This is a genomic window from Streptomyces sp. NPDC048111, from assembly GCF_043202815.1.
In the GTDB taxonomy this organism is placed as follows: Bacteria; Actinomycetota; Actinomycetes; order Streptomycetales; family Streptomycetaceae; genus Streptomyces.
In genome coordinates this window covers 112046-169716 of record NZ_JBIDBD010000009.1, presented here as the reverse complement: position 1 = coordinate 169716, position 57671 = coordinate 112046, and the positions used below count along the sequence as shown (strand labels likewise).

Genomic DNA, 57671 nt, shown 5'->3' with positions numbered 1-57671 from the left:
CGCCGCGCCGCTCCAGGGTCAGGGTGCGGCCGGCCGTCACGGGGGCGGTGTCGTAGCCCTGGATCCGGTAGCGCAGGTCGACCGCGGCGGTGGCCGTCGCGCCGTGCCGTTCCACGCCGTTGACCCGGTAGGCCCAGAACGTCAGGGGCACCTGGGCCAGGTTGGCGAACTCGGCGCCCTGGGCGGCCCGCAGCCCGGTCGCGGCCGGGTCGACGGCGGCCAGATAGCCGTCCGCGTCGTGCTTCAGGACCGCGGCCGCGCGCCCGTCCAGCACCCGCTGCACCTCGCCCGCGGTGGCGTCGGGGGCACGGCCCGGCGCGGAGCAGGCCGCGCCGAGCAGCAGCACGGCGAGGACGCATCCCGCCGCCCGCCCGCGCCGCGCCGTCCGTCCGCGCCCATGACCTGCCACGTCGCCGATCGTACGGTCACACGCGCGTCACCGAGGAGATGGGCATCATCCCGACGGGGTCGTAGCGCACCGGCGCGCCGGGGTAGGGGGCGTGCACGACCTGGCCGTTGCCCACGTACATCGCGATGTGGCTGGCGTCGTGCCGGTAGGCGACGAGGTCGCCGGGTCTGGCCTCGGACAGCGGCACCTGGTGGCCCGCGTAGCGCTGGGCCTGCGAGGTGCGCGGCAGCCCGACCCCGGCGCGGGCGTACGACCACTGCATCAGGCCCGAACAGTCGAACCCGGAGGGCCCGTTGGCGCCCCAGATGTACGGTTTGCCGATCGCGGAGCGGGCCGCCTGCACGGCCGCCGCGGCCCGCGAGGAGGCGGGGGCGGAGCCGGAGAGCGGGGGCAGTTCGGGGCGCGAGGAGCGCGAGGCGCGGTCGAAGGCGGCCCGGTCGGCGGTGGGCAGCGCGTTCAGCGTGCGGCGCGCCTCGGCCAGCTTCGACTCCACCGTCCGCTTGTGCCGCGCCACTTCGGCCCGGCTGCGCTCCAGTTCGGTGAGCTTGCCGGTGGCCTCGGCGCGCTGCTGGGCGAGGTGGCGCTGCTCGTGCTGGAGGTCGTGCAGCGCGCCGGCCTGGCGCTCGCTCAGCCGGTCGAGGGCGGCGGCCTGGTCCAGATAGCTGTCCGGGTCCGAGGACAGGAGCAGGGCGAGCGCGGGGTCGATGCCGCCCGAGCGGTACTGCGCCCCCGCGATGGCGCCGAGCGCGCCGCGCATCCGGTTGATCCGGTCCTGGCCGCGGGCGATGGCGTCCTGGGCCTGCCGGACCTCACGGCGCAGCTGTTCGGCGTGCTCGTCGGCCTTGTCGTACTGCTCGGTGGCCTTCTCGGCCTCCTCGAAGAGCCGGTCGACCTTGGCCCGCCCCGAGGGGGCCGGTTCGTACGGGGCGGCGCTCGCCGCGGGCGCCGCGAGGGCCGCCGCGGCCGTTGCCGCCGCGGCCGAAAGGACGGTGACGCGGGCGCTCTGGGTCAGGCCCGACTGCGAAGGCCGGCGATGGGACGCCACGGATGCCGTACTCCCTTGCACTGCGTGCGGCCCCTGCCGCCCGGGCGGGCGGCGAGTCACCGGGGGAACCGCACGCCGGACAGTAACCGGGCGGATACCCGTGGGCCAACGACCGCGCCGCCTACGCAAAGTGACGCCCCACCGGAGAACACAGGTCACCGGCGGGGCGTCGGGTCAGTATGGGGTGCCGCAATTCGCCCGATTGGGCGGTGTCGGCGACTGACGGGGGGTGCGGCGGGTCAGCCGATGCGCACACCGAACTGGAAGGGCATGTTGTTGATCGACTCGTAGCGGACGACCGCGCCGGTGTGCGGGGCGTGCAGCACCATGTTGTTGCCGGCGTACAGGCCGATGTGGTGCAGGTCCCCGAAGAACAGCACCAGGTCGCCGGGCTTGAGTTCGCTGCGGCCGATGCGGGTGCCGCGGGTGGCCTGCTCCTGCGAGGTGCGCGGCAGGTGGACGCCCGCCTGGCCATAGGCGTAACCGGTCAGGCCCGAGCAGTCGAAGCTCGCCATGCCGGTCTTGCCGAAGCTGTAGGGCTTGCCGAGCTGCGTCTGGGCCGCGGCGAGCGCGGCCGCGCCGACGCCCGAGGCCGGCACGTCCTTGCCGAGGTCGGGGCGCTCGTTGGAGCGGTTGGCGCGGTCGGTCTCGGCGGTGAGGGCCGCCTTCTCCTGCGCGGTCAGGGAGTTGAGCAGCTTCTGCGCGTCGGCGAGCTTGCCCTGGACTTCCTTCTTCTTGCTGTCGAGCACCTGGCGGGTGTCGGCGAGGTCCTTGAGCTTGTCCTGGGCCTCCTTGCGCTCCTGGGCCAGGGTGCGCTGCTTGCCCTGGATCTTCTGGAGCGCCTCGGTCTGCGTGCTGCTCAACTGGTCGAGCGCGGAGGCCTTGTCGAGGAAGTCGTCGGGGTCCGAGGAGAGGAAGAGCGCGAGCGAGGGGTCGATGCCGCCGGAGCGGTACTGCGCGGAGGCCATCGAGCCGAGGCCGCTGCGCAGGGTGTTGAGCTCCTGCTGGCCGCGGGCCACCTTGTCCTGGATCTCGCCGATCTGCTTCTCGAGCTGACCCTGCTTCTCCTTGGCGCCGTTGGCCGCCTCGGTCGCCTGCTCGGCCTCGTCGTAGAGCTTGTCGACCTTGCTCTTGACCTCGTCCTTGGTGGGCTTCGGGTCGGCCTGGGCGGCCTGCGAGGTGAGGGCGACGACCGCGGCGGCGGTGGCGCTGAGCACGGTCACACGAGTGCGGCTCGCGGGCTTGGGACGACGGTGGGACCCCACGAAGGCGAGCTCCTTCTTCCTCAGCCGCCGAACACTGCACATCCGACGGGACCCTCACGGACACCCCGAACGAGTGATCAACCACATGAAGGTACGAGGCCCGACCCTAGTGACCTTCCTGTGATCAGTTCAAATCCTGATAGGAAAAAAGACGGTCACCGCGAGGATTCTTTACTGTCATCCCACGCGCAGTAGTGGGCACTTGACGGAGCGCTCGCCGACGAGCAGTCGAATTCGGGCATTGAACACAGGAGTTGCAGAACGCCCGCAAAGCCTCAGACCCGTGAAAGCCGCTTCAGAAGGAGCAGCGAGGCGACCGGCCGGGCGCCCGCCTTGGCGACGCCGTCCGCGACCTCCTTGTCCGTCGAGACGACCACCACGGGCCGCCCCGACGGCTCGGCCCGCACCAGCTGACGGATCAGCTCGTCGGCGGTCACCCCGGGCTTGGAGAACAGCACCCGTACGCCACGGGGCGGCGCGAGCAGCACCGGCGCCGCGAGCTCCGCGCCGTCGAAGACACAGGTGACCTCGGCGCCGGTCTGCGCGGCGAGCACGGACAGGCCGCCGAGCAGCCGCAGCCGCTGCTTCTCCAGCGGCATCGTGGGATAGCCGGTCTTGGTGACGTTGTAGCCGTCCACCAGCAGATGCACCTGGGGCAGCGCGAGCAGCTGGTCGAGCAGTGCCGGATCGGTCTCCGACAGGGCGCGGGCCGCGATGTCCTTGGGCGTCATGGTGCCCGGCTCGACCGCGTCCACGGTGTCGGCGGGCCGCACCGACGCGGGCGGCAGGGCCAGTTCGCGGCGCAGGCCCTGGGCACCCTCCAGGACGGTGTCGAGCAGCAGCCGCAGCCGCATGTCCTCCACCGAACGCCCCTCGCGCACCGCGCGCCGGCTCGCCTCAAGACCGGCCTCCGCCTCGCCGAGCCGGGTCTTGAGCCGTCGGGTCTCGCTCTCGGCGGCGGCCACCTGGGCGGCGGCCTCGGACCGGATGCCGTCGATCTCGGCGGTGGTCCTGCGCAGGGCGGCCTCGCCGCGCTTCACATCGCTCTGGGCGCTGCGCAGCTTGCGCTGGAGCGCCTCGGCCTCCTTGCGGGCGGCCAGCAGTTCGGCGCGCAGGGCCTCGTTCTCGGACTTGACCAGGGCGCGGGCCTCGGCGAGTTCCTCGCGCAGCCGCTCCAGTTCGCGCCGGCCCTCCTCGTCGGCCCGCTCGGCGAAGGCGCGCTGGGCCTCCTCGCCGGCCGCGGCCACCAGCTTCACCCAGCCGGCGGGCCGCAGCACATAGGCGGCCGCCGCCACGTCGACGGGATCGGCCGCGGCCGGCGGCGAGCCCGCCTCGACGGCGCCGGCCAGCTCCGGCTGCGACTCCTTGAGCCGCTCGCCGATGCGCTGGCGGAAGACCGGGTCGCTCTCCAGCGCCGCGGCCATCGCGTTGCCGGCGAACTTGGCGCGCCGGGTCGGGGTGAAGCGGGCGTACTGCCGCAGCTGCCCGGGCAGTTCGGCGACGGTCAGGCCGCCGAACGCCTCCGACACGAAGGCGACGACCCGGCGCCGCACCCCTTCGGGCAGCGGGCGGTCGAGCACCTCGGCGGGGCCGTCACCGGCCGCAGCGGCCGCTTCCGCACCGCTTGCATGCTCCACAATCCGTCACCCCAACTGTCATCCGTACCGCGCGGGCACCGCCCTCAGGAGGCGGGCGCGGAGTCGGTACCCGGCCGGTCCACCAGCTCGATCTGGTCCACCGCGTTGCACCAGCGGCAGCGGACCGACTCGATGGTCTCACTGACCACCTCGCGTTCCTCCACCTTGGGCTCGCCCGCGAGGTCCAGATGGACGTACTCGATCACTTTCGACGAACGGGTGACATCGAAACGGGTGAGGTTTCCGCAGAGCGTGCAGCGCCACCGGGAATCGGCGGTCATCTGGGGAACGGTGGTCATGTGGTGCCGCCCTCTTTTCCACTTCCATGGTCCAGGATCTCGCGGTGCGCCGTCGAACTGCGGGAGTACTACCTGCCCGCAACCCTACGGCCTACCCGTGCGCCCCTGGCACGGCGAGGCGGTCTGTACCGAAAGCTCCCTTTGCGCCATTCTCTCCCCATGATCAAGTGGCGGGGAGCGGCGATCCTCAAGGGCGCGGTGCACGGTCCGACCGTGACGTACGGACTGATCGCGGCGTGCTGTCTGCTCTTCCTCGTCAGCCCGGTGTCCGGATTCAACCCGGCGTACGGCACGGGCGACGCGATCCTGAGCGCCCAGAGCGACTACTTCACACGCTGGGGCGTCGTACCGGACGAACTGATGGCGGGGCGCCCGCACGCCCTGCTCACGCCGCTCACCGCGCTCTTCGTCCACGGCAGCTGGCTGCACCTGCTGGGCAACATGCTGTTCCTGTACGTCTTCGGCGCGATGACCGAGGAGCGGCTCGGGTGGGCCGAGTTCGCGCTGTTCTACCTGGTGGCGGGCTACGTGGCCCTGTTCGCGTACGCGGCGGCGCACGCGGGCTCCGACCAGACGCTGGTGGGGGCGTCCGGGGCGATCTCCGCGGTCCTCGGCGCGTTTCTGCGCCTTTTCCCGCGGACGCGGGTGACCAGCGTCTTCCCCTTCCTCCTCTTTCTGCCGCTGCGCTTTCCGGCGTGGATCGTGCTGGTCTTCTGGTTCGCCCTGCAGTGGCTGGCGATCCGCGGCGCGTCGTCCGGGCCCGGGGTGGCCTACCTCGCGCACCTGGTCGGCTTCGGTACGGGGTTCCTCTACGCGTGGGCCCGTTTCCGCGGGCCGGATAGAGTGAAACGCCGAGAGCCCGTGAAGCCCGCGGGTCCGGCCGCCACCGAGGGAGAAAGCCAGCCGTGATCACCGCGATCGTGCTCATCAAGACCAGCGTGGACCGGATCCCCGAGATCGCGGAGTCCATCGCGGCGCTGGACAGCGTCAGCGAGGTGTACTCGGTGACGGGTACGTACGATCTGATCGCGCTGGTCAGGGTGGCCCGCCACGACGACCTGGCGGACATCATCCCGGGGAGCATCTCGAAGATCCCCGGGGTTGAGGGGACGGATACGCACGTGGCGTTCCGCACGTACTCCCAGCACGACCTGGAAGCCGCCTTCGCCATCGGCCTGGACGCCTAACCCGGCCCGCCCGGCCCCGGGTCCGCGCAGTTCCCCGCGCCCCTCGGCGGCACGGTGCTGCCCGGGGTTCGCGCAGTTCCCCGCGCCCCTAACCCCGGTCGTGCGCGGACCGTGGTCGCTTCTCGCGCAGTTCCCCGCGCCCCTTGGCAGGACCGGTGCTGGGCAGCACCTGCGGCCCAGCTTGCCTCGCGCAGTTCCCCGCGCCCCTGGCAGGACCGGTGCCGGGCAGCACGTGCGGCCCAGCTTGCCTCGCGCAGTTCCCCGCGCCCCCAAAACCTCCGGTCATGTGCGGACCGTGCTCGCTTCTCGCGCAGTTCCCCGCGCCCCTAACAAAACCGGTGCTGGGCAGCACCGGGCCACCTCAGCCCGTCCGGCGATTGAGGACGAGCGCCCTTAAGGCGCGAAAGCGGGGGTGCAGGGGGCGGAGCCCCCGCCGGGGTCCGAGGGGCGGAGCCCCTCAGCGGGTCTGGGGCGCAGCCCCAGGGCCAGGCACCCTCCAACCCCCCGCACGGGCGGGCGGGTGGGCAAACCCCTCGGGGTCTGGGGCGGAGCCCCAGGGGCTCAGCCGGTACAACCCGCTGCACGGGCGGGCGGGTGGGCAAGCACCCTCGGGGCCCGGGGCGGAGCCCCAGGGGGTCAGGGGGCGGGGACGCAGCGGCCGTTCACGGTGCGGTACTCCCACTTCGCCCCCTCCCGAACCAACCCCCGAACCGCCCCCACAAACCGCTCCACATGCTCATCCGGCGTCCCCGCCCCAAAGCTCACCCGGATCGCGTTCAGCGACCGCTCCCCCGGCTCCGCGCCGGGCGCACCGCACTCGCCCGGGTCCTGCGGGTCGCTGCCGAGCAGGGTGCGTACCAGCGGGTGCGCGCAGAAGAGGCCGTCGCGCACCCCGATCCCGTGCTCCGCGGACAGCGCCGCCGCGAAGTGCGAGCTGTTCCAGCCGTCCACGACGAAGGAGAGGACGCCCACCCGGGGCGCGTCGTCCCCGAAGAGCGAGAGGATCCGCACCTCGGGCACCTCCGCGAGCCCCTCGCGGACCTTCGTGATCAGGTGCTGCTCCCGCTCGACGAGCGCGTCGAAGCCCGCCTCGGTGAGCGCCTTGCACGCCGAGGCGATGGAGTACACGCCGATGACGTTGGGCGACCCGGCCTCGTGGCGCGCGGCCGTGGTGTGCCACTCGACGTCCACCCCGCCGTCCGGGCGCCGCGCGACCGTCTTGGAGGCACCGCCGCCCGCGAGGTACGGCTCGGCCTCCTGGAGCCAGTCCGCGCACCCGGCCAGCACGCCCGAGCCGAACGGCGCGTACAGCTTGTGCCCGGAGAAGGCGACCCAGTCCACGTCCAACTCCCTTACGGAGACGGGGTGGTGGGGCGCGAGCTGGGCCGCGTCCAGGACGATGCGGGCGCCGTGCGCGTGCGCCGCGGCGGCGAGTTCGCGCACCGGCCACAGCTCACCGGTGACATTGGACGCGCCGGTGACGCAGACGAGCGCCGGCCCGTAGGGGTCGCGGTCGGCCAGCGCGCGCTCCAGCGTCTCGACGGCCTGGTGCGGGGTGCGCGGGGCGTCCAGGTAGGTCACGCGTGCGTCGCGCCATGGCAGCAGCGAGGCGTGGTGCTCGGTCTCGAAGACGAAGACCTCGCAGCCGGCCGGGAGCGCCTGGGCGAGCAGGTTGAGCGAGTCCGTGGTGGAGCGGGTGAAGACGACCTGGTCGCCGGGGCGGCAGTCGAGGAACTCGGCCACCGTGACCCGGCTGTTCTCGAACAGGTCGGTGGAGAGCTGCGAGAGGTACCCGGCCCCGCGGTGCACGCTGCCGTAGTACGGGGCGTACGCGGCGACGTCGTCCCAGACCCGCTGCAGCGCGGGCGCGCTCGCGGCGTAGTCGAGCGCGGCGTACGTCACCTCGTCCCCGGTGACCAGCGGCACGGTGACGTCACGGCCGAGCACCGGCAGCGGCGCGGCGCAGCAGGGGGCGCCCGCCTCGGCCGTGGCGGGGGCGGAGGCCGTGGCGGGGGCGGAGACAGCGGTGGAGGCGGGAACAGTGGCGGCGGGGCGTGCGGACATGGCGGTATCTCCCGGCAGGTCAGGGCGAGTTGACTTCGGACCCCCGGGTACGGCGGAGCGGAGCCACATCGGTGTGCGGGCTCGACTGCCGTGCCGTGTACGGGGGTTGACCTCGAACACGCAGCCCGGAGATGGGTGCGCGGAGGGGGTGAAGAAGGGGCGGTTCGCCCTATCGCATTCGCTTGCTCACGAGACTGCTCCCTTGAGGACCAGGACCCCAGGGCTGTGACATCACGCGATGTCCAGGGGTCCGCGCTTGCCGAGGGCCTTGCTGCCCACGACCTGGTCTTCACCCGGGGCACCCCGCCACGGACGGAGGGTTGCCGGACAGCGAGCCGGGGCCTAAATCGCTGTCACTCATGACCTTGAAGAGCATCCTGCCACAGGTCCGCGCGTGCGCAAGGCGCAGTCCGCGATCCGGACTGCGCCCTGCGTCACATCACACGCGGCCGCAGCGGCTCAGGCGTTGCTCGCCGCGACCCACCGGTCCAGCGCGCCCCGGGCCGCCCCGGAGTCGACGGCCTCGGCCGCCCGGGCCATCGCGTCGCCGATCTGCCCGGCCAACGGGCCGCTCCCCGGATCGAGGGCGACCAGCGCGGCGGCCGAGTTGAGCAGGACCGCGTCGCGCACCGGGCCGTGCTCGCCGGCCAGCAGGCGGCGGGCGACGTCGGCGTTGTACGAGGGGTCCCCACCGCGCAGGGCCTCGATGGGCACGGTCTCGACGCCGACGTCGCGCGGGTCGAAGGCCTCCTCGCGCACCTGCCCGTCGCGCACGACCCACACCCGGGACGTGCCGGTGGTGGTGAGTTCGTCCAGCCCGTCGTCACCGCGGAAGACCAGGGCGGAGGAGCCCCGCTCCGCGAACACACCCGCGACGATCGGAGCCATCCTGGGGTCGGCCACTCCGGCCGCCGTGGCCCGCACCCTGGCCGGGTTGGTCAGCGGACCCAGCACGTTGAAGGTGGTGCGGATGCCGAGTTCACGCCGGGCGGCGGCCACGTAACGCAGCGCCGGATGGAACTTCACGGCGAAGCAGAAGGTGATGCCCGCCTGCTCGACCACCTCCACCACCCGCCGCGGGGTGAGCTCCAGGTTGACGCCGAGCTTCTCCAGGACGTCCGACGAACCGCTCGCCGACGAGGCGGCCCGGTTGCCGTGCTTGACGACCTTGGCGCCGGTCCCGGCGACCACGATGGCGGCCATGGTGGAGATGTTGACGGTCTTGGCGCCGTCCCCGCCGGTGCCGACGATGTCGACGCTCCGCCCGGGCACCTCGATGAGGTTGGCGTGCTCGTACATGGCACGCACCAGACCGGTGATCTCCTGGACGGTCTCGCCCTTGGCGCGCAGGGCCACCATGAAGGCGGCGATCTGGGCGTCGGTGGCCTCGCCGCGCATGATGCGGTCCATCGCCCAGGCGGTCACGTCCGCGCTCTGGTCGGCGCCGCTGAGCAGTGCGTCCAGGACGCTCGGCCAGGAGTGGGCCGCCACGGTGTCGCCTCCGGTGGGGGTAACAGCGCTCATGCTCGCTCCTGGTGGTCAAAGGTCTGGATACCGTCCGCAAGCCTATCGACAGGGGCGGGCCGCTCAGCGCCCCTGCCCGCAGTACGGACGCGGGCGCCCGCCCGGCAGCCGAAAAGGCTCCGGCCCGGCCCCGTTGCGGGGGCCGGGCCGGAGCCTCGGTTGTGGCGACCGACAGGTCGGGCGGGGATCAGTGGTGGCCGTGGCCGCTCGTGATCTCCTCGTACTCCTCGGCCGTCGGCTTGGGAATCTGGTTCCCCTCGCCGTAGTAGCCCTTGCTGAGCTTGGCGCGCACCTTCTGGACCCGCGAGATCTTGCGGGCCACACCGTTCTCGTCGGTCTCGGGACCGAGTTCGACCGGCTTGTACTGCTCGTGCGCGGTGAGCTTGTAGCGCGCACCGGCGTCCAGCGGCTCGTGCACCTCGATGAACTCGCCGTGCGGCAGCCGCTTGATGATGCCGGACTCACGTCCGTGCAGCACCTTCTCGGCGTCGCGCCGCTGCAGACCCAGGCAGATCCGCTTGGTGGCGATGAACGCGAGGACCGGGCCGACGAAGAACGCGATCCGCACGAACCAGGTGATGACGTTGATCGAGAGGTGGAAGTGCGTCGCCCAGAGGTCGTTTCCACCACCCACGAGCAGCACCAGGTACCAGGTGATCCACGCGACACCGAACGCGGTGCGGGTCGGCGCGTTGCGCGGCCGGTCCGCGATGTGGTGCTCGCGCTTGTCCCCGGTGATCCAGGACTCGATGAACGGGTACACCGCGATGGTCGCGAGGACCAGCGGGAAGATCACCAGCGGGATGAACACACCCAGGACGAGCGTGTGGCCCCACAGGTTGATCTCCCAGCCCGGCATCACTCGGATGAGGCCTTCGGAGAAGCCCATGTACCAGTCGGGCTGGGCGCCGGTGGACACCTGGTCCGGCCGGTAGGGGCCGATCGCCCAGATCGGGTTGATCGAGGCGATCGCCGCGACGACCGCGATGACGCCGAAGACCAGGAAGAAGAAGCCGCCCGCCTTCGCCATGTACACCGGGAGCAGCGGCATGCCGACGACGTTCTTGTTCGTCCGGCCGGGGCCCGCGAACTGGGTGTGCTTGTGGTAGAAGACCAGGATCAGGTGGGCCACCATCAGGCCGAGCATGATGCCGGGCAGCAGCAGGATGTGGACCGAGTAGAACCGGGCCACGAAGTCGCCGCCGGGGAACTCTCCGCCGAACAGGAAGAACGAGAGGTACGTGCCGACGATCGGCACGGACAGGATCGCGCCCTCCATGAAGCGGACACCGGTGCCCGAGAGCAGGTCGTCCGGCAGCGAGTAACCGGTGAAGCCGGTGAACATGCCGAGGACGAACAGCAGGAAGCCGAACAGCCAGTTGACCTCGCGCGGCTTGCGGAAGGCGCCCGTGAAGAACACGCGCATCATGTGCACGAACATGCCGGCGAGGAAGATCAGCGCCGCCCAGTGGTGGATCTGCCGGATCAGCAGACCACCGCGCACGTCGAAGCTGATGTGCATGGTCGAGTTGAACGCCTCGGACATGTGCATGCCCTGCAGCGGCACGTACGAGCCGTCGTAGACGACCTCGTTCATGCTCGGGTGGAAGAACAGCGTCAGATACACACCCGTGAGGATGATGATGATGAAGCTGTACATGCAGATCTCGCCGAGCATGAAGGACCAGTGGTCCGGAAAGATCTTGCGCATGTTGGCCTTGGCCAGGGAGTAGATCCCGAGCCGGCCGTCCGCCCAGTCCGCGATCCGCTCACCGGCGGGCGCTTCGCGCCGTGCGTCTGTCGTGGTGCTCATCCGCGCTCCCAGAAGGCAGGACCGACGGGCTCTTCGAAGTCGCCGAGCGCTTCGAGGTAACCCTCGTCATTCACGCCGATCCGCAGCTGCGGAAGGGCGTGACCGGCCGGGCCGAAGATGACGCGGGCGCCGTCGGAGAGGTCGAAGGTGGACTGGTGGCACGGGCAGAGCACGTGGTGCGTCTGCTGCTCGTACAGGGAGATCGGGCAGCCGACGTGGGTGCAGATCTTCGAGTAGGCGACGATGCCCTGGTGCGACCATTCGAGCTCGCGCTTGTCCTTGATGTCCTCCGGCTTGATCCGGACGAGCATCAGGGCGGCCTTGGCGATCTGCGTCTGGAAGTCCTCCGCGTCCTCCTCCAGGCCCTCGGGCTTGGCGAAGGTGAGGGAACCGACCAGCAGGTCCTCGGGGCGCAGCGGCTCGTTGGTGTTCATGTTGATCAGGGCCTTGCCCTTGGACCACATGGTGTGCCGCAGCTTGTCCTCGGGCAGCGTGCCCAGGTCGCGCAGCAGCATCACACCGGAGAGCGGCACCATGGCCAGCGCGCCGAACATGGTGTTGCGGATCAGCTTGCGGCGTCCGAAGCCGGACTCGGCCGCGCCCTGCTTGAAGTCGGCCAGGACCTGCGCCTTGACCTCCGGCGGGGCCGCGATCTCGTGTCGCTCGGCCGGCATCTCGACGTCCGACATCAGGGTGCGGGCCCAGTGGACCGCGCCCGCGCCGATGCAGAACAGCGCCACGCCCAGGGTCAGACCCAGGGCGAAGTTGAGGACGCTGACGTGCCCGAACGGGAAGATGAAGACGATCTTGTCGACCGGGAAGATCACGTACGAGGCGATGAAGCCGACCGTCGCGACCATGGACAGGAAGAACAGGAACGCGACCGCACGCTCGGAACGCTTGGCGGCCCGCTCGTCGATGTCCTGGACGCGCGGCTTGTGGGCCGGCAGTCCCGGGTCGGCGAACGGGTCGCCCGCGGTCTCTACCGCGCCGTGCGCGGTGGCCTGCGCTTCAGGCAGGCTCTCGGAATTCTCTTGGCTACTCATGACTTCTTGGCCTTAGCGGTGTGGGCCGCGACCCAGATGGCTACTGCGATGAGGGCACCCAGACCGAAGATCCAGCCGAACAGACCCTCGCTGACCGGGCCGAGCCCGCCGAGCTTGAGGCCACCGGGGCTCGCGGACTTGTCGCTGTTCACGGCGTGCAGGTACGCGATGATGTCCTGCTTCTGCTTCTGCGGCATCGTCGTGTCCGGGAAGGACGGCATGTTCTGCGGGCCGGTCTGCATGGCCTCGTAGATGTGCTTGGGATCCACGTCCTCCAGGCTGGGGGCGAACTTGCCGTTGGTCAGCGCACCGCCCTCACCCGTGAAGTTGTGGCACTGGGCGCAGTTGGTGCGGAACAGTTCGCCGCCCTTGGCGACGTCGGCACCGCTCGGGTTGTACTGCGAGTCGGTCGGCACGCTCGGACCGGCGCCCAGCGAGGCCACGTACGCGGCGAGCTGGTCGATCTCGGACTGCGAGTAGATGACCTTCTTCTTCGGCACCTGGGCGCCGGGCTGCTGCGCCGGCATACGGCCGGTGCCGACCTGGAAGTCCACCGCTGCGGCGCCGACGCCGACCAAGGAGGGGCCGTCAGAGGTGCCCTGACCGCCGGTTCCGTGGCAGCTGGCGCAGCCGACGGAGTAGAGCTTCTTGCCCTCGTCGATGGCGAGGGACTGGGCGGTTTCGTCAGCCTGTGCCTTGCCCGCGGGCGCGAACGCGGCGTACAGCCCCCCGGTGGCCGCCAGCGCGAGGAGTAGGACGACGACCGCCGCCAGCGGATGGCGTCGTCGTGCGGAGAGCTTTTTCACGGATTACCCCGGTGTCAGGATCTTCTGCGTCGATGCTGGATGTGGTGCGGACCTACGGGCCCGGTTACTGGATCAGGTAGATCGTGGCGAAGAGGCCGATCCACACGACATCGACGAAGTGCCAGTAATAGGACACGACGATGGCCGCGGTCGCCTGCTCGTGGGTGAACCTCTTGGCCGCGTACGTCCTGCCCAGAACCAGCAGGAAGGCGATCAGGCCGCCCGTCACATGCAGTCCGTGGAAGCCCGTGGTCAGGTAGAACACCGAGCCGTACGGGTCGGAGGACAGCGAGAGGCCGTCCTTCTTCACCAGCTCGGTGTACTCGAAGACCTGGCCGCCGATGAAGATCGCACCCATCACGAACGTGATGATGAACCAGGTGCGGAGCTTCTTCACATCGCCCCGCTCCGCGGCGAAGACGCCGAGCTGGCAGGTGAGGGAAGAGAGCACCAGGATCGTGGTGTTGGTCGCCGAGAACGGAAGGTTCAGGGACGACGCCATTTCGGACCAGTGCGCGGCACCCGTTACCGATCGCAGAGTGAAGTACATCGCGAAGAGGGCCGCGAAGAACATCAGCTCGGAACTCAACCAGATGATGGTTCCGACGCTGGTGAGGTTCGGCCGATTGACCGACGGGTGCGCGTGCCCGGTTTCTACTGTCGTTGCTGTCGCCACGACCGACATTATGTCGGTCGCTTATCCCGCCCTCACTCCGGGGGGTGCCGTTCGGTGTGTCAGCGGCGTATGCAGGGCCCGAACGGCCCATCGAAGGGCTGTCCGAACCGGTGTTGACGGGCAGTCGGACGGAGTAGCATCCGCGCATCGGTTCATGACCCAACGTCGGCGAAAGCGCCGGACCTTCGGAGGATCCATGCAGTCGAGCGCCACCGTTCTGGTCTACAGCGACGACGCGAACACCCGCGCCCAGGTGCGGCTCGCGGCCGGGCGCAGGCCCGCGGCGGACGTGCCGCCCGTGGAGTTCCTGGAGTGCGCGACGCTGCCGGCGGTGCTCAAGGAGCTGGAGCGCGGCGGCATCGACGTCTGTGTGCTGGACGGGGAGGCCGTGCCGGCGGGCGGCATGGGGGTCTGCCGGCAGATCAAGGACGAGGTCTTCCAGTGCCCGCCGGTGCTGCTCCTCATCGGCCGCCCGCAGGACGCCTGGCTGGCCACCTGGAGCCGCGCGGACGCCGCGGTGACCCTGCCGGTCGAGCCGGTCGAGTTCGCGGACGCCTTGGCCTCCCTGGTGCGCAAGCGGCTTGCCGTGGGTGCCTGACCTCACACTCCCGGCCGCAGCCGGGCGGAGTCGACCCTGCTCTGCCCGGCCTTGACGTCCGCCGCGATGACACTGCCGGCCCGCCACTTGTCCCAGGCCACGTTCCAGTCGCCGAAGCCGTTGTCGAACGGCGTCATGTCATCGCCGATGCTGTTGACGACGGTGACGATGTCGCCCTCGTTGATGTTCTCGAAGAACCAGGCGGCGTTGCCGGTGCTCATGCCCGTACAGCCGTGGCTGACGTTCTCGGCGCCCTGCGAGCCGACCGACCAGGGCGCGGCGTGCACGTACTCACCGCTCCAGGTGACCCGCGTGGCGTAGTAGACGGGCAGGTCGTAGGCGTCCGCGCTGCCGGCCGAGATGCCGACGGTCGTCCCGCGCATACGTACGAAGTACTGCTTGCCCAGGACCACCTTGACGCCGTTGCGGGTGGCGAAGCCGGGCTTGCCGGTGGTGACCGGAATGGTATTGATCACTTCGCCGTTGCGTTTGACCGTCATGGTGTGCGCCGAGGCGTCCGTGATGGCCTCGATCCGGTCGCCCGTGGTGATCTTCAGGGGCTTGGACGCGCCGCCGTAGAGCTTGTCGGCGATCTTCACGCCCTCCAGGTTGGAGTGCACGTTGATGGTGGCGTGGGTGGGCCAGTAATCCTTGGGCCGGTAGTGCAGGACCTTGTCGTCCACCCAGTACCAGGCGCCCTCGACCGAGGGCGAGGACTCCACCTTCAGGGCCCGCTCCACGACCGCGCGGGCCGCCTTGTCCTTGACGGGTTTGCTGAGTTGCGCCGTGATGGGCTGTCCGACGCCGTACTTGCCCGCGTCCGGGCCGAACTGCACCTCCACGGCGTCCTTGGCCGCCTCGGTGTCGAACGTCAGCGTGCGCAGCCCTGGGGAGCCGTCCTCGTTCTCGGTGGACACCTTCACGGTGTAGTGCGCGCCGGCCACCAGCGGGGCCGTGGAGTGCCAGCGGCTGCCGTCGGCGGTCAGTTCGCCCGCCAGATAGCGCCCGTTGCCGTCGACGGCCGTGACGTCCGTGAGACGGCCGTCCTTGCCCTTGGCGGTGATCTCCAGGGGCTTGTTGGGGTCGGCCTTCTGACTGCCCGCCGGGCCGTTGTACGCGACCTGTCCGGCCGCGTCGTACGGCTTCGCCGACAGCGGGTTGCCGTGGGACCCGCCGCACCCCGTGGCCCCCACACCGAGGGACAGGACCAGGAGGGTGCAGCTCACTACGGTGGGGATGCGCGGTGCGTGGCTCATGAGCACACGCTATGAAGGTTTGTCAGCCACGGCGCGCCGGGTGACTGCAAATGAGGGGCCCTCCGTCCCGGTACGAGACGGAGGGCCCCTCTTGGCGCAGTGCGGCGTGCGGGAACCTACTGGTTCTGGTTCTCGCCGCGGTAGTACTCGAACACCCAGCCGTAGATGCCGACCAGGATGAGCGGCGCCGAGAAGTACAGCAGCCACCAGCCCATGGCGATCGCGAGGAACGCCAGGGCGCCGCCGATGCCGAGCGCGAGCGGCTGCCAGGAGTGCGGCGAGAAGAACCCGACCTCACCGGCGTCGTCCGCGACGTCGGCCTCCTTGTTGTCCTGGGCGCCCACGTCGACCCGCCGGGCCGTGAAGGCCAGGTAGAAGCCGATCATGACGCTCAGGCCGAAGGCCATGACGAGCGCGGTGGTTCCGGCCGCCTCCTTGGACCACACGCCGTACACGACGGCCATGACCAGGATGAAGGCGGACAACCACAGGAACATCTTGCCCTGGATCTTCACTTCCCGGCCTCCTTGCCACCGGACAGCATGTGGTCACCGTGCACGTCGCCGTGGTTCTCGAGCTGGTCGAGGGCCGCGATCTCCGGGTGGTGGAGGTCGAAGGCCGGCGATTCCGAGCGGATGCGCGGCATGGTGACGAAGTTGTGCCGCGGCGGCGGGCAGGAGGTCGCCCACTCCAGCGAACGGCCGTAACCCCACGGGTCGTCGACCTCGATCTTCTTGCCGTACTTGGCGGTCTTCCAGACGTTGTAGAAGAACGGCAGGATCGACAGACCGAGCAGGAACGAGGAGATCGTCGAGATCGTGTTCAGGGCGGTGAAGCCGTCGGCGGCCAGGTAGTCCGCGTAACGCCGCGGCATGCCCTCGACGCCCAGCCAGTGCTGGACCAGGAACGTGCCGTGGAAGCCCACGAACAGCGTCCAGAACGTGATCTTGCCGAGCCGCTCGTCCAGCATCTTGCCGGTGAACTTCGGCCACCAGAAGTGGAATCCGGAGAACATCGCGAAGACCACGGTGCCGAAGATGACGTAGTGGAAGTGCGCGACGACGAAGTACGAGTCGGAGACGTGGAAGTCCATCGGCGGCGAGGCCAGGATGACGCCGGTCAGACCGCCGAAGGTGAAGGTGATCAGGAAGCCGATCGCCCACAGCATGGGTGTCTCGAAGGACAGTGAGCCCTTCCACATCGTGCCGATCCAGTTGAAGAACTTCACGCCGGTCGGTACGGCGATGAGGAACGTCATGAAGGAGAAGAACGGCAGGAGCACGCCACCGGTGACGTACATGTGGTGCGCCCACACGGTCACGGACAGACCCGCGATCGCGATGGTGGCGCCGATCAGGCCGCTGTAGCCGAACATCGGCTTGCGGCTGAACACCGGGATCACTTCGGAAATGATTCCGAAGAAGGGCAACGCGATGATGTACACCTCTGGATGGCCGAAGAACCAGAAGAGGTGTTGCCACAGCAAGGCGCCGCCATTACTGGCGTCGAAGACATGCGCACCGAACTTGCGGTCCGCCTCCAGGGCGAACAGCGCGGCCGCGAGGACCGGGAAGGCCAGCAGGACCAGCACACCGGTCAGCAGGACGTTCCAGACGAAGATCGGCATGCGGAACATCGTCATGCCGGGCGCGCGCATGCAGATGATCGTGGTGATGAAGTTGACCGAGCCGAGGATCGTGCCGAAGCCCGAGAAGGCCAGACCCATGATCCACATGTCGGCGCCGACACCCGGCGAGCGGACGGCGTCCGACAGCGGGGAGTAGGCGAACCAGCCGAAGTCGGCCGCACCCTGCGGGGTGAGGAAACCGCCGACGGCGATGGTCGAGCCGAAGAGGTAGAGCCAGTAGGCGAACATGTTCAGCCGCGGGAACGCCACGTCGGGCGCGCCGATCTGCAGCGGCATGATCCAGTTCGCGAATCCGGCGAACAGCGGCGTCGCGAACATCAGCAGCATGATCGTGCCGTGCATCGTGAACGCCTGGTTGAACTGCTCGTTCGACATGATCTGCGTGCCGGGACGGGCGAGTTCGGCGCGCATGAAGAGCGCCATGATGCCGCCGATGCAGAAGAACGCGAACGACGTGACCAGATACATCGTGCCGATCGTCTTGTGATCAGTGGTGGTCAGCCACTTGATGACGACGTTTCCCGGCTGCTTGCGCCGGACCGGCAGCTCGTTCTCGTACGAGTCGTCTGCTGCCGCGGCACCCTGAGGTTCGTTGAGGATGCTCACAGTTTGTTCGTCTCCGCGTTCTTGGCGGGGTCGGTCTGGGCGATGCCCGCCGGCACGTAGCCGGTCTGGCCCTTCGCCGCCAGCTCCTTGAGGTGCTGCTGGTAGCGCTCCGGGGAGACGACCTTCACGTTGAAGAGCATGCGCGAGTGGTCGACGCCGCAGAGTTCGGCGCACTTGCCCAGGAAGGTGCCTTCCTGGTTCGGCGTGACCTCGAACGAGTTGGTGTGACCCGGGACGACGTCCTGCTTCATCAGGAACGGAACGATCCAGAAGGAGTGGATGACGTCGCGCGAGGTCAGCACGAAGCGGACCTTCTCGCCCTTCGGCAGCCACAGGGTCGGGCCCGGGTTTCCGGTCTGCGGGTTACGGGTGCCGGGGATGCCGACGTCGTAGACACCGCCCGCGTTCGCGGGGAAGTCGTTCTTGAACCGGTCCGGAATGGCTTCCAGGTTCGGGTCCGTCTTGGCGTTGCCCTTGACGCCGGGCACGTCCTCGACGTAGTTGAAGCCCCAGCTCCACTGATAGCCGACCACGTTGACCGTGTGGGCGGGCTTCGGGGACAGAGCCAGGAGCTTCGATTCGTCGCGTGCCGTGAAGTAGAAGAGCACGGAGACGATGATCAGCGGAACCACGGTGTACAGCGCCTCGATGGGCATGTTGTACCGGGTCTGCGGGGGTACCTCGACCTTGGTGCGGCTGCGCCGGTGGAAGATGACGCTCCACAGGATCAGGCCCCAGACCAGCACGCCCGTGGCGAGCGCAGCCGCCCACGAGCCCTGCCAGAGGGACAGGATCCTGGGAGCCTCTTCCGTCACCGGAGTGGGCATACCAAGTCGAGGGAAGTCTTTCCAGTTGTACGAGCAACCGGATGCTGTCGCCAGGACCAGGCCCGCAGTCAGCACCTGCGGCAGCTTCCGCCGCATCGGGCGCCGCGACGAGCGGTCGGAGCCGTTGGGACTCACGTAGCGCCTTCCCGAGAGTCTCGCCCGCGGTGGTCGGCTACGGCCGTCTCGCTGGTCGGTCGCCGCCCTGGCACACGGGCAGGGGTTTGGATGTTTATGCGGACCAAACCCTACTGGACGCTATTTGGGGTCGCGCGGGGAGGGTGCCCAACGCGCCGTCCGAGTCCCCGAAGGGGTGGAGCCGCGGTGGAATCCCGGGCTCCGGGAGCCATCTGACGGCCCCTCGCCCCGGCCGCCGCCGCCCGCCGCCCCGGCCGGGGTTAGCGTGGCCGCGTGCCCTATTTCGACGCGGCCTCCTCGGCCCCCCTGCACCCGGTCGCCCGCCAGGCCCTGCAAGCCTCCTTGGACGAGGGATGGGCCGATCCGGCCCGTCTGTACAAGGAGGGACGGCGTGCCCGGCTGCTCCTGGACGCGGCGCGCGAGGCCGCCGCTGAGGCCGTCGGCTGCCGCCCGGACGAGCTCAGTTTCACCGGTTCGGGGACCCGTGCGGTGCACCTCGGAATTTACGGATCCTTGTCCGGGCGTCGGCGTGTCGGGCGGCACCTGGTGGTGTCCGCGGTCGAACACTCCTCGGTCCTCCATTCGGCCGCCTCGCACGAGGCGGACGGCGGTTCGGTGACCGAGGTCGCGGTGGACCGCACGGGCCGGGTCTCCCCCGGCGCGTTCGCCGACGCCCTGGTGCCCGGCACCGCGCTCGCCTGCCTCCAGTCCGCCAACCACGAGGTGGGCACGGTCCAGCCGGTGGCGGAGGTGGCCGAGGCGTGCCGGGCCGCACAGGTACCGCTGCTGGTGGACGCGGCGCAGTCGCTGGCGTGGGGGCCGGTCGAGGGCGCCTGGTCGGTCCTGGCGGCCAGTGCCCACAAATGGGGCGGTCCGGCCGGGGTCGGGCTGCTGGCGGTGCGCAAGGGCGTCCGGTTCGCGCCCCAAGGCCCGGCGGACGAGCGGGAGTCGGGGCGGGTGCCCGGCTTCGAGAACATCCCGGCGATCGTGGCGGCGGCGGCCTCGCTGCGCGCGGTACGGGCGGGGGCCGAGGCCGAGGCGGCGCGGCTGCGGGTCCTGGTGGACCGGATCCGGGCCCGGGTCGCGGAGCTGGTCCCGGACGTGGAGGTGGTGGGCGATCCGCTGCGGCGGCTGCCGCATCTGGTCACCTTCTCCTGTCTCTATGTCGACGGAGAGACGCTGCTGCACGAACTCGACCGGGCGGATTTCTCCGTTTCCTCCGGTTCGTCCTGTACGAGCAGCACCCTGACGCCCAGCCATGTGCTGCGCGCCATGGGGGTGCTGAGCGAGGGCAACGTGCGGGTGTCGCTGCCGGTCGGCACCACGGCCGACGACGTCGAGCGCTTCCTCGGGGTGCTGCCGGGCGTGGTCGCGTCCGTCCGTACGCGCCTGGGGGCGCCGGCCGCCGCCTCAGGGCCGGGCCACGCCGAGGAGGTCACGGTGGACTCGCTCGGCCGGCTCTGCCCGGTCCCGGTCATCGAACTGGCCAAGGCCATCGGGCAGGTGCCCGTCGGCGGGGTCGTGACGGTGCTCGCCGACGACGAGGCGGCGCGCCTGGACATCCCGGCGTGGTGCGAGATGCGGGAGCAGGAGTACCTGGGCGAGCACCCGGCGGACGGCGGGACCGCCTACCGGGTGCGCCGCACGAGCTGAGGCCCGGGCCCGCACGAGCTGAGGCCCGGGGCCGGACCAGCCGGGTCCCGGGCCGCACGGGCCCGGGCCGGGCGCGAGGTCCTACTGGAGGTGGGCCCGCACCTCGGCCGCGGCCTCGTCGCCGTAGGCCTTGGTGAAGCGGTCCATGAAGTGGGCCCGGCGCAGGGTGTACTCCTGGGTGCCCAGCGTCTCGATGACGAGAGTGGCCAGCATGCAGCCGAGCTGGGCCGCGCGCTCGTGGCCGACACCCCAGGACAGGCCGGTCAGGAACCCGGCGCGGAAGGCGTCGCCCACGCCGGTCGGGTCGACCTTGGCCTCCTCCTCGGGGCAGCCCACCACGATCGGCTCGGCGCCGACCGCGTCGATGCGCACCCCGCGCGAGCCGAGGGTGGTCACCCGGTGGCCGACCCTGGCGAGGATCTCCTCGTCGCTCCAGCCCGTCTTGGACTCGATGAGGCCCTTCTCGTACTCGTTGGAGAAGAGGTACGTGGCGCCTTCGAGCAGGGTGCGGATGTCGTCGCCCGACATGCGCGCGATCTGCTGCGAGAAGTCGGCCGCGAAGGGGATGCTCCGCGCCTTGCACTCCTCGGTGTGGCGCAGCATCGCCTCCGGGTCGTCGGCGCCGATCAGCACCAGGTCGAGGCCGCCCACCCGGTCGGCGACCGACTTCAGTTCGATCTGGCGGGCCTCGCTCATCGCGCCCGTGTAGAAGGAGCCGATCTGGTTGTGGTCCGCGTCGGTGGTGCACACGAAGCGGGCGGTGTGCAGGACTTCGGAGATCCGCACCGAGCCGGTGTCGACGCCGTGCCGGTCGAGCCAGGCGCGGTACTCGTCGAAGTCGGAGCCGGCCGCGCCGACCAGGATCGGGTTGCCGCCGAGCTGGCCCATGCCGAAGCAGATGTTGGGACCGACACCGCCACGGCGTACGTCGAGGTTGTCGACCAGGAAGGAGAGGGAGACCGTGTGCAGCTGGTCGGCGACCAGCTGGTCGGCGAAGCGGCCGGGGAAGGTCATGAGGTGGTCGGTGGCGATGGAGCCGGTGACTGCGATACGCACGGCGAGGGCGCTCCTGAAGGGGGACGGCGATGACAGTTCACGCTACCGGGTCGCCCCGGGCCGGCCGACCGGCGGAAACTACCCAATAGTAGGTCTTTCTGCGCACGGCTCCCCTGCGTACGGTGCGAAGCATGGAAACCAAGCTGAACAGCGGGCACATGGTGGCGACGGATCAGGGTCTCGCGGCGCTGCGCGCGGACGGTCTGCGGATGGCTCCGCACTGGGTGGTGCCGGCGGCCAAGGCGCCCGCGCCCGTGCCGCCGTCCCTGATCCACGGTGTGTCCGTACCCGCCGCCTCGGTACGGCTGATCGCGGGGATGTCCGAATACGGGGACTGAAACGGCCTGATCACACGGCTGCGCACAGCTGCGGCGCGCGGCAGGGAACCGTGCGCCCCCCTGCTCCGTCCAAGGGGCGTCCCTCGTAAGGGGGATGCGGGATACGACTGGACAGGAGCGATCTGGTGAGCAGCGAGCACACGCAGGACGAGCCCCGGCAGCGGCGTTCGCGGCGGTCTGCCGTGATCCTGGCCGCGGCCGCCGTCGCCGTGCTGGCCGCGGGAGGCGGCGGGGCGTACTGGGCCTCGACGGCTTCCTCCGGCGGTCACGGCACGCCCGGCGCGGACGGCGCACCGCCGCCGCTCGCCCTCGACAGCGCCCCCGGGGGCGGCGGCACGGGCGGCACCGACGGCGCCACCCCCAGGGGCAACGGGATCGCGCCGGGCGAGCCGGACCCGAACGGCGTGGTCTACCGGGCAACGGTCAAGCTGCCCGAGGGCCCGGGCAGCGCGTCCGTCCACCGGCCGCGCGGCACGGTGTCCGAGGCCGATGTGGACCGGCTGGCCCGGGCGCTCGGCATCGAGGGCACGGCACGCCTGGAGGGCGGCAGCTGGCGGGTGGGCGCCACCAAGGACGGTTCCGGTCCGACCCTGACGGTCAGTCAGAAGGCGCCCGGAACCTGGTCGTTCGCGCGCTTCGGCAGCGGCGGCACGGACAACTGCCCCAAGGGGAAGATGTGTCCGATGCACACCACCGGCGCGGACACCGGCGCCGGCGCGAGCTCGGCCGGCCCGGTCGACCCGCAGACGGCCAAGGCCGCCGCGGCCCCCGTCCTCAAGGCGCTCGGCCAGGACGACGCCAAGCTGAACGCCGACGAGATCCTCGCCTCGGCCCGTGTGGTCAACGCCGATCCGGTGGTCGACGGGCTGCCCACGTACGGCTGGACGACCGGCATCCAGGTCGGCGCCGGGGGTCAAGTGGTGGGCGGCAGCGGGCAGTTGAAGACGCCGGACAAGGGCGACAGCTATCCGGTGATCAGCGCGGACAAGGCGCTGGCGCAGCTCAACAGCCACCCCGGGCAGAAGCAGCCCGAGGACTGCACGGGCCCGGTGCCGCAGGACGGGCAGCCCACCAAGGGACGGCTGCCGAGCGACCCCCAGGGCAACATCAAGCCGTGCGGGCAGCGGCCCGCGCCCTCGACCGTCGCGATCGACGGAGCGGTCTTCGGGCTCTCCTCGCAGTTCGTGGACGGCGCCCCGGCGCTCGTGCCCTCGTGGCTGTTCCATGTGAAGCCGGACGCGGGAAGCCCGTTCACCATCACCACCCCCGCGGTGGCGCCCGAGTACATCGCCAAGCCCCCGGCCCCGCCGACCGGGGCACCCGTACCGGCCCCCTCGGGTTCGGCCACCGCGCCGGGCGCGCACGGCCAGGCCCTGGACTCCTACTCCCTCGCCGCGGACGGGCGCACCCTGAACGTGACGTTCTGGGGCGGGGTGTGCAGTACGTACACGGCGACCGCGGACGAGAACGGTGACGGGGTGCGGGTCAAGGTGACCGGGCAGACCACGGACCCGAAGAAGATGTGCGTGGCGCTCGCCAAGCAGCAGACCGCGCAGGTGCGGCTGCACGAGTCGCTCGGCGCCCGCACGGTGCTGGACGCGGACACCGGCAACGAGCTGCCGAAGAAGTAGCGCGCCCGGCGCGGGACGCGCGGACAGCACGAAGGCGGGTGCCCCCTCGGAATCGGGGGGGCACCCGCCTTCGCGTGGCCGAAGGGCCGGCGCGCGACTAGCTGAAGGAGTCGCCGCAGGCGCAGGAGCCCGTCGCGTTCGGGTTGTCGATCGTGAAGCCCTGCTTCTCGATGGTGTCCACGAAGTCGATCGAGGCGCCGCCCAGGTACGGGGCGCTCATGCGGTCGGTGACGACCTTGACGCCGTCGAAGTCCTTCACGACGTCGCCGTCGAGCGAACGCTCGTCGAAGAACAGCTGGTAGCGCAGGCCGGAGCAGCCGCCGGGCTGAACGGCGACACGCAGCGCCAGGTCGTCCCGGCCTTCCTGCTCAAGGAGGCCCTTGACCTTGGCCGCGGCGGCGTCGGACAGGAGGATGCCGTCGCTCACGGTGGTGGTCTCGTCCGATACGGACATCTGCTTCTCTCCCGGGTTGTACGGAGACTGCTTGCCGACGGTTGCAACCGGCGGGGCCCCGGATTCATTCCGGGTTCTTCTCTTTCATGCTCGCACACGCGGGGGCGGGCGGGAAAAGCCCTGGGGACGACCCTGCCTCCGGAGGGGCCGGGGCGGGCCCGGGGCCGGGTGCGTCACATCGACGCTATGGCCATCGTCAAAGTGACGTGAAGCAGTTATGATAGATAGCGTCATTTAGACGAAAACCCCCGGTGTTTCCACCGGGACCACTGGAGCGGCTCCGCCGCACTGCTCAGGAAACAGAAAGGGTGCGTGACGTGACCACCGCCCAGCCCCGTCAGGACCTCGCCGGCCCCGTCGAGCTCGACGTCCGGCCGACGCCGCTCGCGCTGCTCCTGCTCGGCCGCGAGGCCGACCCCAAGAGCGAGCGCGGCGTGGAGTGCCCCGGCGACCTTCCGTCACCCTCCGACCCGGACCTGGTGGCGCGGGCCCGTGCGGCCAAGGCGAAGCTCGGGGACAAGGTCTTCATCCTCGGGCACCACTACCAGCGCGACGAGGTCATCGAGTTCGCCGATGTGACGGGTGACTCCTTCAAGCTGGCCAAGGACGCCGCCGCGCGTCCCGAGGCCGAGTACATCGTGTTCTGCGGTGTGCACTTCATGGCCGAGTCGGCGGACATCCTGACCGGCGACGACCAGAAGGTGGTCCTGCCGGACCTCGCGGCCGGCTGCTCGATGGCCGACATGGCCACCGCCGAGCAGGTCGCCGAGTGCTGGGACGTGCTGACCGAGGCCGGGGTGGCCGACCAGGTCGTGCCCGTCTCGTACATGAACTCCTCGGCCGACATCAAGGCGTTCACCGGCAAGCACGGCGGCACCATCTGCACCTCCTCCAACGCCGAACGCGCCCTGAACTGGGCCTTCGAGCAGGGCGAGCCCGGTTCGACGAAGGTGCTGTTCCTGCCGGACCAGCACCTGGGCCGCAACACCGCCGTCCGCGACCTCGGCATGTCCCTCGAGGACTGCGTGCTCTACAACCCGCACAAGCCGAACGGCGGGCTCACCGTCGAGGAACTGCGCGCCGCCAAGATGATCCTGTGGCGCGGGCACTGCTCGGTGCACGGCCGCTTCTCGCTGGACTCGGTCAACGACGTCCGCGAGCGCATCCCGGGCGTGAACGTGCTGGTGCACCCCGAGTGCAAGCACGAGGTCGTGGCCGCGGCCGACTACGTCGGCTCGACGGAGTACATCATCAAGGCCCTCGAGGCCGCCCCCCGCGGCTCGAAGTGGGCGATCGGCACCGAGCTGAACCTGGTGCGCCGCCTGGCCAACCGCTTCGCCGCGGAGGACAAGGAGATCGTCTTCCTCGACAAGACGGTCTGCTTCTGCTCGACCATGAACCGCATCGACCTGCCGCACCTGGTGTGGACGCTCGAATCGCTGGCCGACGGCAAGCTGATCAACCAGATCCAGGTCGACCGGGAGACCGAGAGCTTCGCCAAGCTCGCCCTGGAGCGGATGCTGGCGCTGCCGTAGCCGCCTCGGATCCTCGTACGGCGAAGGGCCGCCCCCTCGTGAGGGGGCAGCCCTTCGCCGTCGCGGCCGGGCGGGGCGGGCGCGGGCCCGCTCCGCCCGGCACGGGGGTCAGGCGTTGGCCGGCTCGCGGTCGCCGGAGTCGTCCGACGCCGTGGCGGAGCCCGCCTTCTTCGCGCGCCTGGCCGCCTTCTTCGCGGCCTTGCGCTCCTTGCGCAGCTCGACCATCGCGTAGAGCGTCGGCACCAGCAGGAGCGTCAGCAGGGTCGACGTGATCAGACCACCGATCACCACGACCGCGAGCGGCTGGGCGATGAAGCCGCCCTCGCCCGTGACGCCGAGCGCCATCGGGAGCAGCGCGAAGATCGTCGCCAGTGCGGTCATCAGGATCGGGCGCAGCCGGTGACGGCCACCCTCGACGACCGCCTCGACCACGCCGAGGCCCTGTTTGCGGTACTGGTTGATCAAGTCGATCAGGACGATCGCGTTGGTCACCACGATGCCGATCAGCATCAGCATGCCGATCATCGCCGGGACGCCCATCGGGGTGCCGGTGGCGATCAGCAGGCCGATCGCGCCGGTGGCCGCGAACGGGATGGCGACGAGCAGGATCAGCGGCTGGATCAGCGACCGGAACGTCGCGACCAGGAGCATGAAGACGATGGCGATGGCGGCCAGCATCGCCAGGCCCAGGTTCTTGAACGCGTCCGACTGGTCGGAGGAGACACCGCCGATGGAGGCGGTGGCGCCGGCCGGCAGCTTCAGGTCCTTGATCTTGGCCTGGAGGTCGGTGCTGACCTTGCCGGTGTTGTCGCCGACCGGCGTGCCGGTGATGGTCGCCGAGCGGGCGCCGTCGATCCGGGTCATCGAGACCGGCCCCGGCACCAGCTTCACCTCGGCGATGTCACCGAGCCTGACCGGGCCGAGCGACAGGTTCTTGAGCTGGTCCACGGTCGTGGCCGGGTCGGGCGCGGTGATGTACACGTCCCGCTCGGTGTCGCCCATGATCGCCTTGGTGACCTGGGTGCCGCGCACCTGCTGGGCGACCGCGAGGCCGAGGGTGGCCTGGTTGAAGCCGGCCTCGGCCGCCTTCTCGTTGGGCTGCACCGAGACCCGCGGCACGCTCTGCGCCAGGTCGCTCTGGACGTCGCTGACGTCCTTCAGGCCCGCGACGGCCTGGCGCACCTGCTCCGAGGCCTTCTTCAGGACGTCGCCGTCGGCCGCCTTGACGACCACGCTCAGGTCCTGACTGCCGAAGCCGCCGTTGGACGAGATGGAGGGGTGGCCCGGCTGGTTCTTGAGCGCCGCCTCCAGGCGGTCGTGCGCCTTGTCGTAGTCGTCCGCGCTCTTCAGCGTCACCGTGTACGAGGCCTGGTTGGCGCCGGTGCCGCCGCCGAAGGCCGCCATGAAGCCGGAGGAGCCGACGGTGACCTGGTAGCTCTTGACCGCCGGGTCGGCGGCGAGGATGCGCTCGATGTTCTTGGACGCCGCGTCCGCCGCGTCCAGGCTGGTGCCCGGGGCCAGTTCCTGCTTGATCGACAGCGTGTCCTGATCGCCCTGGTCGAAGAAGTTGGTCTTCAGCAGGCCGGCCATGCCGAACGTGCCGATCAGGACGACGACGGCGATCAGCACGCTGGTGAGGCGGCGCCGGGTCGCGAAGCGCAGGACCGGGACGTAGAAGCGCTGGAGGCGGGACCTGTTCTCCTTCTCCTCGGCCCGGCGGCGCGCCTCGTCCGGGTCGATGCCCTGGATGGACTTCGGCGCGCGCAGGAACCAGAACGACAGGACCGGGACCACGGTCAGGGACACGAGGAGCGAGGCCAGCAGGGCCGCGGTGACGGTGAGGCTGAACGAGCCGAACAGCTCGCCCACCATCCCGCCGACCAGGCCGATCGGCAGGAAGACGGCGACGGTGGTGAGCGTCGAGGACGTGACCGCGCCGGCCACCTCCTTGACCGCCGTCAGGATCGCCGAGTGGCGCTCCTCGCCGTAGCCGAGGTGGCGCTTGATGTTCTCCAGGACCACGATCGAGTCGTCGACGACCCGGCCGATCGCGATGGTGAGCGCCCCCAGCGTCAGCATGTTGAGCGAGAGGTCCTGCGTCCACAGGACGATCAGCGCGAGGACCACCGACAGCGGGATGGAGACCGCGGTCACCAGGGTGGAGCGGATCGAGGCGAGGAACAGCAGGATCACCAGGACGGCGAAGAGCAGGCCGAGCGCGCCCTCGGTGGTCAGGCCGGAGATGGCCTTGGAGACCTGCGGGCCCTGGTCGGAGACGACGGTGAGCTCGGCGCCGGAGCCGAGGTCCTTGCGCAGATCGGGCAGCTTGTCCTTGACGGCCCGGGAGATCGCGACGGCGCTGCCGTCGTGGTCCATGGTGGCCATCACCGCGAGGCTGGGCCTGCCGTTGGTGCGGGTGATGGAGACCCGCTGCGAGGGCTGCTGCTTGACGGTGGCGATGTCGCCGAGGCGGACCGGGGCGCCCTGCTGCGGCTTGATCCGCAGGTCCTCGATCTGCTTCAGGGAGGTGTACGGGGCGCCGACCTGGACGGTACGGCTCTTGCCGTCCTCCGAGAACGAGCCGCCGGGGACCGTGGCGCCGCCCGCCTTCAGCGCGTCACCGAGGGCCGCGGTGGTGAGCCCGGCCTGGGCGAGCTTCTTCGCGTCCGGCGTGACATCGACCTGGAGGTCCTGGACGCCGTCGACGCTGACGCGGCCGACGCCCTTGATGTCCTCCAGGACCGGGACGACCGTGCGGTCCAGCTGGTCGGCGAGCGCCTGCTGGTCCTTGTCGGAGGTCACCGCGAGCACCACGGTCGGCATGTCGTCGGTGGAGCCGGCCACGACTTGCGGATCGACCTCGGAGGGGATCTGGGTGCGGGACCGGTTGACCGCCTGCTGGATGTCGGCGACGAGCTGCTTCGTGCCGGTGCCGAAGTCGAAGGTCGCCATGATCACGGCATTGCCCTCGGAGGCCGTGGACGTGATGCCCTTGACTCCGCTGACGGCCTTGATGTTCTTTTCGAGCGGCTCGACGACCTGCTTCTCGACCACGTCGGGGGACGCGCCCTGATAGGGGGCGAGCACCGACACCATCGGCAGTTCGATGGTGGGCAGCAGCTGCTGCTTGAGCTGCGGAATGGCGATCGCCCCGAAGACGATCGCGACGATCGACATCAGGCCTATCAGGGCCCGTTGTGCGAGGCTGAATCTTGACAGCCAGGACATGGGTGGGTCTCTCTTCTGTGGCGTGCGAGCGGCGGTACCGAGCAGGCGGCCGGCCCGCGGTCACGCGGCGCATCACCCGGGAAGACCCGGCCCCCGCCTACCACCCTCCGCCATGGGAGGGGTGCGATTCCTCGCTCCCAGGTCCCTTTCCTTATCCCGCGCATACCGCAGCCGCAGTACGCCGCACTCCACCCTTCAGTCCACCCGTGGGCGGACCAGGCCCGATTCGTACGCGATGACCACCAATTGGGCCCGGTCGCGGGCGCTCAATTTGGCCATCGCCCTGTTGACGTGGGTCTTGACCGTGAGCGGGCTGACGGTGAGGCGCTCGGCGATCTCGTCGTTGGAGTGGCCGCCCGCCACCTGGACCAGCACCTCGCGCTCGCGGACCGTCAGCGCGGCCAGCCGCTCGCCGTGGCGCCGCGGGTCCACCCCGTCGTCGTCCCAACTGCCGCCCTGGGCAAGGAAGGTGGTGATCAGGCCCTTGGTCGCGGCCGGGGAGAGCAGCGCCTCACCGGCCGCCGCGACCCGGATCGCGCCGAGCAGTTCGTCGGGTTCCGCGCCCTTGCCGAGGAAGCCGGAGGCACCGGCACGCAGCGACTGCACCACGTACTCGTCGACCTCGAAGGTCGTCAGCATCACCACGTGGACGGTGGCCAGCGCCGGGTCGGCGGTGATGGCGCGGGTGGCGGCGAGGCCGTCGGTGCCCGGCATCCGGATGTCCATCAGGACGACGTCGGGCAGCGTCGCCCGCACCACGTCGACCACCTCGGCGCCGTCGGCGGCCTCGCCCACCACGCGCATGTCCGGCTCGGAGTCGACCAGGACGCGGAACGCCGAGCGCAGCAGTGCCTGGTCGTCGGCGAGTACCACCTTGATCGTCGTCATGACGTGCCCTCCCCCGTGGCCCCGGTCTCCGCGGCCTTGACCGGCAGTATCGCCTGCACGCGGAAGCCGCCGCCGTAGCGGGGTCCCGCAGTGCAGCTGCCGCCGAGCGCGCCCACCCGCTCGCGCATCCCCAGCAGACCGTGCCCGCCGCCGTCGCCGCCCGCGCCGGTCCCGTTGCCGTTGTCGATGACGGTGATCTCGGTGTGCGGCCCGACCCGTACGACGCTCACCTCCGCGCGGGCGCCGGGCCCCGCGTGCTTGCGCACATTGGTCAGCGCCTCCTGGATGATCCGGTAGGCCGCGAGGTCGACGGCTGCGGGCAGCGGGGCGTGATCGGTGCGGGCGAGTTCCACGGGCAGGCCGGCGCGCCGGAAGGTGGCGAGCAGATCGTCCAGGACGGCGAGGCCCGGGGCGGGTTCGGTGGGGGCCGCAGGATCGCCGGACTGGCGCAGCAGGCCCACGGTGGAGCGCAGTTCGTTCAGCGCGCAACGGCTGGCCTCGCGCACATGGGCGAGTGCCTCCTTGGCCTGGTCGGGCCGCTTGTCCATGACGTGCGCCGCGACGCCGGCCTGCACATTGACGAGAGCGATGTGGTGGGCCACCACGTCGTGCAGATCGCGGGCGATGCGCAGGCGCTCCTCGGCGACCCGGCGCCTGGCCTCCTCCTCGCGGCCGTGCTCGGCCCGCTCGGCGCGTTCGCGGATGGCGTCGACGAAGGCCCGTCTGCTGCGCACCGCGTCCCCGGCGGCCGCGGCCATGCCCGTCCAGGCGAAGATCCCCACGTGCTCCTGGGAGTACCAGGGCGGGGCGCCGAAGAGCATGGCCGTGCCGGTGAGCACCACCATGGTGAGCACGCCGACCCGGTAGGTGGTGGGGCGGTCGGTGTGGGCGGCGACGGTGAAGAGGGCGATCACGGCGCTCATCGCCACCGGCGCCGGCGGGTCGCCCAGGCTCAGCTCGACCATGGCGAGCGCGCCCGTGCAGCCGAGCACGGCCATGGGCCGGCGCCGGCGCAGTACCAGGGCGGCGGCGGCCAGGACCATCAGGACGAGGGACAGCGGGCCGGGGGCGCGGGTGCCGAAGGTGGGCCCGTTCGGCCCGTGCGGGTCGGCGAAGGAGCCGAGGACCATGCACAGCAGGACGCCGATGGCGAGCGCGGCGTCCAGGGCCAGTGGATGCGCCCGCAGCCAGGGCCGGGCACGGTCGAGGGAGGTCACGGTCACCTACCGTACGGGGGCCGGGGCCCCCGCCCGGCCCGGCCGTCAGCCCGGGATCAGGCCGTCGTCGCTGAGCATCTCCCGGACCTCGTCCAGCGTCGCGTCGGGGCTCGGCAGGATCAGCTCGGACGGTTCGAGCGCGTCGTCGGGCAGCGGTTCGCCGAGGCGGCGCACCGCGTCGAGGAGCGCGCCCAGGGTGCGGCGGAAGCCGCTCTCGTCGCCGTCCTCCATCTGGGCGAGGAGGTCGTCGTCGAGCTTGTTGAGCTCGGTGAAGTGGCTGTCCGCCAGCTTCACCTGGCCCTCCCCCATGATCCGGACGATCATGAACGTCTCCTGCCGTCGGTCACTGCTTGTCGAAGCGCGGGCTCTGCTGCGGGGCCTGGTCCTGAGGAGCGGCGGCGCCGCCCTCGATGGCCTGCTTCCCGGCGGACCCGCCGCCCATCAGCTCGGCCTTCATCCGCTGCAGTTCCAGCTCTACATCCGTACCACCGGACAGCCGGTCCAGCTCGGTCTGGATGTCGTCCTTGGCGAGGCCCGACTGGTCGTCGAGGGCGCCGGAGGCGAGCAGTTCGTCGATCGCGCCGGCCCGCGCCTGGAGCTGCGCGGTCTTGTCCTCGGCCCGCTGGATGGCCATGCCGACGTCGCTCATCTCCTCGGAGATGCCCGAGAAGGACTCCGCGATCCGGGTCTGCGCCTGGGCCGCGGTGTACGTCGCCTTGATCGTCTCCTTCTTGGTGCGGAAGGCGTCGACCTTGGCCTGGAGGCGCTGGGCCGCGAGGGTGAGCTTCTCCTCCTCGCCCTGCAGCGTCTGGTGCTGCGTCTCCAGGTCGGTGACCTGCTGCTGGAGCGAGGCGCGGCGGGACAGGGCCTCGCGGGCCAGGTCCTCGCGGCCGAGCGAGAGGGCCTTGCGGCCCTGGTCCTCCAGCTTGGAGGACTGGCTCTGCAGCTGGTTGAGCTGCAGTTCGAGACGCTTGCGGGAGGTCGCGACGTCCGCGACGCCGCGGCGCACCTTCTGGAGCAGCTCCAGCTGCTTCTGGTACGAGTAATCGAGGGTCTCGCGAGGGTCCTCGGCCCGGTCAAGGGCCTTGTTCGCCTTCGCGCGGAAGATCATCCCCATACGCTTCATGACACCGCTCATGGGCTTCGCGCGCCCCCTTCTGACGGACTCCAGCTCCAGCTGCTGCAACAGAACCCACAGTACGGGCCCTGCATCCATTACCGCACTGTTCGGGCGGCGATGCGCTCATCCCCAAGGACGACTGCGCCCGCCGCCGATCCGGCGCAGGGAGTAGGTGAACCTCGGGGAAGCCGTGCATCCGCCCCTGCTGGGGACGCAAGGCGTTGTGGGATCGTTCCCCACCGGCCTGGGGTCCATGCCGGGTACCCCGTACCCTTGGGGATTGTGTTCCGTAGCCGTTCCAACGCAGAGAAGGCCCCCACCGACAAGGTGACGGCGGACCTCTCCACAGCGCCCCGCGACCCCGAGGCCCCCAAGGGGCGCCCCACTCCCAAGCGGAGTGAGGCCCAGACGCAGCGCCGCCGTGCCTCGACGGTGCCGACCGACCGCAAGGAGGCCGCCAAGCGCCAGCGCGAAGCCCGCCGGGTCGACATGGCCAAGCAGCGCGAGGCGCTCGCCAATGGCGACCAGCGCTATCTGCCGGCCCGCGACAAGGGCCCGGTGCGCAAGTTCACCCGTGACTTCGTCGACTCCCGGTTCTCGGTCGCCGAGATGTTCCTGCCGCTCGCGGTGATCATCCTGGTGCTCTCGATGATCCGCATCGGCAGCCTGCAGAACATCTCGCTGCTGCTGTGGCTCGTGGTGATCGTGCTCATCGTGCTCGACTCGATCGGTCTCGCCTTCCGCCTGAAGAGGGCGCTCGCCGCCCGCTTCCCGGACGAGTCGAAGAAGGGCGCCGTCGCCTACGGTCTGATGCGCACGCTCCAGATGCGCCGTCTGCGGCTGCCCAAGCCGCAGGTCAAGCGCGGAGAGCGGCCCTGAGCGGCAAACCGTCCGGGTTCGCCGGCGCCTCCGGCGCCTGGCTCGGGGGCCTCGGCGGGTTGCGCAACGTGGTGCGCCAGGAACTCGTGGCGCGCCACCTCGACGAGCAGATAGCCGGGCGCTTCCCGGTGGGCCTGCGCCTGCGCGTCCTGGACGTCGGCACGGGCCAGGGCACCCAGGCGCTGCGCCTGGCCCGCGCGGGCCATTCGGTGACCGGCCTGGAGTCCGACCCCGAGATGCTGAAGGTGGCCCGCGAGGCGCTGGCCACCGAGCCCGAGGGCATCCGCGAGCGGGTCCGTCTGATCGAGGGCGACGGCCGCGAGACCGGTGTGCACTTCCTGCCGGGCTCCTTCGACGTGGTGCTCTGCCACGGCGTCCTGATGTACGTCCAGGAGCCGGACGCGATGCTCGCGGGCCTGGCCCGGATGCTGGCCCCCGGCGGCCTCCTGTCGCTGCTGGTGCGCAACGCGGACGCGCTGGCCGTGCGGCCGGGCCTCGCCGGGGACTGGGCGGGCGCCCTCGCGGCCTTCGACACCGACTCGTACACCAACCGGCTCGGCCTGCCGGTGCGGGCCGACCGGCTCGCCGCGCTGACCCGCACCCTCGACGGGATCGCGGCGCCGCTGCACACCTGGTACGGGGTGCGGGTGTTCACCGACAACGTGCCGAACAGCGCGGAGCTGCCGGGCGCCGACGAGCTGGACCGGCTGCTCGCGGCCGAGGACCGGGCGGGCCGCACCGACCCCTACCGTCAGGTCGCGGCGCTGCTGCACCTCTTCGGCGTACGGGGCTGACGCGCGGCGTACCGCGGCGGGGCGCGGGTGGCCATCGGCGGACACCCGGGGCCGCGGTACCTGATCGGGCGCACCGACGGGCCGTCATATCGGACCAAAGGGATACTCCTGCCATGGATGCGTCCCTTCGCCCCGTCCGTACCCGCCGCGCGGTCCTTCCGGCGGCCGCCGCCGTCACCGCCCTGCTGCTGGGCGGCTGTTCGGGCCAGGGCTCCCCCGCGGCCTCCGCGCCGGGCCGGGCCGCGAGCGCATCGGCCGCCCAGCGGGGCGGCGCCGCCACCGCGACCGCTTCGCTCCAGAGCGACTACCAGCGCGTCATCAAGGACGTACTGCCGTCGGTCGTGCAGATCGACGCGTCCAACAGCCTCGGCTCGGGGGTGGTCTACGACAACCAGGGCCACATCGTCACCAACGCCCATGTGGTCGGCAAGGAGCGGGCTTTCAAGGTGTCGACGTCCGGGAGCGGCGCGGCCGTCACCGCCCGGCTCGTGTCGTCCTATCCCGAGCAGGACCTCGCCGTGATCAAGCTCGACACGGTTCCCGACGGTCTGCGGCCCGCGCGGTTCGGTGACGCGGCCAAGGTGGAGATGGGCCAGATCGTCCTCGCGATGGGCTCCCCGCTCGGCCTGTCCTCCAGCGTCACCCAGGGCATCGTGTCGGCGACCGGCCGCACGGTCTCCGAGGGCAGCGCGGGCGGCGGGACCGGCGCCACCATCGCGAACATGGTGCAGACCTCGGCCGCGATCAACCCGGGCAACAGCGGCGGCGCGCTGGTCGACCTGGCCGGCGAGGTCATCGGCATCCCCACGCTGGCCGCGACCGACCCGGACATGGGCGGCGGCGCGGCCCCCGGCATCGGCTTCGCGATCCCGGTGTCGATGGTCAGGACGGTGGCCGACCAGATCATCAGGAGCGGCCGGGTCACCGACTCGGGCCGGGCGGCGCTCGGCATCACCGGCCGCACCGTGGTCGACTCCGGCTATCAGCCCTCCGGGGTCGCCGTCGTGCAGGCCCAGGCGGGCGGGGCCGCGGCGAAGGCCGGCCTCAGGCCCGGCGACGTCATCACGAAGCTCGGCGGCACCGAGATCGCCACCATCACCTCGCTCACCGAGGCACTGGCCGGGGACAAGCCGGGCCAGAAGGTTCAGGTGACGTACACGCGGGACGGCGCCGCCAGGACCGCCGAGGTCACGCTCGGCGAGATCTGACCCGGCCGGGCGGGCCGGGAGCGCGGGGCGCCCCCGGCCGGACGCCTCAGGCCTGCTCGGCGTGCAGGCTCATGGGGCCGTAGATCTTCGTGCCGTCCTCGAAGAGGAAGACCTGGTCGGCCCCGCCCTCGAGGAGGTCCTTCCACACCTCGCCGATCCAGGACTCCGCATCGCCCTGGGTCGTGAACTCCTCCGGCGCCACCGCCGGCTCGACCTCCGTACCGTCCGACTTCTCGAAACGCCACGTCCACGCCATGTCCGCCTCCTGGGTCACGTTGCTGCCCGCAGCGTAACCGGGCGCGCAAGAGGGCCGGTTACGCGGGAGGATCGTGCCTGTGGAACTGACTCTCCTCGGCACCGGGGCCCCCGCCGGCCTGCCGCGCCCCGACTGTCCCTGCGCCGCGTGCGCCGTGGCCCGCGGCTTGGACGCCCGCGCCGCGACCGCCCTGCTCGTCGACGGCGCCCTGCTGCTCGACCTCACCCCGGGCGCGGCGCTCGCCGCCGCCCGCGCCGGGCACTCGCTCGCCGGGGTGCGCCAGGTGCTGCTGACCCATCCGCACGACGGGCCCGCGGTGGAGCTGCCGCCCGGGCTCCCGGCGGCCGGGCGGGTGCCGGACGGCCGCAGGCTGACGCTGATCAGCGGGCACCGGGTGCGCGCCGTGCCGCTCGACTCACCCGGGACCGGGTACGAGGTGACCTCGCCCGACGGCGAGCGCCTGCTCTATCTGCCGCCCGGCGGCGCCCCCGCGGGCCAGGGCGAGGTGCGGCCGTACGACATGGTGGTGGCCGACGTGTCCGGCCGTCCCGACGCGCTGGCGCGGCTGCGCGCGGCCGGCGGCATCGGTCCCGCGACCGATGTGATCGCCGTGCACATCGACCACGACGTGCCGCCCGGGCGGGAGTTGGCGCGCCGGCTCGCGACCCTCGGCGCGCGGGCGGTGCCGGACGGCACCACGCTGCTCGTCGGCGAGTACCACGCGGTGCCCGATCTGCCGCGCCGCGCCCTGGTGCTCGGCGGCGCCCGCTCGGGCAAGTCGGTGGAGGCGGAGCGCCGTCTGGCGGGCTTCGCGCAGGTCGTGTACGTGGCGACGGGCGGCGGGAGGGAGGGCGACGCCGAGTGGGCGGCGCGGATCGGTCTGCACCGCGAACGCCGGCCCGCGAGCTGGCGCACCGAGGAGACCTGCGAACTCGCCCCGCTGCTGGGCGAGTCGGGCCCGCCGCTGCTGATCGACTGTCTGGCGCTGTGGCTGACCGACGCGATGGACCGGGTCGGCGCCTGGGACGACGAGAAGTGGGCCGCGGGCGGCGAGCGGGCCCTGCGCGAGCGCACCGCCGAACTCGTCACGGCGATACGGGAGACGACCCGCACCGTGGTCGCGGTGAGCAACGAGGTGGGCTCGGGCGTGGTGCCCGCGACCTCTTCGGGACGGCGCTTTCGCGACGAACTCGGGCGCCTGAACGCGGCGTTCGCGGCGGAGTGCGAACAGGTGCTGCTCGTCGTCGCGGGCCAGGCGCTCCCGCTGCGCGGCTGATGTCCACCCGCTGACGGTACTGTTCGGCAGATGAGCAGGCTGAACCTGGACGACTTCTCCGATCTGATCGAACGCCCCGACAACGGTGTGCGGCGGGACGCCGAGGAACGCCGGGAGCGCCTTGGCGTCCCGCCCGGCGCCCTCGGCCGGCTCGACGAGCTGGCCACCTGGCTGTCGGCGGCGCAGGGCGCGAGCCCGGTGAGGGCCGTGGAGCGGCCCCGCGTGGTCCTGTTCGCGGGCGACCACGGCGTGGCCGGACTCGGTGTCTCGGGCCGCCCCGCCTCCTCGGCGCACACCCTGGTGCGCTCGGTCCTGGACGGTGCGAGCCCGGTCGCGGTGCTGGCCCGCCGCGGCGGCACGCCGGTGCGGGTCGTCGACGCCGGTCTCGACTGCGACCCCGCGCTGCTCCCCGACGACGTGGTGCGCCACCGGGTGCGGCGCGGCAGCGGCCGGATCGACGTCGAGGACGCGATGAGCGTGGAGGAGGCGGAGGCGGCCGTACGGCTCGGCATGCGGATCGCCGACGAGGAGGCCGACTCCGGCACCGATCTGGTGGTGCTCGGCGACCTCAGCGTGGGCGGCACCACCCCCGCCGCGGTGCTCATCGCCTCGCTGTGCGGCACGGACGCCTCGCTGGTGACGGGGCGCGGCGGCGCGGGGATCGATGACCTGGCGTGGATGCGCAAGTGCGCCGCGATCCGGGACGCGCTGCGCCGGGCGCGGCCGGTTCTCGGCGATCAGCTCGAACTTCTGGCCGCGGTGGGCGGTCCCGACCTTGCCGCCACCACTGGTTTCCTGCTGCAGTGTGCGGTGCGCAGGCTTCCGGTGATCCTGGACGGGGTCGTCTCGTCGGCCTGCGCGCTGGTGGCTCAGCGGGCGGCCTTCCGGGCTCCGGACTGGTGGCTCGCGGGCCAGCTGAGCGGCGAGCCGGGCCAGGCCAAGGCGCTGGACCGGATGGCGCTCAACCCTCTGCTCGATCATGGCGTCACAGTGGGCGAAGGAACCGGGGCATTGCTCGCTCTTCCCCTCGTACAAGCCGCGGCCGCCCTGGCCGCGGAGCTGCCCGAGCGCACTGACCGGCGCACGGACGGCACGGAGGAGAGCGGCGACGCGTGAGGTGGGGCGGAGCCGGGGGTACGCCCCCGGCTCCGTCCGCGACCGCTGTGGAACGCTTTGCCCCCATATCATCGCGTTTCATGGGAGAAGTCCGCTTGAGCACCACTGAAGGCACGAACCGGAGCACACCCCGCTCGCGGACCGGAGCGGCGTTCGCCGTGTGGTACCTGCGTGTCGTGACGTTCATCAACTTCCTCAGTGCCGTGTGGGTGACCCTCGGCCAGGGGCTGCGGCGGCACAACACGGACGACTACTTCACGCCGTACCTGCTCGAAGCCGGCTTCACCTCCGGCGTCGTCACGCTCTTCCTCGCCGTCACCATGCGGCGGCGCAAGCGGGCCGCCTGGATCCTGAACATGGTCCTCGGCGGCCTCTTCCTGATGCTGTTCGCGTTCGCGATGTCGTACGCGGAGATCCACCGGTACGCCCAGAACTGGATCTCCCTCGCCCTGACCGCGGCCTTCGTGCTCGCCCTCCTGGTGGGCCGCCGCGAGTTCTACGCCAAGGGCGACCGCTCCAACCCGCTGGCCGCGATCGTCACCGCCGTCGGCGGTCTCCTGGTCACCTCGCTCATCGCGGCGGTCCTGGTCAGCGCCACCAACACCTATGACGGCACCGACGAGTCGTCGTTCCTGCGGCGCTGGCGCTACGGCGTGATGCGCCTGGTCTTCCTGGTCCCCGACGACCGGCACACCCAGGGCATCACCACGCCCGGCTGGGTCAACGTCACCATCAACGTGCTGGCCACCCTGCTGCTCATCGCCGTCATCTACGCGGCGTTCCGCAACCGCAGGGCCGTCGACCCGCTCACCGTCGAGGACGAGGAGAAGCTGCGCGCGCTCCTGGACAAGCAGGGCGAGCGCGACTCGCTCGGCTACTTCGCGCTGCGCCGCGAGAAGGCCGTCATCTGGTCCCCCACCGGCAAGGCCGCCGTCACCTACCGCGTCATCAACAGCGTCTCGCTCGCCTCCGGCGACCCCATCGGCGACCCCGAGGCGTGGCCGGGCGCGATCGAGCCCTGGCTCGCCGAGGCCCGCGCGCACGGCTGGATCCCGGCCGTCACCGGCGCCAGCGAGGAGGCCGGGCAGATCTACGCCCGGCACGGCCTCGACGCGCTGGAGATGGGCGACGAGGCGATCGTGGAGACCGCCGAGTTCACCCTGGAGGGCCGCGCGATGCGGACCGTGCGCCAGGCGTACAACCGGGTGAAGCGGGCCGGGTACGAGGTGCGGATCCGGCGTCACGCGGACATCCCTGCCGAAGAGATGGACGAACTCCTGCGCAAGGCCGACGACTGGCGCGACGGCGCCACCGAACGCGGCTTCTCGATGGCCCTGGGCCGGCTGGGCGACCCCGCCGACGGCCAGTGCATGATGCTGGAGTGCTTCGACGGGGACGGCGAGTTGCGGGCGCTGCTCAGCTTCGTGCCGTGGGGCCCCGAGGGGCTCTCGCTCGACCTGATGCGGCGTGACCGCGACTCCGAGAACGGTCTGATCGAGTTCATGGTGATCGAACTCCTGCAGCGCGCCAAGGAGATCAGGATCACTCAGGTCTCACTGAACTTCGCGATGTTCCGCTCCGTCTTCGAACGCGGCTCGAAGCTCGGGGCAGGCCCCGTGCTGAGGCTGTGGCGTTCGCTCCTCAGCTTCTTCTCCCGCTGGTGGCAGATCGAGTCGCTGTACCGGTCCAACGCCAAGTACCGGCCGATCTGGGAGCCACGGTTCACCTTGTTCGAGAAGAGCGCGGACCTGCCGCGCATCGCCATCGCGTCCGCGCGCGCCGAGGGCTTCCTGGAGGCCCCGGGCCTGCCCAAGTGGCTGCACCGCAGACACCTGGAGTCGCAGAGATGAGCCGAGCGGTGCGAAGGGGGGTCCGCCGGTTCGCCGAACGCGAGTGGGGCCCCCTGTTCCGGACCGTGAAGTACGCCCTGCACACCCAGCGCTGGCGGGCCGTTCCGCTGACGCTGTCCGCCGTCGCCCTGACCTCGGTCTTCCAGGTCGTCCAGAACCAGTCCTGGGGCTTCCGCCCGATCCAGGTCATCGGTTCGGTGAAGGCCGAGTACCCGCTGTGGATCTCGCTCCTGCGCACCCCGTTCTCGCTGTTCGTGCCGGCTCTGGACCTGCCGGTGTGGGGGGCGCTGGCCCAGGTGCTGCTCGTCTTCGGCATCGCGGAGATCTGCATCGGGCGGGGGCGGATACTGCTGATCGCCTACGCGGCCACCCTGGCCGGCACGCTCTACGCCCGGGTCGGCATCCGCATCGGCCCCGACAGCGTCTTCGGACTGCCCGCCTCCGCCGCCGAGATGGTGGACACCGGCCCCTCGGCGGCCGTCGTCGCCCTGGCCGTGTACGTGTGCTGGCGCTACCGGGCGTACTGGACGGCCGGAACGGTGGCGGGCTCGATGGTCGTCGAGGTGGTCCTCAAGAACAACCTGGCGGGCAAGGAGCACATCGCGGCCCTCCTCGCCGTGGCGGTGATCTGCGGCATCACCTGGGTCCGCCGCCGCCGCAGGCGGCGGGACCGCCACGATCAGGGGCGGCGCACCGGAAGCTTGTCGGGTGCGCCGCCGATCCAGTCCTGAAGGCGCCGGCGCGGGCTCGACCAGCGCCGGTCGTGGCGGAACGCCCTGAGGGAGGCCCTGGCCCGGGCCTTGGGCCGCTTGCGGTAGAAGCGCCTGGCCCACGGGGAACCGGGCCGCGCCAGGCGCACCGCGCCGAACAGCGCGACGAACGGCACGAACGTGCCGAGCACCGAGAGCCGCACCTTGCCCTTGAACAGGGCGACCAGCACGAAGCAGAAGTTGATCGCGATCGTGGTGATGAACGACCCGCGGTCGTGCCGCTCCTCGGGGCTCACGTCGTTGACGCCGAGCGGTGAGAAGCCGGCCAGCACCAGCGTCATCAGGGCGGCGGTCAGCACCACGACCTCGACGCTCTTGCGCCCGCTCTCGCTCCAGTACACGTCGTCCAGGTGCAGGATCAGGGCGAACTCGTCGAGCACCAGGCCGGCCCCCATGCCGAACACGACGGCGAAGACGGCCGCCGCGATCCCGTGCCGGCCGCTGCCGACCGCCCCGAACCCCCCGACGATGGTCAGGATGACGCCGGGCACCACATGGTGGATGTGCAGGCCCCCCGGCCGGATGTTGCGGAACGGGCCGCGGCCGGCCCGGATCAGCCGGGTGATGGCGCGGGTGACCCCGAACGTCACGACGAAGGCGGCCAGCGCGAGCAGCATCGGGAGCTTGCCCGGCTCCGTGATGTTCCGGTAGAACCAGTGACCCATCCCACCCGCTCCTGTTTGCGCTGGTATGCGCAATGTAACGCCGGGACCGGCCGGGGCGCGCAGGATAGCCTGCGCCGGGTGAACGCAAGCAAGGCCCTGCACGGCGTACGTTTCGCCTTCGGCACCCTCACCGTCTTCCCCGCCCGGATCACCCGCTGGGACCGCGCCGCCGCCCGCGCCGGCATGACGCTCGCCCCGCTGGCCGGGCTCGCCGTCGGCGGCTGCGCGGCTGCCGCGGGCGCGGGGTTCTGGGCGCTCGGGACCGGGTCGCTGCTGGCGGCCGTGGTGAGCGTGGCCGCGCCCGCCGTGCTGACCCGGGGCCTGCATCTGGACGGGCTCGCCGATGTCGCCGACGGGCTCGGCAGCGCCAAGCCGGCCGAGGACGCGCTGCGCATCATGAAGCAGAGCGACATCGGCCCCTTCGGCGTGGTCACGCTGCTGTTCTGCCTGCTGGCCCAGGTGGCCGCCCTGTCCCAGCTGTACGGGCAGGACGGCTGGACCCGGGGCGTGACGGCCACCGTGCTCGCCTCGGTGACCGCCCGCGCCGCGCTGACCCTGGCTTCGCGGCGCGGGGTCCCGGCGGCCCGCCCCGAGGGGCTCGGCGCGGTGGTGGCGGGCACCGTCCCCGCGCGGCGCGCGCTCGCGGTGTCCGCCCTGGTGACGGGGGCGGCGGCCGTGGCGGGGTGGCCGTTCGGCCCGTGGTCCGCGCTGCACTTCGCGCTCGCCGCGGCGGCCGGGCTCGCGGCCTCGCAGGCGCTGCTGCGGCGCTGCGTACGGCGCTTCGGCGGGGTGACCGGCGATGTGTTCGGGGCGGTGGCGGAGGCCTCGGGCGCGGTGACACTGGTCGTCCTCACGGCCGGCTGAGGTCAGCAGGCCTCGCGCCAGACCCGCAGGTCGTACTTCTTCGCCATCGAGCTGAGGCCCAGCCTCTTCGACTCGGCGCAGAAGCGGGCCGGCGGCAGTTCGTACTCGACGTGGAAGACGGCCTTGCCGGCCGCGACGAACGGGGTGAGCCGGTCGCACTCGTGGTACTGGGCGCACTGCTCGTTGACCGCGAAGTCGACGTGGGCCAGCAGCCGCGGAATCTGGTCGAGGTCGTTCTTCAGACCCACCGCGAGGCCCCGGTCGTGGGCCAGACGGGCGACGAGCTCGTTGTAGCGCAGCTGGTCGGCGGCCTTGAGCGGGAAGCCGGTGTCATTGGCGTAGCCGTCCATGTTGTCCGGCTCGACCGCGTCGAAGCCCTTGGCGCGGCACAGGTCGAGGCGCCGGGCGACCAGCGGTTCCAGGACGTCGGTGCGGCGGATGTCGAGCCAGCGCTCGCCGTCCCAGCCGTTGCCCTTGCCCAGCACCTCCTTCGGGAAGCGCGCGGCGTCGGGCCGCCAGTTCTCCCAGGCGCCCGTCGAGAGGTAGCAGATGACCTTGCGGCCCCGGCGGTGCAGATCGGCGACGGCCGCCGCGCTCTGGTCGAACCCGTCGATGTCGTACACCTGGGCGTCGACGCCCGGATCCAGCGTTCCCTTCAGCTGCCACTGCCAGGTCAGGCCCGGCTTCGGCTGCCAGTGCGGTCCCGAGGGGGCCGGGGGCGCGGTGTCCCGGGCGTCGCCGCCGTCGTCCCCGTCGTGCGGTGAGGCCGTGCAGGCCGCGAGCAGGAGCAGCGGGAGCACCAGCCATCGTGGGCCCCTCACCGGGCCGGCTCCAGGAGGTGCGGCAACGTGCCCCAGGGGTGCGGGAGCCGGCCCGGCACCAGACAGGAGACGGGCGCCTGGGCGACCGCGTCCGGCGGGGCCTCGTACACGAGGTGGCAGACGTCGGGCCCGGCGGGACCGGCCGGGCGGTAGGCCGACCAGGGCCCCTCGAAGGTGATCAGGAGGTCGGCGATCCGCGCGTAGCCGGGGTGCGGCTGGGCGCCGTGATTGAGGACGAGCGTGACGTAGGTGTCGCAGGTCGCGGCGAGCGCGGTCCGCAGGTCCGCGTAGTACGGCAGCTGGTGGGCGGAGGTGGCCGCCTGGTCGAGGAAGAGGCCGTGCACCCCGTACCAGTCGTGGTGGCGGGCGGCCTCGCGCACCACGTCCTGCGGAGGGCGCCGGCCGTAGGCGGTGTCCACGTAGCCGAGCACCCGCACCCCGGCGGAGCGCAGCCGCCCGGCCACCTCGGCGAACGCGTCGTCGGGCGAACTCCCGGGCCCGCTGGCCGGGTTGAGGACGACGCCCCACAGCGAGGGGGCGGCGGCGATCAGCGCGTCCCAGGCGGCGGGCCGTTCGGCCGGATGCTCGTAGTAGGGCACAAGGAGCTTGCTCATGTACGTCCTCGCAGCGCGCTCGGGGTGGTCGGGGCGGGGCTCATGGGCGGTGGGCGGTCGCCCTTCCCAGTAGGGCACAGACCAGCGCGGCCAGCAGCACGGCCGCGCTCCCCGACACCACGGGTCCGGCCGCCGGCGGGGCGCCCACGAGCAGCGCCAGTGTCTGGGCGCCGGCCGCCGCGCAGCACACCACGGCGGCGCCGGTGGCCGCCCCGAACGACTGGAGCAGCAGCCCGGTCCACAGCACCGCGCCGATCAGGAGCAGGGTCGCCAGGCGCAGACCGCCCAGGGCCGGGGCGCCCGGCCACAGCCCGGAGCCCGCCTCGGCGAGCCCGGCCAGGAGCAGCAGGTAGGCGGCGAGGCAGAGGACGACGGTGGCGCAGACCGAGCCGCGAAAGCCCCGGGCGGTGCTGGTGGTGCGCAGCCCCGCGAGGCTGCGGGCACGGAAGCGGTGCAGGAGCCATTCGGCGGGGCCCATGCTGAGCGTGAGGGCGACCGCCGACGGCCCGGCGACGGTGCCCGTGGAGCCGTGCCGGAAGATGTCGCCGAGTGCGGCGTACAGGACGAGGACACCCGCGCCGAGCCCGAACAGGCCGTACGGCACGGAGGTGCTGAGCGGCGGCGACACCGCGCCGCGCGGCCGGGACCCGGCCTCCTCGCGGCGCAGCGTGACGACGGCGAGGGTGACCGCCGCGATCAGCGAGACGAGCAGCAGCAGCGGCCCGGCGGCGGCCGGGAGCCCCGGCACGAAGCCGAGTGTGAGCGGCGACAGGGCCCAGAACAGCGGGCGTTCGCGGCCGAGCACCAGCAGCGCGGTGGCCGCCGCGAGGTAGCAGCACTGACCGGCGGCGAACGCGGCGGCGGACAGCTCGCCCGGCCCCGAGGCCGCGACGGCGGAAAGGGCGCTCAGGGCGGCGCCCAGCGGCGCCCCGACGCGCAGGGCCCGTACCGCGGCCGGGCGGTCGGCGAGGCTGAGCCAGGAGTGCGCGCGGTGCGAGAGGGACTGGTTCCACACCCAGCCGGTGACCGTTCCGGCGAGCAGTGCCATGGTGCCGGCCGGAAGGCCGAACTCGGCGCTCGGCCCGGCGAGCAGGGGCGCCCCCAGGACGTAGGCGAGCCCGGGGAGGGCGAAGACCAGGCCGCGCAGCAGGCAGGAGCCGAGGTGGGTGTGCCAGGGCTCGCGGGGCGGGGCGGGAGCCGCGGGGTGGCGGCGCGCCACCCGGCGGTAGAGCTCCTCGGCGAGCGAGAAGGAGTCGCGGTGGCCGTAGTCGGCGCGTATCTGGGCGTCGGTCATGCCGTCGGATTCGAGGATCGCGGCTATCTCGTCCGGGTGGACGGCGACGGCCGCCAAGTCCTCGAAACGCTGGGCGAGTTGGGCGAGCGGGTCGTCCGCGGGCGGCGTGGGCGGGCGCTGGCGCGGGATGAAGGGCAGGGTGTCCTGCCCCTCCTTCCCGCCGAGCCACAGGGAACCGCTCACCAGGCGGCCCCGCCGAGCGCGGCGACCTCGCGGTACCAGGGGGCCGCGAGTTGCAGCGTCCAGTCGTCCCCGGGCGCGTACCCGACCAGGGCGGGCTCGGGCGGCAGGGCCCCGGCCAGTTCCCGGTAGATCCGGCGGAAGCCGTCGACCGAGCGGTGCAGGGTGAACTTGTCGATGACGCGCTGGCGCGCCTCGGCGCCGAGCCGGGTGCGCCGCTCCCGGTCGCGCAGCAGCCCGACGGCGGCCTCGGCCATCACGGCGGGCTCCCTCGGCGGCACCACGAGGCCCGCGTCGCCCGCGGCCTCGCGCACGCCTCCGACGTCCGTGGAGACGGTGGCGCGCCCGCAGGACATCGCCTCGATCAGTGAGAACGGGAAGCCCTCGCTGATGCTGGAGAGCATCACCACGCTGCCCGAGGCGTAGGCGCTCGCCACATCGGTGACGCGGCCCTCGTAGGTGATGCCGTCGCTGACGCCGAGTTCGGCGGCCAGCTTCTCCAGGCGGGTGCGGTAGTCCTCGCCGCCGGCCGGCACTCCCCCGTACAACCGCAGCCGGGTGTCGGGGAGTTCGGCCCGCACGATGGCATACGCGCGGATCAGGGTCTCCAGGTCCTTGATCGGGTCGATGCGTCCGCACCAGCTCAGGGTGGGGACGGCAGGGTCGGGGCCGGCGTGCGGGAAGAGGTCGGGGTCCACACCGTTGTAGACGGTGCGGATGCGCTCGGCGGGCGCGCCGCCGCGCTCCTCCCAGCGCCGGTTGTACTGGTTGCACGGAGTGATCAGGTCGGCGCTGCGGTAGCCCAGGGTGTTGAGCTCCCGGTAGAAGCTCAACAGGACCGCTTTGACCGGCCAGTTCTGTTCGCCGGTGCGGTAGCCGAGGTAGCGCTCGCGGAGATAGATGCCGTGTTCGGTGAGCAGGAACGGCACGCCGTCGAAGTACTGGGCGGCGAGTGCGGGCAGCGTGGCGAGGCCGCTGCTGACCGCGTGCGCCACGCTGTCCGCCGGAATGCGGGCGGACAGCGGGCGCAGAGCGTGTTCCAGGAGGTCGGTCGCGGTCAGCGCGTCGTGCACGGTGGGCCGCGCCCTGGACAGTGCCAGGTGCGGCATCGTCCAGATCCACATCAGTGACTTCAGTGCCGCCTCGGAGCGCAGCGCCGCCGACAGCCGCCCGTCCCGGGCCAGTTCCGCCAGGCCGTACAGGGCCGAGGCGAAGTCACAGCCGGACTCCGGGTCGAGCATGGCGAGCAGGAAGCGCTCGTAGGTGTCGGTGAAGCGGCGCCCCTCCTTGCCGAGCAGTGGCCGCCGCCTGCCGGGCTGCGGCCCCCACAGGGGGAAGGCCGTGTGCCGGTAGACGTTGGCCGGAAGCTCCCAGGCGACCGGCTCGCGGCCGCTGCCGGTGAGGGCGACGACATTGAAGTCGACCTCCGGCATGCCGCGGACGAGCTGGTCGCACCAGGTACTCACACCCCCGTGGATGTGCGGATAGGTGCCTTCGGTGAGCATGGTGACATGACGGCCACTGCTCGGCATGGATGTCCCCCCAGGACAAAGCGGTCGTGCGTGACCGGCGAACGTGCGCGGCCGGTCGTCGTGCGTGACGGGCGGTCGAACGTGACGGGCGGTCGTGCGAGCGGTCAGGCCGGCAGCTTCAGCGTGACCGACGACTGGAGCAGCTCGGGCGAGGTCCAGTCGGAGCGCTCACCCGCGTACGCCGTCCCGAACACGGTGGTGCCGAGGAGCAGTTGCTTGCGCGTGCCCTCCGGAGCCGTCACCGGTGCGGCCACCCCCTTCGGAGCCTGGACGGTGACGGCGGTGCCGATCCGGTAGGCGGTCACCGAACCGGACGCCAGTGCCTTGTCCCAGGACGCCCGGCGGCTGAACTCGGTTCCCGCGTCCTTCTCGCGCAGGTTCACGATGGGGGCGTTGTCGGCGTACAGCGCCTTGTAGTCGGCCAGCACCTTGTCGAGGACGGGGTAGAGGATCCGCTCCTCGGCCAGGTTCGACTGGTGGACGTAGTGCGGTCGCGGGTCGTTCCACAGGACGTGGCCGAGCGCGGTCTTGGCCTCGCGGGGCACGATGTACGACGAGTAGCCGGACGCGGTGTCCAGCGGCGCGGTCATGCAGGTGGAGGCCGGGTTGTCCTCGCAGATGCCGCTTCCGCCGTCGGCCCTTGAGGTGTACAGCCAGTTGTACTCGTCGGTCATCTCGGCGGCCTTGCCGACGTTGTAGTACACGTTCATCGGGTGCCGGGGCACCGTCAGGGCCGCGCCGACCGCGCGCTGGTCGGGCTCGCGCGAGGCGTCGCTGCCGGTCCACTTGATGCCGTTGTCGGCGAAGGCGCCGGCCAGGTTCGGGTTGTCGTCGGGCTGCTGCGGCAGGACCCGCATGCCGGAGTGCTCACCGGTGACGAGCTCGCTCTTGTCGACCGGCAGGCCCTTTTGGACCGCCCAGGTGTAGTTCTGCGAGATCTGCGCCGAGATGTCGGCCCGGCTCATCCACTGCGTGGAGCCGTCGGGGTTCTTCTTGCACTGCCACGGCACGACGGTGTTGTCCTGGACGCAGCCGAGGAACTCGTGCGTGTAGGTGTGGTTGGTCCAGCGGAACTTGGCCTTGTCGGCCAGGAGTTGGGCGGCCATCGCGTCGGTGCCGCCGTTCTCGGACTTCCACTCCTCGCCGGCGCCCGCGTTGAAGACCATGTCGAGCGTGAACCCGCTGGTCTGCTCCCACTGGGCCGCGTACTGCGCGTCGGCCGCCGTCATCCGGATGTCCGTGCTCGCGGTGCCGCCCTCGGGGCAGTCGAAGTCGCCGGGGGTGCAGTTGTGGACGCTGTCCCAGCGGGAGTCGGGCGCGAACACGTCGTCCACGTGGACCGAGAAGTAGTTGCGGCTCTGGCCCAGGTGGATCCCCTGGGTCATCCACTCCACCATGCCCTTGGCCAACGCCTGGAACTGCTGCTGGTACTGGTTGTAGGCGAAGGTGACCACGAGTTCGCTGCGGCCGTCGTGGGTGTACTGGCCGAGCATCGAGCCGCCGGACGGCGCGTCGAGGTAGCTGGTGAAGCCGTCCCTGGGACGGGCCGCGTAGCCGTAACTCTCGGGCACCGCCGGGTCGTTGTCCTCGAAGGTGAGCGGGCCGTCGAGGTAGCCGAAGGCCCCCGCCCGGCCGGCCGCGCTGACCGTCGTCGTGACGCCGTCCAGCGGGCCGGAGAAGCCGCCGGGCTGGTCGGTGTAGTCGAGCCCGACCTCGGGGTGGGCCCAGGTGTACGCGTCGATCTGGCGGATCCCGAAGGTCGTCTCGTACGCGGCGAGCGCCACCTGCTCGGGCGCGTCGGCGGCACCGAAGGGGATCTCGTTGGGCGCGACGACGCCCTGGAACTTCGCGCGCGGCCGTCCGCCCAGGGTGTCGCTCAGGAACGCGGCGTTGATCGTGGGCCGCCCCGCGGCGCCCAACGCGACGGTCTGGTACGGCACTCCGGTGTTCTTCAGCGCGGCGACGACGGCACCGACCGCGCTCCCGCCGTCGTCGAGGACCAGCACCTTCAGATCGATCCGCGGCGCCACCGGAGCCGCGGCGTCGGCGGCCGGGACGACCGTGGAGAGCAGTCCGGCCGCCATCAGCGCGGTGAGCGCGACCCGGGTTCTGCCAGATTTCAAGGCCTTCGCCTTCATATGTCCCCCCTCATGGAACTCCCCTCGTGCAGAGCGCGAGGGGAACCTGTGGTGATGATGCAAAGGGGCACGGTGCCCCCTGTGCCCAATCGAGGCGAGTGTGACGGACCTCTCGGCGAGCGTGCGGGCCAAACGTGAAAGAGACACCACGGATGAGTGAATTAAGGCCACCGCTATCGAACGCCGTCACCGCGCGTAGGCTCGTGGCTGGTGGTCGACCCGCCCGAAATACGATGTACCTGGCCCCGGCCGGCCCATCCGACGGTCGAACACTCCACCCAGGATTCTCAAGGAAGAGAGATCTCACCACCGTGACTGCTCTGACTCTCAGCACCGCCGGTGCGGCGACGCTGCGCGCCGACGCCCTCGTCGTCGGCGTCGCCAAGGCCGCAGGCCCCAAGGGTGGGCTGGTCGTCGCGCCCGGCGCCGAGGCCGTGGACAAGGCGTTCGGCGGGAAGCTCGCCGCCGTCCTGGAGACCCTCGGCGCCCGTGGTGCCGAGGGTGAGGTGACCAAGGCCGTGTCCCCCTCCGGCCTCAAGGCCCCGTTCGTCCTCGCCGTCGGCCTGGGCACCGCGCCCGCCGAGGACGAGTCGTACGACTCCGAGGTGCTGCGCACCGCCGCCGGCAACGCCGCCCGCGCCCTGCACGGCGTCAAGAAGGCCGCGTTCGCGCTGCCCGTCGAGGCCGCCGAGGACATCGAGGCCATCGGCGAGGGCGCCCTGCTCGGCGCGTACGCCTTCACCGCCTACCAGTCCGCCCCCACGACGGGCGCCGACGCCAAGGGCCCGCTCGCCGAGGTGGCGCTGCTCGGCGCCAAGCCGCGCGACAAGGCCCACAAGGCGGCCGTCGAGCGCTCGCTCGCGGTGGCCGAGGAGATCAACCGCGCCCGCGACCTGATCAACACCCCGCCGAACGACCTGACCCCGGAGGCCTTCGCGGCCGTCGTCTCGGCGGCCGGCAAGGAGCACGGCCTCAAGGTCCAGGTGCTCGACGAGAAGGCGCTGGAGAAGGGCGGCTACGGCGGCATCCTCGGTGTCGGCATCGGCTCGCAGAACCCGCCCCGCCTGGTGAAGATCACCTACACCCACGCCAAGAACGCCAAGCACCTGGCGTTCGTGGGCAAGGGCATCACCTACGACTCGGGCGGCATCTCGCTCAAGCCGGCCGGCCACAACGAGACGATGAAGTGCGACATGAGCGGCGCCGCCGCCGTGTTCGCCGCCGTCGTCGCCGCCGCGCGCCTGGGCCTCGAGGTCAACGTCACCGGCTGGCTCGCGCTCGCCGAGAACATGCCGTCCGGCTCGGCCACCCGCCCCGGCGACGTGCTGCGCATGTACAGCGGCAAGACCGTCGAGGTCCTCAACACCGACGCCGAGGGCCGGCTGGTCCTGGCCGACGCGCTGTGGAAGGCCTCCGAGGAGAAGCCCGACGCGATCGTGGACGTGGCGACGCTGACCGGCGCCATGGTGCTCGCCCTCGGCGACCACACCTTCGGCATCATGGCCAACGACGACGCCTTCCGCACCGCGATCCACGAGATCGCGGAGGAGTCCGGCGAGCAGTCCTGGCCGATGCCGCTCCCGGCGAACCTCCGCAAGACCATGGACTCCCCCACCGCCGACATCGCCAACATGGGCGTGCGGATGGGCGGCGGCCTGGTGGCCGGTCTGTTCCTGAAGGAGTTCGTCGGCGAGGGCATCACCTGGGCCCACCTGGACATCGCGGGCCCCGCCTACAACGACGGCGCCCCGCACGGCTACACCCCCAAGGGCGGCACCGGCTCCTCGGTGCGCACCCTGGTCCGTCTGGCCGAGCGCACCGCCACGGGCGACCTCGGCTGACAGCCCGTCCACAGCCGACGCACAGAGCGGCCCCGGGCCCACCCCCCGGAGCCGCCCGTGGTCACGCTCCGTGCCGCCGCACCCTGTCCGGATTTCGCTGTCGATGAAATCCAGGCCTCTGGGTGCGGCGGCGGAGCCACGTCTGAGCGGCGCCCAGCCCGGCGACCGGCCGTCTCAGACACCGGCCCCGCGTCCCGCCTTCCGTCAACAAGTGCGAAGATGGGTTCTCGGCAGGACAGGGCCCCCACCACAGGGCCGAAGACAAGCGGCCGAACACCAGCCGCCGCCGGTCATCGACGACCGCGCCCGGCGCACATGCATGGAGGACGTGACGTGGCGAACGACGCCAGCACCGTTTTCGACCTAGTGATCCTCGGCGGTGGCAGTGGCGGCTACGCCGCGGCCCTGCGCGGAGCGCAGCTGGGCCTGGACGTCGCACTCATCGAGAAGAGCAAGCTCGGCGGCACCTGCCTGCACAACGGCTGCATCCCCACGAAGGCCCTGCTGCACGCCGGCGAGATCGCCGACCAGGCACGTGAGGCCGGCCAGTTCGGTGTCAAGGCCACCTTCGAGGGCATCGACATCAACGCGGTCCACGCGTACAAGGACGAGGTCATCTCGGGCCTGTACAAGGGTCTGCAGGGCCTGGTCGCCTCCCGCAAGGTGACCTACATCGAGGGTGAGGGACGGCTGTCCTCCCCGACCTCGGTGGACGTCAACGGCCAGCGCGTCCAGGGCCGGCACGTCCTCCTGGCGACCGGCTCCGTGCCGAAGTCGCTGCCCGGTCTGGAGATCGACGGCAACCGGATCATCTCGTCCGACCACGCGCTGACCCTGGACCGCGTCCCGCAGTCCGCGATCATCCTGGGCGGCGGCGTCATCGGCGTCGAGTTCGCCTCGGCGTGGAAGTCCTTCGGCACCGACGTCACCGTCATCGAGGGTCTCAAGCACCTCGTGCCGGTCGAGGACGAGAACAGCTCCAAGATCCTGGAGCGCGCGTTCCGCAAGCGCGGCATCAAGTTCAACCTGGGCACCTTCTTCCAGAAGGCGGAGTACACCGCCAACGGCGTGAAGGTCACCCTGGCCGACGGCAAGGAGTTCGAGGCCGAGGTCCTCCTCGTCGCCATCGGCCGCGGCCCGGTCTCCCAGGGCCTCGGCTACGAGGAGCAGGGCGTCGCGATGGACCGCGGTTACGTCCTGGTCGACGAGTACATGCGCACCAACGTGCCCACCATCTCCGCCGTCGGTGACCTCGTCCCGACGCTCCAGCTCGCGCACGTCGGCTTCGCCGAGGGCATCCTGGTGGCGGAGCGTCTGGCCGGTCTCAAGACCGTCCCGATCGACTACGACGGCGTGCCCCGGGTGACGTACTGCCACCCCGAGGTCGCCTCCGTGGGCATCACCGAGGCCAAGGCCAAGGAGATCTACGGTGCGGACAAGGTCGTCGCTCTGAAGTACAACCTCGCGGGCAACGGCAAGAGCAAGATCCTCAAGACCGCGGGCGAGATCAAGCTCGTCCAGGTCAAGGACGGCGCCGTGGTCGGCGTCCACATGGTCGGTGACCGTATGGGCGAGCAGGTCGGCGAAGCTCAGCTGATCTACAACTGGGAGGCGCTGCCGGCCGAGGTCGCGCAGCTCATCCACGCGCACCCGACGCAGAACGAGGCGCTCGGCGAGGCTCACCTGGCGCTGGCCGGCAAGCCGCTGCACTCCCACGACTAGCAGCCCCTCGGGCGCGACGACCACTTCCCGCAATTTCGTAAGGAGCAACCGAAACCATGTCGGTTTCCGTAACCCTTCCGGCGCTCGGCGAGAGCGTCACCGAGGGCACCGTCACCCGCTGGCTCAAGGCCGAGGGCGAGCGCGTCGAGGCCGACGAGCCGCTGCTCGAGGTCTCGACCGACAAGGTCGACACCGAGATCCCCGCCCCCGCCTCCGGCATCCTGGCCTCCATCAAGGTGGCCGAGGACGAGACCGTCGAGGTCGGTGCCGAACTCGCCATCATCGACGACGGCTCCGGCGCCCCGGCCGCCGAGTCCGCCCCGGCGCAGGAGGCCCCCGCTCAGGAGGCCCCGGCGCAGGAGGCCGCCCCGGCCCCGCAGGCCCAGCCCTCCACCGAGGCCGCCGCCCCCGCCCCGGCCCCCACGGCCGAGGCCGCCTCCGGCGGTGGCTCCGCCGAGGGCACCGACGTCGTCCTGCCCGCGCTCGGCGAGAGCGTGACCGAGGGCACCGTCACCCGCTGGCTCAAGGAGGTCGGCGAGGAGGTGGCCGAGGACGAGCCGCTGCTCGAGGTCTCCACCGACAAGGTCGACACCGAGATCCCCGCGCCGGTCGCCGGGGTGCTCCTGGAGATCGTGGTCGGCGAGGACGAGACCGCCGAGGTCGGCGCCAAGCTCGCCGTCATCGGTGCCCCGGGCGCGGCTCCCGCCGCCGCCCCGGCTCCGGCCGCCCCGGCCCAGGAGGCCGCCCCCGCACCGGCTCCGGCCGCCCCGGCGCCCGCTCCGGCGGCTGCCCCGGCTCCGGCTCCGGCCCCCGCGGCTCCGGCCCCGCAGGCCCCGGCCGCACCGGCTCCGGCTCCGGCTCCGGCCGCCCCCGCTCCGGCCCCGGCCGCTCAGGCGCCCGCTCCCGCCGCCACCTCCGGTGACGACGGCGCGTACGTCACACCGCTGGTCCGCAAGCTCGCCTCCGAGTCCGGTGTGGACCTGGGTGCGGTCAAGGGCACCGGCGTCGGCGGTCGCATCCGCAAGCAGGACGTCATCGCCGCCGCGGAGGCCGCCAAGGCTCCCGCCCCGGCCGCCGCCCCCGCCGCGAAGAAGGCCGCCCCGTCCGTCGAGGCGTCCCCGCTGCGCGGTCAGACGGTCAAGATGACCCGCATGCGCAAGGTCATCGGCGACAACATGATGAAGGCGCTGCACTCGCAGGCCCAGCTGACCACGGTCGTCGAGGTCGACATCACGAAGCTGATGAAGCTGCGCAACGCGGCGAAGGACGCCTTCGCCGCGCGTGAGGGCGTCAAGCTGTCCCCGATGCCGTTCTTCGTGAAGGCGGCGGCCCAGGCGCTGAAGGCCCACCCGGTCGTCAACGCCCGGATCAACGAGGACGAGGGCACCATCACGTACTTCGACTCGGAGAACATCGGCATCGCCGTGGACTCCGAGAAGGGCCTGATGACCCCGGTCATCAAGGGTGCGGGCGACCTCAACCTGGCCGGCATCTCCAAGGCCACGGCCGAGCTGGCCGGCAAGGTCCGCGGCAACAAGATCACTCCGGACGAGCTGTCCGGTGCGACCTTCACCATCAGCAACACCGGCTCGCGCGGTGCGCTGTTCGACACGGTCATCGTGCCGCCGAACCAGGTCGCCATCCTGGGCATCGGCGCCACCGTCAAGCGTCCGGCGGTCATCGAGACCGCCGAGGGCACCGTCATCGGCGTCCGCGACATGACGTACCTGGCGCTCTCCTACGACCACCGTCTGGTGGACGGCGCCGACGCCGCCCGCTACCTGACGACCGTCAAGGCGATCCTGGAGGCCGGCGAGTTCGAGGTCGAGCTCGGCCTGTAAGGCTGCCCCAGGCACCCCGGGACGGCTGTAAGACTCGTCTCACCAGCGGCCGCGCCCCCGTTCGGACCCATCCGGACGGGGGCGCGGCCGTATTGTTTGGTGGTCACCGCCCCCTTGGAGGAGCCCTCATGACCGTGCCCGTCGTCCACTCGCTGCGCGAGCAGATCCGCGAGCACATCGTGGAGGGGATCGTCAGCGGGCGCTGGAAGCCCGGTGAGCGGATCGTGGAGCGGCGCATCGCGGTGGAGCTCCAGGTCAGCCAGACGCCCGTGCGCGAGGCGCTGCGGGAACTGGAGAGCCTGCGCCTGATCGAGTCGGCGCCCAACAAGGGCGTACGGGTGCGCAATCTGAGCGCGGCGGACCTGGAGGAGAGCTACCCGGTGCGGGCCGGCCTGGAGCAGATCGCGGCCGAGCTGGCGGCGGAGCGCCTCGCCGAGGACTGCTCGGCCCTGGAGCCGCACGTGGCGGCCCTGTACGAGGCGGACCGGGCGGCGGACGGCACCGCCCAGGTGCGGCACACGGTCGGCTTCCACCGCGAACTGGTGCGGGCGGCCGACAACAGCGTGCTGCTGCACACCTGGGAGGGCCTCGGCATCGAGGTCTTCACGGCCCTGTCCATCCGCTGGCTCGGCACCGTGCAGAAGTCGTACGCGGAGGAGCACGAGGATCTGGTGGCCGCGTTCCGGCGGCGCGATCCGGCCATCGGCGCACTGGTGAAGGCACATGTGCTCGGATGTGCGCCGCGTAGCGCCTGACCTGCGCGGCGGCGGCCGGAGCGCCTGCGAAAGCAAGGCACCCGGTGCCCTTTTTGGCGGCACCCTGTGCCGACTTTCCCGATTCGAAGAAGTTTTTGGCTCAACGCTTTGATCGATCATCGATCGTCGGCTTACAGTCAACGGCGGACTCACCGGTCCAAGGCCCCGTCCTGCCAGACAAAGGCCCCTTTTTCTCCACCCCCCTCCTGTCCGGAAGGCGGCGATCATGATCGACCCCGTAGCCAAGTTTCCGAGCGAGCTCGACCAGCTCCCGGACCGTGACACCGAGGAGACCGCCGAATGGGCGGCCTCCCTCGATGCCGTCGCCAAGGCCGCCGGCCCGCACAGGGCCGCGTATCTGATGCGCCGCACGCTTCAGCATGCCGAAGGCGCGGGCCTCGCCCTGCCCAAGCTGCTGGAGACGGACTACGTCAACACCATCCCCTCCTCCTCCGAGCCCGCCATCGACGGCGACGAGGAGATGGAGCGCCGGATCACCGCGTGGAACCGCTGGAACGCGGCGGCCATGGTGACCCGGGGCTCGAAGTACGGCGTCGGCGGCCACATCGCGACCTTCGCGTCCGCGGCCTGGCTGTACGAGACCGGCTTCAACCACTTCTTCCGCGGCAAGGAGGGCGACGGATCGGGCGACCAGCTCTACATCCAGGGCCACGCCTCGCCCGGCATCTACGCCCGCGCCTTCCTCGACGGCCGCCTCACCGAGGCGCACCTCGACAAGTTCCGCCAGGAGTCCGCGGGCGACGGCCTGCCCTCCTACCCGCACCCGCGCCGGCTGCCCTGGCTGTGGGAGTTCCCGACCGTCTCGATGGGTCTGGGCCCGCTCTCCGCGATCTACCAGGCGCGCTTCAACCGGTACCTCACCAACCGGAACATCAAGGACGTCTCGAACTCCCACGTGTGGGCGTTCCTCGGTGACGGCGAGATGGACGAGCCCGAGTCGACGGCGGCCCTCGCGCTCGCCGCCCGCGAGGGTCTGGACAACCTGACCTTCGTCATCAACTGCAACCTGCAGCGCCTCGACGGCCCGGTCCGCGCCAACTTCAAGATCGTGCAGGAGCTGGAGGCCCAGTTCCGCGGCGCCGGCTGGAACGTCGTGAAGTCGCTGTGGGGCGGCGCCTGGGACGAGCTGTTCCAGCTCGACACCACCGGCGCCCTCGTCCGCCGCCTGCGCGAGGTCCCCGACGCCCAGGTGCAGACGTACCAGACGCGCGACGCGGCCTACATCCGCGAGGACTTCTTCGGCAAGGACCCGGCGCTCGTCGAGATGGCGAAGCTGCTCTCGGACGACAAGATCCTGGAGTGCTTCCACCTCTCGCGCGGTGGCCACGAGCCGCGCAAGGTGTACGCCGCCTACAAGGCCGCCCTGTCCCACAAGGGTGCGCCGACCGTCATCCTGGCGCAGACCGTCAAGGGCTTCACCCTGGGTGAGGGCTTCGCGTCCAAGAACGCGAACCACCAGATGAAGAAGCTCACCAACGACGAGTTCAAGAACATGCGCGACCTTCTTGAACTGCCCATATCCGACGCCCAGTTCGTCGACGGCCAGGTCCCCTACGGCCACCCCGGCGCCGACTCCCCCGAGGTCCGCTACCTCCAGGAGCGCCGCGCGGCGCTCGGCGGCCCGGCCCCGGCCCGCCGCAGCCACGCCCTCGCCCCGCTGCCGGCCCCGGCCGACAAGTCGTTCGCGGCCTTCGACAAGGGCTCCGGCAGCCAGTCCATGGCCACCACCATGGCGTTCGTGCGGCTGATGAAGGACCTGATCCGCGACAAGACGACCGGCAAGCGCTGGGTCCCGATCGTCCCGGACGAGGCCCGCACCTTCGGCATGGAGTCGCTGTTCCCCTCGCTGGGCATCTACTCGCCCAAGGGCCAGACGTACGAGCCGGTCGACCGCGACCAGCTCATGTACTACCGCGAGGCCAAGGACGGCCAGATCCTCAACGAGGGCATCACCGAGGCCGGCTCCATGGCCGACTTCATCGCCGCGTCGTCCGCGTACGCCACGCACGGCGAGCCGATGATCCCGTTCTACATCTTCTACTCGATGTTCGGCTGGCAGCGCACGGCCGACCAGATGTGGCAGCTCGGCGACCAGCTGGGCCGCGGCTTCCTGGTGGGCGCCACCGCCGGCCGTACGACCCTGACGGGTGAGGGCCTCCAGCACGCCGACGGCCACTCCCCGGTCATCGCGGCGACCAACCCGGCGGCCCTGTCCTACGACCCGGCCTTCGCCTACGAGGTCGCGGCCATCGTCAAGGACGGTCTGCGCCGGATGTACGGCGAGGCGGCCCCCGGTGAGGACCGGGACGTCTTCTACTACCTCACCGTCTACAACGAGCCGATGCCGCAGCCGGCGAAGCCCGCGGGCATCGACGAGGGCATCGTCAAGGGCCTGTACCGCTTCAACACGGCGGAGTCGGCCGGCGTGACCGTCCCGGCGAACGCCTCGCGCATCCAGCTCCTGGGTTCCGGCACGGCGATCCACTGGGCCCTGGAGGCGCAGAAGCTGCTCGCCGAGGAGTGGGGCGTGGCGGCCGACGTGTGGTCCGCGACCTCCTGGACCGAGCTGCGCCGCGACGCGCTGGAGGCGGACGCCGCCCTGCTGCGCGGGGAGGAGCGGACGCCCTTCATCCGCAAGGCACTCGAGGGCGTGGACTCTCCCGTCCTCGCGGTCTCCGACTACATGCGTCAGGTGCCCGACCAGATCGCGCAGTGGGTCGAGCAGGACTGGTCCTCGCTCGGGGCGGACGGGTTCGGCCTCTCGGACACGCGTGAGGCGGCCCGTCGTCACTTCGGTGTCGACGCGCAGTCGATCGTGGTGGCGGCGCTGGCTCAGCTTGCCCGGCGGGGTGAGGTTCCGGTCACCTCGGTGAAGGAAGCCCGCGTCCGCTACGGCCTGTAGCCCACCCCCTCCCCAGTGCCCCGCCCGGCCTGCCGGCGCGGGGCACCCCCACATCCCCTCGCGGGTTGCCCGCGCCCCTGAGCCCCACTTTCGCCCGCGGGCCGCCGGTGGCTGGTCGCGCCGTTCCCCGCGCCCCCAAACCCCCTTTCGCCCGCAGGCCGTTCGTGGCTTGTCGCGCAGTTCCCCGCGCCCCTCAAACCCGCCGTCGCCCGCGGGCCGCGGTCGCTCCTCGCGCAGTTCCCCGCGCCCCTAAAACCCGCCGTCGCCTGTCGGCTGTTCGTGGCTGGTCTCGCACCATGAGGTCTGCTCGCCTGTGAGCAGTGTGTGGCCGATCCAGCACCCGGCCGACGCACGCCAACCCCCTCAGGGGC

At 71.3% G+C, this 57671-nt stretch carries 49 protein-coding genes and 1 riboswitch (1 of these 50 cut by a window edge); of the genes, 20 read left to right on the top strand and 29 right to left on the bottom strand.

The features are described from left to right. The 5 genes from ACGF3I_RS18015 to ACGF3I_RS17995 form a co-directional block, all read right to left on the bottom strand. A protein-coding gene (locus tag ACGF3I_RS18015; protein ID WP_393133056.1) for a hypothetical protein crosses the window boundary here: on the bottom strand, window positions 1-409 show its start. Its footprint begins 824 nt before the window's first position; 409 of the gene's 1233 nt are visible here — the first part of the coding sequence; the start codon lies at window positions 407-409; its stop codon lies off the left edge, out of view. A 16-nt stretch (window positions 410-425) separates the two neighbouring features. Further along, on the bottom strand, window positions 426-1454 hold the full coding sequence (locus ACGF3I_RS18010; protein ID WP_393133054.1) for an NlpC/P60 family protein: 1029 nt from the start codon (window positions 1452-1454) through the stop codon (window positions 426-428). 239 nt (window positions 1455-1693) lie between these two features. Beyond that, window positions 1694-2719, bottom strand: a complete 1026-nt coding sequence (locus ACGF3I_RS18005) for an NlpC/P60 family protein (RefSeq protein WP_393133052.1) — start codon at window positions 2717-2719, stop codon at window positions 1694-1696. A 275-nt stretch (window positions 2720-2994) separates the two neighbouring features. Beyond that, window positions 2995-4356 carry an NYN domain-containing protein gene (locus ACGF3I_RS18000; protein WP_393133051.1) on the bottom strand — a complete coding sequence of 454 codons (1362 nt, stop codon included), beginning with the start codon at window positions 4354-4356 and terminating at the stop codon, window positions 2995-2997. Between the two features lie 44 nt (window positions 4357-4400). Continuing rightward, complete coding sequence (locus ACGF3I_RS17995) at window positions 4401-4655, bottom strand: hypothetical protein (protein ID WP_393133049.1); 255 nt, start codon at window positions 4653-4655, stop codon at window positions 4401-4403. A gap of 159 nt (window positions 4656-4814) precedes the next feature. On the opposite strand from ACGF3I_RS17995, the gene ACGF3I_RS17990 reads away from it, so the two are divergent. Both ACGF3I_RS17990 and ACGF3I_RS17985 read left to right on the top strand, forming a co-directional pair. Beyond that, a complete protein-coding gene (locus tag ACGF3I_RS17990; RefSeq protein WP_393133047.1) occupies window positions 4815-5564 on the top strand; it encodes a rhomboid family intramembrane serine protease in 750 nt (249 codons plus the stop codon). Then, window positions 5561-5842 (top strand): Lrp/AsnC ligand binding domain-containing protein, encoded by a 282-nt coding sequence (locus ACGF3I_RS17985; protein ID WP_393133045.1) that lies wholly within the window; start codon window positions 5561-5563, stop codon window positions 5840-5842. The genes ACGF3I_RS17990 and ACGF3I_RS17985 overlap by 4 nt, the downstream gene beginning before the upstream one ends. Window positions 5843-6478: 636 nt before the next feature. On the opposite strand, the gene ACGF3I_RS17980 is transcribed toward ACGF3I_RS17985, so the two are convergent. The 6 genes from ACGF3I_RS17980 to ACGF3I_RS17955 form a co-directional block, all read right to left on the bottom strand. Then, entirely contained in the window at window positions 6479-7906 is a 1428-nt protein-coding gene (locus tag ACGF3I_RS17980; RefSeq protein WP_393133043.1) for an aminotransferase class V-fold PLP-dependent enzyme, read from the bottom strand. A 247-nt stretch (window positions 7907-8153) separates the two neighbouring features. Further along, window positions 8154-8271: riboswitch (SAM riboswitch) on the bottom strand. A 94-nt stretch (window positions 8272-8365) separates the two neighbouring features. Continuing rightward, a complete protein-coding gene (gene trpD / locus ACGF3I_RS17975) occupies window positions 8366-9430 on the bottom strand; it encodes an anthranilate phosphoribosyltransferase (protein ID WP_393133041.1) in 1065 nt (354 codons plus the stop codon). A 187-nt stretch (window positions 9431-9617) separates the two neighbouring features. Continuing rightward, window positions 9618-11243 (bottom strand): cytochrome bc complex cytochrome b subunit, encoded by a 1626-nt coding sequence (locus ACGF3I_RS17970; RefSeq protein WP_393133039.1) that lies wholly within the window; start codon window positions 11241-11243, stop codon window positions 9618-9620. Beyond that, window positions 11240-12289: a Rieske 2Fe-2S domain-containing protein gene (locus ACGF3I_RS17965; protein ID WP_393133037.1), complete on the bottom strand. Its 1050-nt coding sequence runs from the start codon at window positions 12287-12289 to the stop codon at window positions 11240-11242. Before ACGF3I_RS17965 ends, ACGF3I_RS17970 begins: the two co-directional genes overlap by 4 nt. Next, entirely contained in the window at window positions 12286-13095 is an 810-nt protein-coding gene (locus tag ACGF3I_RS17960) for a c-type cytochrome (RefSeq protein WP_261711001.1), read from the bottom strand. The genes ACGF3I_RS17965 and ACGF3I_RS17960 overlap by 4 nt, the downstream gene beginning before the upstream one ends. A gap of 64 nt (window positions 13096-13159) precedes the next feature. Further along, window positions 13160-13780: a heme-copper oxidase subunit III gene (locus ACGF3I_RS17955; protein WP_053727713.1), complete on the bottom strand. Its 621-nt coding sequence runs from the start codon at window positions 13778-13780 to the stop codon at window positions 13160-13162. 187 nt (window positions 13781-13967) lie between these two features. Here ACGF3I_RS17955 and ACGF3I_RS17950 point away from each other — a divergent pair, with 187 nt between their 5' ends. After that, on the top strand, window positions 13968-14369 hold the full coding sequence (locus tag ACGF3I_RS17950) for a hypothetical protein (protein WP_393133034.1): 402 nt from the start codon (window positions 13968-13970) through the stop codon (window positions 14367-14369). A gap of 2 nt (window positions 14370-14371) precedes the next feature. Here the strand turns inward: ACGF3I_RS17950 and ACGF3I_RS17945 are convergent, their stop codons facing one another. The 4 genes from ACGF3I_RS17945 to coxB form a co-directional block, all read right to left on the bottom strand. Continuing rightward, on the bottom strand, window positions 14372-15625 hold the full coding sequence (locus ACGF3I_RS17945; RefSeq protein WP_393133032.1) for an Ig-like domain-containing protein: 1254 nt from the start codon (window positions 15623-15625) through the stop codon (window positions 14372-14374). A 116-nt stretch (window positions 15626-15741) separates the two neighbouring features. Next, window positions 15742-16140, bottom strand: coding sequence for a cytochrome c oxidase subunit 4 (locus ACGF3I_RS17940; protein ID WP_393133030.1), 399 nt, complete (start codon window positions 16138-16140; stop codon window positions 15742-15744). Then, window positions 16137-17879, bottom strand: coding sequence for a cytochrome c oxidase subunit I (ctaD, locus tag ACGF3I_RS17935; protein ID WP_393133028.1), 1743 nt, complete (start codon window positions 17877-17879; stop codon window positions 16137-16139). The genes ACGF3I_RS17940 and ctaD overlap by 4 nt, the downstream gene beginning before the upstream one ends. Next, a complete protein-coding gene (gene coxB / locus ACGF3I_RS17930) occupies window positions 17876-18841 on the bottom strand; it encodes a cytochrome c oxidase subunit II (RefSeq protein ID WP_393133026.1) in 966 nt (321 codons plus the stop codon). The genes ctaD and coxB overlap by 4 nt, the downstream gene beginning before the upstream one ends. Before the next feature lie 273 nt (window positions 18842-19114). Between coxB and ACGF3I_RS17925 the strand changes: the two genes are divergently transcribed. Continuing rightward, a complete protein-coding gene (locus ACGF3I_RS17925; RefSeq protein WP_393133024.1) occupies window positions 19115-20494 on the top strand; it encodes a cysteine desulfurase/sulfurtransferase TusA family protein in 1380 nt (459 codons plus the stop codon). An 81-nt stretch (window positions 20495-20575) separates the two neighbouring features. On the opposite strand, the gene ACGF3I_RS17920 is transcribed toward ACGF3I_RS17925, so the two are convergent. Then, a complete protein-coding gene (locus tag ACGF3I_RS17920) occupies window positions 20576-21550 on the bottom strand; it encodes a carbohydrate kinase family protein (RefSeq protein WP_393133023.1) in 975 nt (324 codons plus the stop codon). A 131-nt stretch (window positions 21551-21681) separates the two neighbouring features. On the opposite strand from ACGF3I_RS17920, the gene ACGF3I_RS17915 reads away from it, so the two are divergent. Both ACGF3I_RS17915 and ACGF3I_RS17910 read left to right on the top strand, forming a co-directional pair. Next, complete coding sequence (locus tag ACGF3I_RS17915; RefSeq protein WP_393133021.1) at window positions 21682-21888, top strand: hypothetical protein; 207 nt, start codon at window positions 21682-21684, stop codon at window positions 21886-21888. Window positions 21889-22013: 125 nt separating this feature from the next. Further along, window positions 22014-23519, top strand: coding sequence for a hypothetical protein (locus tag ACGF3I_RS17910; RefSeq protein WP_393133019.1), 1506 nt, complete (start codon window positions 22014-22016; stop codon window positions 23517-23519). A 97-nt stretch (window positions 23520-23616) separates the two neighbouring features. Here ACGF3I_RS17910 and ACGF3I_RS17905 read toward each other — a convergent pair whose 3' ends face one another. Continuing rightward, entirely contained in the window at window positions 23617-23973 is a 357-nt protein-coding gene (locus ACGF3I_RS17905) for an iron-sulfur cluster assembly accessory protein (RefSeq protein WP_030933606.1), read from the bottom strand. 308 nt (window positions 23974-24281) lie between these two features. On the opposite strand from ACGF3I_RS17905, the gene nadA reads away from it, so the two are divergent. Further along, entirely contained in the window at window positions 24282-25508 is a 1227-nt protein-coding gene (gene nadA / locus ACGF3I_RS17900; protein WP_393133017.1) for a quinolinate synthase NadA, read from the top strand. A gap of 108 nt (window positions 25509-25616) precedes the next feature. Here the strand turns inward: nadA and ACGF3I_RS17895 are convergent, their stop codons facing one another. The 5 genes from ACGF3I_RS17895 to ACGF3I_RS17875 form a co-directional block, all read right to left on the bottom strand. Beyond that, window positions 25617-28736, bottom strand: coding sequence for an efflux RND transporter permease subunit (locus ACGF3I_RS17895; RefSeq protein ID WP_393133015.1), 3120 nt, complete (start codon window positions 28734-28736; stop codon window positions 25617-25619). A gap of 195 nt (window positions 28737-28931) precedes the next feature. After that, entirely contained in the window at window positions 28932-29624 is a 693-nt protein-coding gene (locus ACGF3I_RS17890; RefSeq protein ID WP_393133013.1) for a response regulator, read from the bottom strand. Beyond that, window positions 29621-30841 carry a sensor histidine kinase gene (locus ACGF3I_RS17885; protein WP_393133011.1) on the bottom strand — a complete coding sequence of 407 codons (1221 nt, stop codon included), beginning with the start codon at window positions 30839-30841 and terminating at the stop codon, window positions 29621-29623. The genes ACGF3I_RS17890 and ACGF3I_RS17885 overlap by 4 nt, the downstream gene beginning before the upstream one ends. 45 nt (window positions 30842-30886) lie before the next feature. Then, window positions 30887-31165, bottom strand: a complete 279-nt coding sequence (locus ACGF3I_RS17880) for a hypothetical protein (RefSeq protein WP_393133009.1) — start codon at window positions 31163-31165, stop codon at window positions 30887-30889. Window positions 31166-31184: 19 nt separating this feature from the next. Further along, window positions 31185-31979, bottom strand: a complete 795-nt coding sequence (locus ACGF3I_RS17875) for a PspA/IM30 family protein (RefSeq protein ID WP_393133007.1) — start codon at window positions 31977-31979, stop codon at window positions 31185-31187. A 264-nt stretch (window positions 31980-32243) separates the two neighbouring features. Between ACGF3I_RS17875 and ACGF3I_RS17870 the strand changes: the two genes are divergently transcribed. The 3 genes from ACGF3I_RS17870 to ACGF3I_RS17860 all read left to right on the top strand — a co-directional run bounded on the left by ACGF3I_RS17870 (window position 32244) and on the right by ACGF3I_RS17860 (window position 34842). Further along, on the top strand, window positions 32244-32840 hold the full coding sequence (locus ACGF3I_RS17870; protein ID WP_393133005.1) for a DUF3043 domain-containing protein: 597 nt from the start codon (window positions 32244-32246) through the stop codon (window positions 32838-32840). Between the two features lie 86 nt (window positions 32841-32926). Further along, window positions 32927-33634: a class I SAM-dependent methyltransferase gene (locus ACGF3I_RS17865; RefSeq protein ID WP_393133192.1), complete on the top strand. Its 708-nt coding sequence runs from the start codon at window positions 32927-32929 to the stop codon at window positions 33632-33634. A gap of 113 nt (window positions 33635-33747) precedes the next feature. After that, entirely contained in the window at window positions 33748-34842 is a 1095-nt protein-coding gene (locus tag ACGF3I_RS17860) for a S1C family serine protease (protein WP_393133003.1), read from the top strand. 46 nt (window positions 34843-34888) lie between these two features. Here the strand turns inward: ACGF3I_RS17860 and ACGF3I_RS17855 are convergent, their stop codons facing one another. Then, window positions 34889-35098: a hypothetical protein gene (locus ACGF3I_RS17855; protein ID WP_328313343.1), complete on the bottom strand. Its 210-nt coding sequence runs from the start codon at window positions 35096-35098 to the stop codon at window positions 34889-34891. A gap of 79 nt (window positions 35099-35177) precedes the next feature. Between ACGF3I_RS17855 and ACGF3I_RS17850 the strand changes: the two genes are divergently transcribed. The 4 genes from ACGF3I_RS17850 to ACGF3I_RS17835 all read left to right on the top strand — a co-directional run bounded on the left by ACGF3I_RS17850 (window position 35178) and on the right by ACGF3I_RS17835 (window position 40071). Then, window positions 35178-36374 (top strand): bifunctional adenosylcobinamide kinase/adenosylcobinamide-phosphate guanylyltransferase, encoded by a 1197-nt coding sequence (locus tag ACGF3I_RS17850; protein ID WP_393133001.1) that lies wholly within the window; start codon window positions 35178-35180, stop codon window positions 36372-36374. A 30-nt stretch (window positions 36375-36404) separates the two neighbouring features. Beyond that, window positions 36405-37490, top strand: coding sequence for a nicotinate-nucleotide--dimethylbenzimidazole phosphoribosyltransferase (gene cobT / locus ACGF3I_RS17845; RefSeq protein WP_393132999.1), 1086 nt, complete (start codon window positions 36405-36407; stop codon window positions 37488-37490). 80 nt (window positions 37491-37570) lie between these two features. After that, window positions 37571-39340, top strand: a complete 1770-nt coding sequence (locus ACGF3I_RS17840) for a phosphatidylglycerol lysyltransferase domain-containing protein (RefSeq protein ID WP_393132997.1) — start codon at window positions 37571-37573, stop codon at window positions 39338-39340. After that, complete coding sequence (locus ACGF3I_RS17835; RefSeq protein ID WP_393132995.1) at window positions 39337-40071, top strand: hypothetical protein; 735 nt, start codon at window positions 39337-39339, stop codon at window positions 40069-40071. Before ACGF3I_RS17840 ends, ACGF3I_RS17835 begins: the two co-directional genes overlap by 4 nt. On the opposite strand, the gene ACGF3I_RS17830 is transcribed toward ACGF3I_RS17835, so the two are convergent. Continuing rightward, window positions 40020-40775 carry a hypothetical protein gene (locus tag ACGF3I_RS17830; RefSeq protein WP_393132993.1) on the bottom strand — a complete coding sequence of 252 codons (756 nt, stop codon included), beginning with the start codon at window positions 40773-40775 and terminating at the stop codon, window positions 40020-40022. The genes ACGF3I_RS17835 and ACGF3I_RS17830 overlap by 52 nt on opposite strands. Window positions 40776-40844: 69 nt before the next feature. Between ACGF3I_RS17830 and ACGF3I_RS17825 the strand changes: the two genes are divergently transcribed. Beyond that, window positions 40845-41639: an adenosylcobinamide-GDP ribazoletransferase gene (locus ACGF3I_RS17825; RefSeq protein WP_393133190.1), complete on the top strand. Its 795-nt coding sequence runs from the start codon at window positions 40845-40847 to the stop codon at window positions 41637-41639. 2 nt (window positions 41640-41641) lie between these two features. On the opposite strand, the gene ACGF3I_RS17820 is transcribed toward ACGF3I_RS17825, so the two are convergent. The 5 genes from ACGF3I_RS17820 to ACGF3I_RS17800 all read right to left on the bottom strand — a co-directional run bounded on the left by ACGF3I_RS17820 (window position 41642) and on the right by ACGF3I_RS17800 (window position 48164). After that, entirely contained in the window at window positions 41642-42460 is an 819-nt protein-coding gene (locus tag ACGF3I_RS17820) for an endo alpha-1,4 polygalactosaminidase (RefSeq protein WP_393132991.1), read from the bottom strand. Then, window positions 42457-43074 carry a spherulation-specific family 4 protein gene (locus tag ACGF3I_RS17815; RefSeq protein ID WP_393132989.1) on the bottom strand — a complete coding sequence of 206 codons (618 nt, stop codon included), beginning with the start codon at window positions 43072-43074 and terminating at the stop codon, window positions 42457-42459. Before ACGF3I_RS17815 ends, ACGF3I_RS17820 begins: the two co-directional genes overlap by 4 nt. Before the next feature lie 40 nt (window positions 43075-43114). Continuing rightward, window positions 43115-44551, bottom strand: a complete 1437-nt coding sequence (locus tag ACGF3I_RS17810; RefSeq protein ID WP_393132987.1) for a hypothetical protein — start codon at window positions 44549-44551, stop codon at window positions 43115-43117. Beyond that, window positions 44548-46080, bottom strand: coding sequence for a GT4 family glycosyltransferase PelF (gene pelF, locus ACGF3I_RS17805; RefSeq protein WP_393132985.1), 1533 nt, complete (start codon window positions 46078-46080; stop codon window positions 44548-44550). Before pelF ends, ACGF3I_RS17810 begins: the two co-directional genes overlap by 4 nt. A gap of 104 nt (window positions 46081-46184) precedes the next feature. Beyond that, window positions 46185-48164, bottom strand: a complete 1980-nt coding sequence (locus ACGF3I_RS17800) for a hypothetical protein (RefSeq protein ID WP_393133188.1) — start codon at window positions 48162-48164, stop codon at window positions 46185-46187. A gap of 365 nt (window positions 48165-48529) precedes the next feature. Between ACGF3I_RS17800 and ACGF3I_RS17795 the strand changes: the two genes are divergently transcribed. From ACGF3I_RS17795 to aceE, 5 genes are all read left to right on the top strand, one after another. Then, window positions 48530-50059: a leucyl aminopeptidase gene (locus tag ACGF3I_RS17795; protein WP_393132983.1), complete on the top strand. Its 1530-nt coding sequence runs from the start codon at window positions 48530-48532 to the stop codon at window positions 50057-50059. 333 nt (window positions 50060-50392) lie between these two features. Then, window positions 50393-51781: a dihydrolipoyl dehydrogenase gene (gene lpdA / locus ACGF3I_RS17790; protein ID WP_393132979.1), complete on the top strand. Its 1389-nt coding sequence runs from the start codon at window positions 50393-50395 to the stop codon at window positions 51779-51781. A gap of 56 nt (window positions 51782-51837) precedes the next feature. Continuing rightward, window positions 51838-53622, top strand: a complete 1785-nt coding sequence (gene sucB / locus ACGF3I_RS17785; RefSeq protein WP_393132977.1) for a 2-oxoglutarate dehydrogenase, E2 component, dihydrolipoamide succinyltransferase — start codon at window positions 51838-51840, stop codon at window positions 53620-53622. A 128-nt stretch (window positions 53623-53750) separates the two neighbouring features. After that, window positions 53751-54377, top strand: coding sequence for a GntR family transcriptional regulator (locus ACGF3I_RS17780; protein ID WP_393132975.1), 627 nt, complete (start codon window positions 53751-53753; stop codon window positions 54375-54377). Between the two features lie 226 nt (window positions 54378-54603). After that, entirely contained in the window at window positions 54604-57300 is a 2697-nt protein-coding gene (gene aceE, locus ACGF3I_RS17775) for a pyruvate dehydrogenase (acetyl-transferring), homodimeric type (RefSeq protein ID WP_393132973.1), read from the top strand. The last annotated feature ends 371 nt before the right edge of the window (window positions 57301-57671 follow it).

Coding starts and splice junctions, on each gene's coding strand:
- ACGF3I_RS17995 (WP_393133049.1), bottom strand. CDS start 4,655: ATGACCACCGTTCCCCAGATGACCGCCGATTCCCGGTGGCGCTGCACG.
- ACGF3I_RS17990 (WP_393133047.1), top strand. CDS start 4,815: ATGATCAAGTGGCGGGGAGCGGCGATCCTCAAGGGCGCGGTGCACGGT.
- ACGF3I_RS17980 (WP_393133043.1), bottom strand. CDS start 7,906: ATGTCCGCACGCCCCGCCGCCACTGTTCCCGCCTCCACCGCTGTCTCC.
- trpD (WP_393133041.1), bottom strand. CDS start 9,430: ATGAGCGCTGTTACCCCCACCGGAGGCGACACCGTGGCGGCCCACTCC.
- ACGF3I_RS17970 (WP_393133039.1), bottom strand. CDS start 11,243: ATGAGCACCACGACAGACGCACGGCGCGAAGCGCCCGCCGGTGAGCGG.
- ACGF3I_RS17965 (WP_393133037.1), bottom strand. CDS start 12,289: ATGAGTAGCCAAGAGAATTCCGAGAGCCTGCCTGAAGCGCAGGCCACC.
- ACGF3I_RS17955 (WP_053727713.1), bottom strand. CDS start 13,780: ATGTCGGTCGTGGCGACAGCAACGACAGTAGAAACCGGGCACGCGCAC.
- ACGF3I_RS17950 (WP_393133034.1), top strand. CDS start 13,968: ATGCAGTCGAGCGCCACCGTTCTGGTCTACAGCGACGACGCGAACACC.
- ACGF3I_RS17945 (WP_393133032.1), bottom strand. CDS start 15,625: ATGAGCCACGCACCGCGCATCCCCACCGTAGTGAGCTGCACCCTCCTG.
- ACGF3I_RS17915 (WP_393133021.1), top strand. CDS start 21,682: ATGGAAACCAAGCTGAACAGCGGGCACATGGTGGCGACGGATCAGGGT.
- ACGF3I_RS17905 (WP_030933606.1), bottom strand. CDS start 23,973: ATGTCCGTATCGGACGAGACCACCACCGTGAGCGACGGCATCCTCCTG.
- ACGF3I_RS17895 (WP_393133015.1), bottom strand. CDS start 28,736: ATGTCCTGGCTGTCAAGATTCAGCCTCGCACAACGGGCCCTGATAGGC.
- ACGF3I_RS17890 (WP_393133013.1), bottom strand. CDS start 29,624: ATGACGACGATCAAGGTGGTACTCGCCGACGACCAGGCACTGCTGCGC.
- ACGF3I_RS17880 (WP_393133009.1), bottom strand. CDS start 31,165: ATGATCGTCCGGATCATGGGGGAGGGCCAGGTGAAGCTGGCGGACAGC.
- ACGF3I_RS17875 (WP_393133007.1), bottom strand. CDS start 31,979: ATGAGCGGTGTCATGAAGCGTATGGGGATGATCTTCCGCGCGAAGGCG.
- ACGF3I_RS17860 (WP_393133003.1), top strand. CDS start 33,748: ATGGATGCGTCCCTTCGCCCCGTCCGTACCCGCCGCGCGGTCCTTCCG.
- ACGF3I_RS17855 (WP_328313343.1), bottom strand. CDS start 35,098: ATGGCGTGGACGTGGCGTTTCGAGAAGTCGGACGGTACGGAGGTCGAG.
- cobT (WP_393132999.1), top strand. CDS start 36,405: ATGAGCAGGCTGAACCTGGACGACTTCTCCGATCTGATCGAACGCCCC.
- ACGF3I_RS17840 (WP_393132997.1), top strand. CDS start 37,571: ATGGGAGAAGTCCGCTTGAGCACCACTGAAGGCACGAACCGGAGCACA.
- ACGF3I_RS17835 (WP_393132995.1), top strand. CDS start 39,337: ATGAGCCGAGCGGTGCGAAGGGGGGTCCGCCGGTTCGCCGAACGCGAG.
- ACGF3I_RS17830 (WP_393132993.1), bottom strand. CDS start 40,775: ATGGGTCACTGGTTCTACCGGAACATCACGGAGCCGGGCAAGCTCCCG.
- ACGF3I_RS17815 (WP_393132989.1), bottom strand. CDS start 43,074: ATGAGCAAGCTCCTTGTGCCCTACTACGAGCATCCGGCCGAACGGCCC.
- pelF (WP_393132985.1), bottom strand. CDS start 46,080: ATGCCGAGCAGTGGCCGTCATGTCACCATGCTCACCGAAGGCACCTAT.
- ACGF3I_RS17800 (WP_393133188.1), bottom strand. CDS start 48,164: ATGGCGGCCGGACTGCTCTCCACGGTCGTCCCGGCCGCCGACGCCGCG.
- sucB (WP_393132977.1), top strand. CDS start 51,838: ATGTCGGTTTCCGTAACCCTTCCGGCGCTCGGCGAGAGCGTCACCGAG.
- ACGF3I_RS17780 (WP_393132975.1), top strand. CDS start 53,751: ATGACCGTGCCCGTCGTCCACTCGCTGCGCGAGCAGATCCGCGAGCAC.
- aceE (WP_393132973.1), top strand. CDS start 54,604: ATGATCGACCCCGTAGCCAAGTTTCCGAGCGAGCTCGACCAGCTCCCG.